Raw genomic sequence first — 44,791 nt, forward strand, 5'->3', positions numbered from 1 at the left:
TGCTGCAGCTGATCGACCTCCTCGCCATAGCGATCGTCGCCATGCTCGGCGAACAGCGCGTAGATCCTGTCGATAAGGGCGGAGGGCATGGGCATTTTCCTTTGCAGAAGCGGCGATCCGAAGCGCGACTGTCGCACGATTGTCGTTTAACTGGACTATACCAGATTTATGACCTGGTGGCGACATTCGCCCCGGATCGACGGAGGATACCTGTGAACGATGCGACCAGACGGCGGTTTCTGCAGATGGCGGCGGGGGCCGGTGCGGGCGCAGCCGGGATGCTGCCAGGTCTGATCGAGCGCGCCGCCGCGATCGCTGCCAACAGCCCGACCGGCACGATCCGCGATGTCGAGCATGTCGTGATCTTCATGCAGGAAAATCGGTCGTTCGATCATTATTTCGGCAGTTATAATGGCGTGCGCGGGCTGGGCGATCCGCGTCCGCTGCGCCTCCCCGGCGGGGGCAGCGTGTGGGCGCAACCGAGCGCGCAGCATCCCGATGGCTTCGTGCTGCCCTTCCACGGCGATTCGACCACAACGCAGTCGTTCCGCGTCGATGGCTCCGAACAGGGCCATCAGCACAATCTCACCATCTTCAACCGGGGTCGGTGCGATCGCTGGGGCGCGACGCGGCAATTGCACCAGCGGATGCTGCATTATGGCGCGGGCGACCTGCCCTTTTACTATGCGCTCGCCAACGCCTTCACGATTTGCGACGCCTATCACGCCTCGACGTTGACGCAGACCTATCCCAATCGACTGCATTTGTTCACCGGCTGCAATGGCGGTGGCACGGTCGGCGGCGATCCCGAAATGGACAATTATGGCGAGGACGAAACGCCCAGCGCCGACATGGCGACCGACCAGCCGCTGCGCCCCGATGCCTATCGCTGGACCACTTATGCCGAGCGGCTGGAACAAGCGGGCGTAAGCTGGAAGGTCTATCAGGAATATGACAATTTCGGCGACAACACGCTGTCGGTCTTTCCCGCCTTCCGCCCCTGCGCGCGCGATTCCGCTTTGTATCGGCGTGGTCGATCTTGGGTGAGCGAGCATAAGACCGGGCCCGAGCGTACGCGCTCGGACGGGGAGCAACTGGTCGAGGGCTTTCGCCGCGATCTGGCGGCGGGGACTTTGCCGCAAGTGTCGTGGATCGTCACCGCCGCCGACCTGTCCGAACATCCGACCGCCGTGCCCGCGCGCGGCGAGCATGTCTGCGCCGAACTGATCGCCGCGTTGGTCGACCATCCCGAAGTCTTCGCCAAGACGGTGTTCATCGTCAATTATGACGAGAGCGGCGGCTTTTACGACCATATGCCGTCCCCCGTCCCGCCGGTGGGGGACTTGCCGGGCCACAGCACGGTGTCGATCGCCGGTGAAGCAAAACACTATGCCAGCGGCGACAATCAGGGCGCGCAGCCGATCGGGCTTGGCATTCGCGTGCCCGCACTCCTCGTGTCGCCGTGGAGCCGCGGCGGCTTCGTCTGTTCCGAACTGTTCGACCACACGTCGGTGCTGCGCTTTCTGGAGGCGCGCTTCGGCGTGGCCGAGCCCAATATCGGTCCGTGGCGGCGCGCAGTGTGTGGCGATCTCATCTCCGCCTTCGATTTCGCACAACCCAATCGCGACTGGGCGAGCCTCGCCTTGCCCGGCACCGCCGATTTCGAACAGCGCATCGTGCGCTCGCAGGCCGGGCGCGCCACGGCGATTCCGGCGGTGCAAAGCGCATCCCGGCAAATGTCCGGGCAACGCCCTGCCCGCGCCCTGCCCTATCGGCTCGACATCCTCGGTCGGGTCGACGCGGATCGGCGCTTCCGCCTAGACCTGATCAACCGCGGCACGACCGGTGCGGTGCTGACCGTCCACGACAATCTCGATCGCGGCGGCCCGTGGCACTTTACGATCGGCGCGGGCGACCGCCACGCCAGCACGCAGTGGCATGACGACGGCACCGTCACCGACCGCTACGACCTGAGCGTGATCGGCCCCGACGGGTTGCTGCGCCGCTATGCCGGAACGCTGGCGGGCACGGCGGAGGTAGGCTTGCTTGCATTGCCCAGCCAGGATGCGGTCGAACTCTCGCTCGCCAACCCCGGTACTGTACCACTCCGCTATACGATCACGCTCGACCCGGCCTATCCAGCGTCGACCCTGCGAACCCGTGCCTTCAGCGTGCCTGCGGGTGCGACGCTGCGCGACCGCTGGGATCTGGCGGCGAGCGACCGCTGGTATGATCTGACGATACGCTCGCCCGACGATTCCTCCTTTCTGCGCCGTTTCGCGGGCAAGGTCGAAAACGGACGACCGGGCCGCACCGACCCCGCCATCGGGGAGATGCGGCTCGATGTCTAAGCGGCTTTTCCTCGCAGGCCTCGTCGCGGTTGCGGCAATGGGCAGCGCCGTCGCCGCGATCGGCGATCCCTGGATGCACCCCGTGGATGGCGTGCGGATCCTGTCCGCCCCGCCCACCGCCGGATCGGCGCGCGATATTGCCGACCGCGCGATCTTTCAGGCAACGCGCGCGCTGGAAGGCAGCCCGCGCTGGCAGATTGCACAGCGCGATGTCGAGAATGGCCCGTTGTCGCGCTATGCCTGTGCGCTCGGCGTGACCTTAAAGGCGAGCGACGTGCCGATCCTCGCCAGCCTGTTCGACCGGGCGGGCGCGGGCTTCCTCGTCGAGCCCGTCAAAACCCATTACGCGCGGGCCCGGCCCTATGCCGACAACGACGCGCCCATGTGTCAGGCGCGCACCGCCGCGCTCGCCCGCAGCGGCGATTATCCCTCGGGCCATGCCGCCAATGGCTGGCTGGAGGCGTTGTTGCTCGCCGAACTCGCGCCCGACCGGGCGAGCGAGCTGCTCGCACGCGGCCGCCAGGCGGGCGAAAGCCGCGTGATTTGCGGCGCGCATTCGGCCAGCGCGGTTGAGGGCGGCTGGCAAGCGGGGGCCGCCGCCTCAGCGGTACTGCACGGCTCCGCATCGTTCCGCCAGCAGCTCGAGCTGGCGCGCGTCGAACTCGCCCGCGCCCGCGCCACCGCCCCCAAGGTCGATCCCGCCGCCTGCGCGATCGAGGCGGAGGTGCTGGCGCGCGCGTATTATTGAAGCCCCGGTCGCGTCACGCGGCCGGGTTGGGCGAGGCGATGACCAGCGGTGCCGCGCCATGCGCGACCGGATCGCTGAAGGATTCGCCGCCGTTCTCCTGATGACCGGCAAGGCGTACCTGTTCGGTCGCGCTGGTGACGAGCAGATCGTACCAACCGTGGCTGCCCGACAGATCGATCGGCACCACGCTCTCGGCATGCGCAGCGACCTCCAGCGTGCGCGGCGGCTGGCCATAAGCGAGATCGCGCACCGTCAGCGTCAGTGCGGCGTGACCATGGTTGCGTACCCGCACTCCCTTCGCCTCGAGCATCGGCGCAAAGCCCGCGCTGCGCCCAGTGAAGCGCCGGTGAAACCCGGCCGGCCCGAGCAGAAACGCATCATAGGCCCCATCCGCGCCCACCGGCAGTTCGGCGGCAAGCGATTGCCCTGCGCCAACGGTATAGCGGCGCGGCCCGCCCGCAAGATCGGTCAGCGGATAGAGATGGAACACCGCCGCGCGCTCGCGCCCGGTGTTGGACAGCAGCAACCCCGGCACCTGCCCCGCCGCAGCCATCAGCGTCGCATCGAGCCGATAGGGCGTTGCGCGGCGGCGACGGATGCCTGCTTCCTGCACCGGCGCGGTCAGCGCGGCGGGTGGCAGCGGGCGCGTCTCCTTGAGCGTCGCCGCTCGTTCGGACAGCGCCCGCGTTGGCGGCAAGGCGCTGGCAAACGCCCGGTCGTCGGCGCGCGAGAAATCGAAACACGAGGTCAAATCGCCGCACACCGCGCGCCGCCAGGCGCTGATATTGGGTTCGGCCACGCCGAAGCGCGTTTCGAGGAAGCGAATGACGCTGGTGTGATCGAACACTTCGGACGCGACATAGCCGCCGCGGCTCCACGGCGACACGACATACATCGGCACGCGCGGCCCGAGCCCATAAGGGCGGCCGAGATACGCCGCATCGGCCTCGCCTTGCGAATGGCGGTGATATTCGTCCTCGGCGGCAACCGTCGTGCCGCCCAGCAAGCGCGCCGGATCGCGCGGATCGTGCGCGGGCGGTGCGGGCGGCGGGACATGGTCGAACAACCCGTCATTCTCATCGAAATTGAGCAGCAGCACTGTCTTGGCCCACACCTCGGGGTTCGCGGTCAGCGCATCGAGCACCTGCGCGGTATAATCCGCCCCCTGCAAGGGCGTTGAGACGCTGGGATGTTCCGATGCCGCCGTCGGCGCGATGATCCACGAGACCTGGGGAAGTTTGTCGGCCAGCACATCAGCCTTGAGCAGATCGAGCCCACGCGTGGTCAGCGTGCGCCGGATCAAATCGGCGTCCGGCCCCGACGTCGCGGTGCGCGCATCGCGATAGCGGCGGAAGCCGATCAGCGGGTTGTCGCTGAAATTGTCCTCCATCTGCTGATAGATCTGGAAGCTGATCCCCGCCGCCTGCAGCCGCTCGGGATAGGTCGTCCAGGCATAGCCGCCATGGCCGCGCGGATCTTCCAACCCGTCATAACCGTTGTCGATCGCCGGGCCATGCCCGCGCGCCTGCGGATCGTGCGTGCCGGTCCACACATAGAGCCGGTTGGGATTGGTGCTGAGATGCAGCGCGCAATGATAGGCGTCGCACAGCGTGAAGGACTCGGCCAGCGCATATTGGAATGGAATATCCTCGCGCGTGAAATAGGCCATGGCATGGTCGTGCTTGGCCTTGGGCCAGCCGCCCATCCGGCCATTGTCCCACGCCGCCTGGCTGTCCGGGAAACCGTGCGGCGTGCCGAGCGGCCGCATCAGCCGGAAATCGCGCTTGGTGTCGAGGTGGAAGGGCGCGATCCAGTCGGGCGGGCCGGCATGTTCGCTCGGCTGCACGAACACCGTCGCCCCGCGCCGTTCGCCCAGATCGGGCACCGGAATGGCAAAGCGATCGCCAAAACCGCGCACCCCCGGCATCGCGCCGAAATAATGGTCGAAGGCGCGGTTTTCCTGCGTGAGGATCACGACATGTTCGACATCCATCACCGTCCCCGCGCGGCGATTGGCGGGGATGGCGAGCGCGCGCGCGATCGACGGGAACATGCCTCCCGCCGCAGCGCCACCACCGGCCATCAGCGTCTTCAGAAAGGCACGGCGATCGGCGGGAGGCAGCGACATGGGCGTTCGTCCATTCACAAAGAGACGGCGCGCCGACAAGCTCGACGCGCCGCCCGGAGGGGGTCGTCAGAACTTCAGCGTGAAACCGGCAAAGACGGTACGGCCACTCTGAGTCTCGTTATGCAAGCGGTGATAGATGCTGTTATACTGCACCTCTGTCGTGTTGGCGATGTTGATTGCGTCCACCGTCAGCCGCAGTTTGCTGGTAAGGTTCACGAACGCCGCTGCGTCGACATACACCGTGCCGTCGAAACCGTCCTCGCTCGCCGGATTGGAACCGTCATAGGCGCTGCGCAGATAGGACGACCGATAGTTGGCCGATCCGCGAATGCCCCAGCGCTTGGTCTCGTAATAGAGCGTGCCATTGGCGTTGGTCTTGGACAGGCCCGGGATCGGGGTCTTCACACCCTTCACCGGCGCGTTCGAATCGATCACCGTCACGTTCGCCGACATACCGAACTTGTCGAACGGGGCCGGAAGGAAAGTGAAGTTGGTTTGCGCCGCCGCTTCGAAGCCAGTGATATAGGCCTTGCTCAGGTTCACCGGCCGCGAAAATTCCGCGACGATGGTGGTCGGCGTTACGCCGGGTAGCGTCGAGACCGGCAGGCCCGTCGCGCTGAACGGCACATTGAACAGCGTTTCGCTCGAGATCAGGTTGCTGATGTCCTTGTGGAACACGCCCACCGAAATCAGGCCGATCTTGCCGAAATACCATTCGGCCGACAGGTCGTAGGCATTGTCCTTATATGGTTTCAGGTTCGGGTTGCCGACGCTTGCGGTGATCTGGCCGCTATCGGCATTGGCGCTGCCCGCCGCCGCTAGCGAACCGAGCGAGGGACGGTTGATGTTCTTGGCAGCCGCCACGCGGATCAGGAAGCTCGGCGTGACTTCCAAAATGGCGTTGAGTGCCGGGAGCACGCCCGAATAGCTCGATTTGGTAACGTTGCTGCCAATCGGCGTGTCATCGCTGTTGGTGATCAGGCCGTTGCTGTTGACGTCGGTGAAATACGCCCGAACGCCGACATTGCCGCGCAGCCGCATGCCCGCAACATGGCCGTCCCAGTCGAGCTGGCCATAGGTCGCCTTGGTCGTTTCGGTGACGGTGTAGGTGTTTTCGATGTCGGTTGCACCGGCGGTGGTGTGCGAGGCGTTATATTTGGCAAATGCGGCCGCATAATTGCCGGTGATCCAGCTTGCCGCCTCGTTCTGCGTGAAGACGTCGGCATAGGATGTCACGGGGCTGCCGGTGAATTGGTGGAACTGCCCGTCATTGTAGATTTCGGAGCCCGACGTGCTGTAGCGGCGATAGCTCGCCCCCGCGCGCAGCGTGAATATGTCACTCAGCTTTAGATGCCCGTTGCCGGTCGCTTCGCGCAGGCTGGTCTTGTTCCAGAATTCGCGGAAGTAGAATTCCTTGAACTCATATTTCGACGCATCGGTGGTGTTCCAACGATAGACGTTGGTCGCCGAGGTGCCGTCCGCCGCATAGGTGGTGGTCATGCCGCCATAAGCGCGCAGGTACAGCTTGTCGTCATACGGGGTAGTGTATTTCGAATCCTCATAGCCGACATGGCCGTCGAAGCCGAGGCTGTCATTCACATCCCATTTTCCGGTCAGCGCGAGCTGGTTGAAGCGGTTTTTGTTGAGCGAGCGGCGGTGTTCGCTGGCATAGGTGACGTTGTCGACGCTGATCGCATCGACAAAGTTGCTGCTGTCCCAATGGATCGAATTGATCTTCGAGGTCGTATCGAAGATCACCGAGCCCGAGGTGTTGTTGGGCCGCGTCGCGAGGTGATATTCGTCGCGGTGCGTGGTGAATTCGCCATGCAGCGCATCGAGCGTCAACAACACGTTGTCCGCCGGACGCCACTGCGTGGCGAGCGTCAGGCCAAGCCGCTCCTGCTGCGCATCCCACACCGACAGGCGGTTGCCCGAGGCGAACACCAGATCGCCCGACTTGAACTTGGTCTGCTGGTCGGCCGAGAGCCCTGAGATATCGAGGCCCTTGCCGAGGTAGCTGGAGATCTGGCTCGCGCTCAACTGGGTCGGCGAATAGGTGTTGTAGCCCTGCTCCTCGGTCTTGCGCTTCGAATACGCTACCGAAACCAGCACGCCGAAGGTATCGCCCCAATTCTGGCCGATCATCGCGGCGATGCGCGGCTGCGCGTCCTTGGTGTAGCTGTTGGTGCCGAGCTTGGCCGAGATCGCGCCGGTAATGCCCTGCTTATATTCCAGCGGCTTGGCGGTGAACAGGCCGACCGTACCGGCCATGCCCCCTTCATTCTGCGCCGCCTGATAGGTCTTTTCGACCTCAATGCGCGAGAACAGTTCGGAGGCGAAAATATTGAAGTCGAACGCGCGGTCGCGCGACCGCTGGCCGCGGCTGTCCATCGCCGAATCGACGTTGCCGAGCACTTCCATGCCGTTGAGCTGGACGCGGGTATAGTCTGGCCCAAGGCCGCGCAGCGTGATGCGGCGGCCTTCGCCTGCCTCGCGGTTGATCGCCACGCCCGGCAGGCGCTGGATCGATTCGGCCAGGTTGAGTTCGGGGAACTTCGCCATGTCTTCCGCGACGATCACGTCTTTGACGATGGTGGCATCGCGCTTCAACGCGCGCGCTTTGGCAAGCGACTGGATATAGCCGTTGACGACAATATCGGCTGGGGCCGCGTCCGTGGCGGCGGCAGGGTCGGTCACGGTTTGCGCCATCGCGCTGGTTGCAAAGACGCCGCTCGTCGCGGTTGCGATCGCCAGAATCGCCGTACTCATTTTACGCATTTGTGGTGCCCTCCCTGCGCGGCTGGGAAAAGCCCCAAGTCGCGCTGCCCGACCCGGCGGGTAGAGCGCGGACATGACGAGTATGTGACATTTTGTGGTTTTGTGGCGGTTTTTATGTGGATAAATGTGAGTTTCCATTGTGTGACAGCCGCGATATGATCGCGCCATGCAGACACCGTTCTCACCGCTCGACGATGCTCCGGGGCTGCGCGTCATCCAGAGTTCGCGGATCGCAGCGATCCTAAAATTGCTCGAGGCGCGCTCCAGCCTGTCGATCGCCGAGCTGGCCGCGCGCTTTGACTGTTCGGAAGAAACGATCCGCCGCGATATCCGCCAGTTGGAGCAAACCGGTCGCGTGCTGAAGGTGCATGGCGGCGTGCGCACACCGGATGCCGATTTCGAAGCGCCCTATCGCTTGCGCTTTCGCGAACAAGCCGAAGCCAAACAGCAGATCGGGCAGGCTGCGGCAGAACTGGTCGAACCCGGCATGACCCTCCTGGTCGATTCGGGCACTACCTGCTTCTGGCTGGTTCGCGCCTTGGCGCGGGTGCCGGACCTCACCATCATCACCAACAGTATCGACGTTGCGAGCGAAGTGCTCGGCCGTCCGAAACAGCGCCTGTTCGTCGCGGGCGGCGTCATCAATCACGATTATCGCGCCGCATTCGGGCCGGAGGCGATCGCTTATTGTGGCGGCTTCGTTCCCGATCTGACGATTTTTTCCATGGGCGCGATTGATGCGGAGCGCGGCTTCCTCGACTTCGAACCCGACGAGGCCACCTTCAAGCGCGCCTTGCTCGAGCGTGCGCGCCGGATCGTCGTTCTGGCGGATTCGACCAAATTCGGGCGCAAGGGGACGACGCGAGTGGCCGACTTTGCCGATGTTGCCGATCTGGTGACCGAGGCCCAGCCGCCCCACGCCTTTGTTGCAGCGGCCGCTGCCACCGGGATGGCGGTGCATGTGGCCCGCGCGGCTCCGGCTGCGGATTCACCGCCGCTATAAGGCCATCGCCTTACCCGCCATGGCCGATCGCCGTCTTCAGCATGGATAGCTGTTTGCGATAGATGTTGGTCATTGCCGCGAAATCGGCCTGGATCTGCCCCATCTTCAGCAATTGATCTTCCAGCGTGACGTTGTTGCCGTCGGGCTTGGTCTCGCTCACATCGGTATCGAGGATCGACGATGCGCCCATCGGCGCGCGCGCGCCGAGCGCCGCCATGCTCGGGGTCAATTGCACGGTGGGCACGGCGATACCCGGCGCACCGCCCGCGCCGCCGCCCTGCGCCGCCAGCAGCGCCGAAAAATTGGGTGCCGCGACATCGCGGGCCTTGAAGCCCGGCGTTTCGGAATTGGCGATATTTTGCGAAATGACCCGCTGGCGATCGGCCAGATGCTTCATTTCGGCGCGGATGCCCGACAGGATCGCGGGAACGGCCATGGCTTAGCCTCCGAACAGGGATACGAGGGAACCGCTATTGCTCGTGTCCGAAGTCGACGAGCTCAAACGCGCGAGGGCAGATTGGTAACCCGCCAGTTGCGCCTGTTGATAGGCACTCACCGTGCCACCGCCCGCCTTCTTCGTGTTGTCGACGATCGACGCCTTGGTATCGTCCCAATAGAGCGAGCGATACGCGGTTTGCGTCATCGACAATGCCGACTTGATCTTGCCCAATGCCGCCTTGGCGTCTGCGGGGGTCGCCAAGGTCAGCGATGTACTGAGATCCAGTCCATAGGCACCGCCCGGCCGCACGGTCGGCGCATTCGCCGCCACGGGCACCGGCGTCTCGATCCGCTGCGGTGCGATCCCGAGCTTGGACAGGGCATCGCGATCCCCGGTGCCAGGAATGAGTTCGATCGAATGACCGGCGGCGGCATCGATGCGCAGGCTCTTCATGCCGCTGATCCGCGGGGTGCTGGTGCTGCCCTTGCTGCCGGTCAGCTTGCCGATCCGGTCCGACAGCGTCTGCATCGTGTCGTCGGCGGTGATGGTGATCTTCTTGGCCGTGCCGCCATCGATACTGATCGAAAAACTGTCGCCCACGCGCAGCGCGGTCTGGGTCACCAATTTGGCCGAGACTTCGGGGTTGATCGTCCCCGTGCCGAAGCCGATCGCCCCCAGGCTATTGTCCCCGGTCGCCGCCACCGCCAGCCGCACCGGCTGCGTCGTCTGCCCGCTTTGACCGAATTGGGTGGTGCTGGCGATCGCACCCGTCGCGCCATCGATCCGGCTGACAAAACCATCAACCGTGCCCGAGCGCGCTGCGCCGATCGTGCCTGACGTCCGCCCGCCGGCATAAATCGCACCATCGAGAAAGGCGACACTGTCGATCTGATCGTCCTGCGCGCTGCCGACATAGGTGACCGCCGCACCGCCGAGGGCACTGTCGATGCGAGCGACAAAACCATCGCGTCCGCCCGATGTCGCATTGACCTGAGTGCCGGAAAGCGCGGCGCTCGCGGAACCGCCGACCGCGACCGTGCCGTCGCTTCCCACCGCCAGCGCGCGCGCATCCGCCGTGCCCAGATCAAGCGTCGCCAGATCGTTGGACAAGGCACCAGCGTCGAGTTTGCGCACTTGTGCGGTGCCATTGTTGTTCATCAGCGCCAGCACATTGCCGTCGCTGCCGATCGCCAGCGCCGTGATCGATTCGCTTCCACCCGAATCGATCGCGCGACGATCGGCAACGTGGCCCGTCGAGTCGATCCGCGCGACAAAGGCGTCGCCGCCCCCCGTCGCGCTCTTGCCCCCGACGAAGACCGAACCATCATTCCCGATGGCAAGCGCTTTGGCGACATCATTGCCAGTGCCCGCCACGACCGTCGTAAACGCTTCATCGCCCAGCGTGCTGTAGCGCGCGACGAACATGTCGCCATCATGCTTCACCCCGTCGAGGCTGCCCGTGACGGTGCCCGCCACCACGACATCGCCATTGGCAGCAACGCTGACCGCCGCCCCGGTGGAGGCCCCGGCCGCGCCAAGCCCCCGTTCCCACACGACCTTGCCCGCGCCGTCGAGCTTGGTCAGGAACAGCGTGTCCGAACCGTTGGAGCGTTCCGACCCCAGATCGCCCCGCGTCGTGCCGACCACATAGGTATTGCCCTGCGCATCGGTCGCCATCGCTGCGGCATCGGTATTGGCCTGTACGGCGGTGTTCTTGGTGGTGGTCGCCACCGCCTTGCCATTGTAATCGGTCTTGAAGGTTGTCGTCGAACTGGTCGTCTTGCCGGCGATCTTTGCTTGTTCGGTGGCAACACGGTCGAGCGCGCTCAGCGTCGCCACCGACTTTTGCGCCATCGCACCGGCAGGATCGGCGAAGCGGAAGATCTGCGTCGCGGTCGGTGTGGTGGCGGTCGGCTGACCGGCAACCGCCGTCTGCCCGGCGGCGAGCGGGACCGGCCCGCTCTCACCGGTCGCGACGAGCAGCGCGGGCTTGGCGTTGATCTGGTCGATCGTCACCCGGTCGGCCCCGTTGGGCGCGTTGAGCGTCAGGCCCCATTTTTCGGTCCCGCGTTCGGGCGTGAAGTGCGCCACCCACTTTTGCTGCTGCATCCCCTTGTCGTCCAGCTGCAGACTGCCATCGGAATTGAGGCGCGGCAGCGCGGAAATCGCGGCGTTGAGCGCATCCGAGACCGAATCCAGCGTCGGCGGTTGCGGCCCCTGCGACAAATCCACCGTCAGCGTGTCGCTCGCCCCCGGCTTGGACAGCGTGATCTTGAGTTGCTCCTGCCCGGTCATTCCCGGCAACGCGTCCGACCGGCTTGCCGCCACCTCCGGCCCCTTCACCGTGTACGCATCGGGGGACGGAATTCCGACGCTCGTCGCGCTGCGCGCAGGCTGAGCGAGCGAGAGGTCCAGGATCCCGTTGGGGGCGTGCGCCAAAAAGCTCTGCAAATCCGTAAGGCCTTTGGCGAAGGTCGTCTGCAACGTCGCGCGCTGCGCGGCGTTGCTGGTGGTCGCGGCCGCAGTTTCGGCGAGCAGACGCAAGCGATCGAGCGCCTTATAGGTCGTAAAGCTGGTTTGCACGTCGCTCGGCAGCGCAGACGGGCCCGTCGCGGGCTTGTCGATGATCGTCGTCATCGCCTTGATCGCGGACACTTGCGCCGACACCGGTAGCGTCGTCGGCGTTTCCTTCCACGGCGGCGTCGTTGGCGCAGTCGTAAACTGCGCCTTGGCGACGCGCACGGCTTTGGATTCGATCGTGGGGGCGCTGCTGTTGGAGGCGCTGAAATCCGCGAACGAATTGCTGCCCGTCATAAGGCTCAGCCCGATCAAGCTCCCCGATAAATCCGCCGACATCTCCGTCATCCCTATAAGACTCTTCCTATAATAGCAGGGAGAGACGCTCGAAGGCCGTGCTTTCGGCGAATTTTCTGGGGAAAATTGGTGAACATGATGGCGCAGATGGGCGAACCGCCTGAAATGAAGCGATTCACCGGTCAGCAGCGAGCTGCGGCCTTGATGCTCGCGCTCGGGAAAGAACACGGTGCGCCGATCTGGGAACAGCTTTCGGTCGACGAAATCAAGGAACTGTCGGCGACGATCGCGGGCCTCGGCCGCATCCCCGCCGTCGTGGTCGAATATCTGCTCGTGCATTTCAGCGGCGAGGTCGCCAGCATGGCCTCGCTGCACGGCTCCTACGAATCGACCGAGCGGCTGCTCTCGGGCATCCTGCCCGGCGAGCGCGTCAAGGACATCATGGAGGATATTCGCGGGCCCTCCGGCCGGACGATGTGGGACAAGCTGTCGAATGTCAGCGAAACCGTGCTCGCCCAGGGGCTACGACACGAATATCCGCAGACGGTCGCGGTGATCCTGTCGAAGCTGCGTTCCGAACATGCCGCGCGCGTGCTGTCCGAATTGCCCAGTGAATTCGCCGTCGATGTCATCATGCGCATGTTGCGGATGGAGACGGTGCAGAAGGAAGTCATCCTCGAAATCGAGCAGACGCTGCGCACCGAATTCATGGCCAATCTGTCGCGCTCCAACAAGCGCGATCCGCATGAGGCAATGGCCGACATGTTCAACGCGCTCGACCGCTCGACCGAAGAAAAGATGCTGGCGGCACTCGACGAGCGCGTGCCCGAATCCGCCATCCGCATTCGCGCCTTGATGTTCACGTTCGAGGACCTGGGCAATCTGTTGCCCGCCGCGATCGGTGTGGTCGTGCGCAATGCCGACAAGCGCGAAATGGCACTGGCGCTGAAGGGTGCCCCGGAGGAAATGAAGAAGCTGTTCTTCAGCACCATGACCGAACGCGCCGCCAAGTTGCTGCGCGAGGACATGGCCGGCATGGGCCCGGTCCGCGCCCGCGATTGCGAGGAAGCCCAGTCGTCGCTCGTGCGGCTCGCAAAGACCCTGGCCGATGCCGGGGAAATCACGCTCGTCGATCCCAAGAGCGACGATATGATGATCGTGTGACGGAGGCAGGCAAATGAGTTTTCAAACCGTCCAGCGCTTCGCCTTCGACCGCGTCTTTACCGAGATGGGCCCGACGCCGTTCGACATGCCCGATTCGATGCTCGATCAGGCGGCGCTGCGTGCCGAACTGGACGCGCGCAACGCCGATCACGAAAGCGCCTTGTCGATCGCGCGCGCGGATGCCTTCGAGGCGGGGCTTGCCCAGGCGCGCACCGAACGCGACGCTGCGTTGCTGTGCGCCATCGACGCGATGCACGGCGCGCTCGACGCGCTCGACGCGCGCTTTGCCGATACCACGCGCCGCATCGTTGCCGACGCGACCGAAGTTGCGCTGGCGGCTGCGGAGGCGATTGCGGGCCGCGCGCTCGCCTGCGATCCTGCGGGGCTGATCGACGAGGGAATCGGGCGCGTGCTGCAACAAGTCGCGCGCGGCACCGAGCTGCAGGTCCGCGTCCACCCCGATCTGGTCGAGGCGGTCGAGCAGCGCATCGCCCAGCGTCAGGCCGCCGACCGGCGCAAACTCCACGTCGGCGTCGTACCGGATGCCACGCTGGCACCCGGCGACGCGTTGATCGATTGGGAGCAAGGCGGCTTGCTGCTCGAAAAGGCCGCGCGACGGGCGGCCGTGGAGAGCGAACTCGCCCCGCTGCTGCCCCCACTACCCAGCGCCTGATCTCGCCACACGGCAATTTTTTCCGCCCGGCAGAAATTGCCGCCCGTCTCCATCCTATAAGATAGTCATGGGGGCTCGCCCCGACGGTCAGGATCGGGACTCACTTTGGAAGCAGCGCGCACTCTCTTTTCGCAATTGGGCGTAAGACGGCTTGCCGTAATGGCCGGTGTGGCGCTGGCCGTGCTGGCCGCGCTCGCGTTCGTGGCGACGCGGGGCGGGTCGACTTCGTCGATGGGTTTTTTGTTCACCGACCTCGATCCCGCTGCTGCACAATCGATCACCGAAAAACTGAAGGCAAAGGGCGTCGAGTATCGCCTGTCCGCCGACGGCACCTCGATTCTCGCGCCACAGGACAAGCTGGCCGAATTGCGCATGGCGATGGCGGGCGACCATCTTGGCGGCAAGATCGGCTATGACGTGCTCGACAACGAACAGAGCTTCGGCGTGTCCGCCTCGCGCGCAAAACTGAACGAGACACGCGCGATCGAAGGCGAATTGGGCAAATCGATCGAAAGCCTGGACGGCGTATCCAAGGCGCGCGTCCACATCGTCATGCCCGAGCGCGCGATGTTCGCGACCGAAAGCCGCAAATCGACCGCCGCCGTCACGGTGAAGACTAAGGGACGGCTTTCCACCGAAGCGGTCGCCTCGATCCGCTATCTCGTCGCCTCTTCGGTGCCCGAGCTTGCGCCCGAAGCGGTGTCGGTGGTCGATCAGACCGGTGCCCTGCTTGCCCGCGCAGGCGATGCCGGGTCGGCCGGCGGGGCCGAAGCCGATGAGCGCCAGACCGCCACCGAAGCCAAATTGCGCGATGAAATCGAATCGCTGCTCGCCCCGATCGTCGGCATGGGCAAGGTCCGCGCCGAGGTTTCCGCGCTGATCGACCGCGACCAGACGCGCGAGGAGACCACCGCCTTCGACCCCGACAAGCAGGTCATCGGCCATCAGACCACGGTCGAATCCGGCGACCAGAATGCCGAGAACAACGCAACGACGCCGCAAGCTTCGGTTGCGGGGCAATTGCCCGATGCGCAGGCCAGCCCGGCTACGGGAAGCGGCACCTCGCGCAAGACGGCCAGCACGCAAAATTCCGAAGACACCACCTATGAAAATAGCAGCACGCACACGGTGACGGTGCGCGTCCCCGGCCAGATCAAGCGCTTGTCGATCGCGGTCATGGTCGATGGCGGCCCCAAGGGCCTGCCCGCCGCGCAGATCCAGCGGCTGACCCGCATCGTCGAGAATGCGGCGGGAATCGACACCAAGCGCGGTGACAGCGTCGTCGTCGAGAGCATGCCCTTCACCGCCGGCGACGCACTGGCCGAAAACAAGAGCGGGTTGCTGTCGCTGCTGCCGATGGACAAGGTCTTCTCGCTGATCGAACTGCTGGTGATCGCGGTGGTCGGCATCATCGTCCTGCGCATGCTGCTCCCCAAACCGGCACCTGAACCCGTCGCAATGACCGAGCAGACGCCGCAACTCGGCAGCGATCCCGAGCGCCTGGCGCTCGCCGCGCGCGCCGCCGATGGCGACCCCGACGCGATGCAGCAAATCGCCGCGCTCGGCGGCGAGCAGCATCTGCTCGACCAGGAAATCGCGCTCGCCCAAGTCGATGGCCGCATCAAACTTTCGGCACTCAAGCGCATCGGCACGACGATCGCCGAAAGCCCGCCCGAATCCGCCTCCGTAATCCGGCAATGGATGAACTCATAAGATGGAACAGCCCATGGATTCCGAACCCTCGCTGGTTGCGATCGACTCGCCGGCGCAGACCGAACAACCTTTCATCGCCGATTTCGCCGACGAGCCCATTCGCCCTGCGGCTGGCGGCAGCCCCGCCGAAGGGCTGGAAGCGGTCTATGATGTGCCGGTCAAGGTGCAGGCCGTCCTCGGCCGGTCGCGCATGCCGGTGGGCAAATTGCTGCAACTCGTCGTCGGCACGGTGGTCGAACTGGACCGTCGCGTCGGGGAGCCGGTCGACATCTTCGTCAACAACCGCCTGATCGCGCGTGGCGAGGTCGTGCTGATCGACGGTTCGCTCGGCGTGACGCTGACCGAAATCGTGCGGGGCGAACGATGAAGGGTATGACACCGGCGGTACGATTGCTGCTCGTCGGGGCCCCCGGCTCGGAATTTCGCCTCGCCGCCGATCTGGCACGCGCGGCGGGGGCGGACGTGACGATGGCGGACGATGCCCCCCAGGCGATCGCGCTGTTGCGGATGAACGGCGGCGACCTGGTGATGATCGACGTCGATGCCGACGTTCGCGGTTTCTTGCAGCACCTGCGCGACGAACGCTTCGCCGTCCCCGTCATCGCGTGCGGCATTAATGCCTCGGCGCAGCAAGCGGTGGCGGCCATTCGCGCAGGCGCGCGCGACTATCTGCCTTTGCCGCCCGAACGCGCGCTGATCGCCGCGGCCATCGCCTCGGTCGTCACACGGGGGTCGATCGAAATCCTCGGCGACGCACCCGATCTTGCGCGGGCGCGCAACCTTGCGCTGGCGGTGGCGCGAAGCGCGTCGCCCGTACTGCTGGTCGGCGAAACCGGCACGGGCAAGGGCTTGATGGCCCGCGCCATCCATGAGGCATCGGGGCGGCTCGGCCCGATCCTGGTAGTGGAATGTGCAGGCGTCGCGCCCGAAATCGTCGATTCGGAACTGTTCGGGCATGAGGAAGGTGCCTTTGCCGGAGCGCTCGGGCTGCGCATCGGCCGCTTCGAAAAGGCCGGCAGCGGCACGATCCTGCTGCGCGAGGTTGGTGCCCTGTCGCCGGGAACGCAGGCGCGCTTGCTGTCGGCGCTGCAGGAACATCACATCCGGCGCGTCGGTGGCAACCACGCGGTGGCGGTGCAGGCGCGCGTTCTCGCGACCTCCACGATCGACCTGCAGCAACGCGTCGCGGCGGGGGCATTCCGCGCCGACCTGCTCGCGCGGCTCGGCCTCGCCCGGATCGAAATGCCGCCGCTGCGGGCGCGGCGTGGCGATATCGCGCTGCTCGCACGGCATTTTGCCCACCGCCTCGCGGACGCCGACGGCCTGTCCCCACGCCCGCTCAGCGAAGCGGCGGAAGGGGTATTGCAGGCCTATGGCTGGCCCGGCAATGTCAGCGAACTCGAAGACGCTATCCATCGCGCGGTCTTGATCGCGCGCGGCCCCCGGATCGAGGCGCGCGACATCGTCCTGGTCGATGGCTCGCAACTCGCGCAGGAGCACGCCGCCACCGAAGGCCGCCTCGAAATCGAAGGGCTGGTCGGTCGCACCGTCGAAGAGGTCGAGCGCGAACTGATCCTGCAAACGCTGCAGCGCTGCCACGGCAACCGCACTTCGGCATCGGGAATCCTCGGCATTTCGGTGCGGACGATGCGCAACAAGCTGAAGACCTTTATTGAGGCCGGTATCGCCGTGTCGCCCGCGCCGTGAACGCTGTGCTGCCGCTGCCCATTACCCGCTTTCTCGAACGGATCGGTGCCGGGCGCGATCTCGCGCTGGCATTCGGCGTCATCGCCATCATCGGCATGCTCATTTTGCCGATCCCGGCTTGGCTGCTCGATATCGGTCTCGCTTTGTCGATCACCTTGTCGGTGATGATCCTGATGACCTCGCTGTTCATCGAAAAGCCGCTGCAACTCTCGGCTTTCCCGACGATCCTGCTGATCGCGACGATGCTGCGGCTAGGCCTCAACCTCGCCTCGACCCGGCTGATCCTCGGCCACGGGCATGAGGGACCACAAGCGGCAGGCGGGGTGATCGGCGCGTTCGGCGAATTCCTGATGGGCGGCGAGACGATCATCGGCCTGACCATCTTCGCGATCCTGATCGTCATCAATTTCGTCGTCATCACCAAGGGTGCGGGCCGCATCGCCGAAGTCGCCGCGCGCTTCAGCCTGGACGCCATGCCCGGCAAGCAGATGGCGATCGACGCCGATCTCTCGGCGGGCATGATTTCGGAAGAACAAGCCAAGGAACGCCGCGCCGAGGTGGAGGCCGAAAGCGGCTTTTACGGCTCGATGGACGGTGCCTCCAAATTCGTGAAGGGCGATGCCGTCGCCAGTTTGCTGATCACCGGAATCAACATCATCGTCGGGCTCGGCATTGGCGTGTTCTCGCACGGCGTGCCGGTCGCCGAGGCGTTCCGTACCTATACCGTGCTGACGGCAGGCGACGGTCTGGTCAGCCAGATTCCGGCGCTGATCGTCTCGGTCGCGGCGGGCATGCTGGTGTCCAAGGGCAGCGCGCGCGGCAAGACCGGCAATGCACTGGGCGAACAGCTCGGCCGCTTCCCCAAGGCGTTCGGCATGGTCGCCTTCCTGATGGGCGCGCTGGCGCTGATGCCGGGCCTGCCGTTCGTGCCGTTTGCCGGTTTTGCCGGTCTGTCGGGCTGGCTTGCCTGGAGCATGAGCCGCAAGGCAATCGCCACCGCAAATGCCGAGCGACTGGCCGAAGCGACCGAGGCCGCGACGGTCAAGATCGCCGAAGAGCCGATCGCGCAAACGCTGGCGATCGATGCGCTGCGCATCGAAATCGGCTATGCGCTGCTGCCGATCATCAACGATGCGACGCGCGAACCCCGCCTTGACGACCAGGTGCGCGCACTGCGCCGCCAGATGGCGACCGATTACGGCTTCGTGCTGCCCGCCGTGCGCATCATCGACAATATGGCGCTGGGGGCGAGCGAATATGTCATCTACATCAAGGAGAGCGAAGCCGCGCGTGGCGAGGTGCGGCTCGACAAATTGCTGCTGATCAACCCCGGCGGCGGCGCGCCCGGCCTGCCCGGCGAGCCGACGCGCGAGCCGGTGTTCAACCTGCCTGCTTTGTGGATCGACCGCGAATTGCGCGAGGAAGCGGGCTTCCGCGGCCTGACGGTCGTGGATTGCGGCACCATCATCACCACGCACCTGACCGAGCTGGTGAAAGACAATATCGCCGATCTGCTCTCTTATACCGAAACGCAGAAGCTGCTCGGCGACATCCACAAGGACGCGGCCAAGCTGGTCGCCGACATCGTGCCGTCCAAGGTCTCGGTGTCGAGCGTGCAGCGCATCCTGCAGAATTTGCTGTCGGAAGGGATTTCGATCCGCGACATCCCGACCATTCTGGAAGGCATTGCCGAGGCATCCCCTTCGACCAGCAACCTGACGATGCTGACGGAACATGTCCGCTCGCGTCTCGCCCGCCAGATTTCGGTGGCGCAAACGCGCGACAACGCCATTCCGGTGGTGACCTTGTCGCCCGAATGGGACACCGCCTTTGCCGACAGCATCGTCGGCACCGGCGACGACCGCCAGCTCGCTATGGCCCCCTCAACGCTGCAGGGTTTCGTATCGGCCGTGCGCGAAACCTATGATCGCCTGGCCGAGAGCGGCGAGATTCCGTGTCTGCTCACCAACCCGAGCGTGCGCCCCTTCGTCCGCTCGATCATCGAGCGCGTGCGACCCTCCACTGTGGTGCTGTCGCAGAACGAAATCCATGCCCGCGCCCGTATTCGTGCGCTTGGCACGGTCAGTTGAGCACGGTCCGGCGGCGACCCGCCTATAATGGTAAGACGGGCTCGCCGTGAAAGGGACTGCATGCAGATCGTTGGAAGCGGAATGGCCGGGTTGCCCGGCGCGATCGGTCGCCCCAACGTCGTAGCGCAGGGTTTTGCCGCAACGCTGGGCGATGTCATTTCGCTCGCCACGCCACCTGTCGCATCCGCCGTCCCAGCACTGCCGCTGGTCTCCATGACCGGCGATACCAACGCAATGGCGTTCGCTACGCTGGCCATGCTCGGTCGTGCTCCCGCAACGATACTGACCACTGGCGAGCCCACCGCAACTCAGGCGACTTCCGCGCTGTCGCTAACCGGCACGATCGGCAGCGCGCCAGCGCTAACCGCAGACGGTGCGCCAACCCCGGGCACCATCACCACCACCGCTCCGATCCTGCCGGTAGCAAAAGGGGAAGCGACCGTACCCCCCGCTCCTGCCGCGCTGGCTATCGGCGTGCCCACGCCCGACGCGGTACCGCCGGTGACGCCCGGTGTGTCTACAGCGCCCGCAACGCCACCCTTCGGTGCGTCGGCATCCGATATTCTTGTCGCCGGGCCCGGACCCGACGCTTTGCCCGCTGTCCGGGCAGGGACGACGGCCGCCCTTCCCTCTTCGCCGGGGAGCGCTGCCGACGGCGTCGTGGCCACCGCGCCGCTACCAGAACCGCCCCTGTCCATCCCGGACGCGCCAGACATCACCGCGGCGGTGCCGGCAAACGCATCCCGTGATACGATCGCAGCGAATCCCGCTCCCTCGAACGTTGCGGCTGCCCCCGCCGCGACGAGCGTCGCCACATCCGCCGCGCCGGAAGTCAATCCGCCCGTCGTCACCGCTCCCGCCGGTCTTTCGGCCCCCGCAGCGGCTTCGCGCGCGCTGCGCACCGCCACGCCTGCACCGGCACCTGCCGTATCCGGCGGGGAAGTCCGTCTTCCCGACGCAACACCATGGTCGTCACCTGGGCCAACAATGGCCGAAGCGAGCCCCGCAATCGACCTCGCGCGCACCGCTGCCCCCATGCCCTCAGCCGCCCCGAGCATGGTTGCGCAGGCGACACTCGCATTACAACAGGCACCGACACCAGCGCCGGGCGACGCGCGGACACCTTCCGCACCAGCGACCAACGCAACCGCTGCGCCCCCACGGGCAAGCAAAGCCAAGGGCAGCGTGGCGGACGATGCGGCGCTGGACCGGGAGATGGCAACGGCTCCCGCACCGGTGCCCCCAGCAGCGACAATCGTGCCTGCCATGCCAGCTTTACCCGACCCAATGCCGGTGCCAGCGGCCCCCGTCGCAGGTGTGGAGGCATCCGCCGTACCGGTGGCACCCGTTGATGTGGCCACGCAAGGCTCAATCCCGGCCGCCACCGCACCGGCGATGCTTGCATCGTCGACGGCTGCCAGTGCCGCACCGACCGTAACTGCCCCTCCTGCCGCCTCGGCCGCGTCCAGCGGGCAGACCGACGGAGCGCAGCGCCGGTTCACGCAGGACACGGACCTGAAATCGGCCATCGCTGCATCAGCGACATTGCCGAAGACGCAGGACACCGCACCGCCGTCAGCGCAACGTCCGATTGCCCCCGTTCCGGTCGAGGCGTCGCCAGCAGCGCCCGCAGCGCCACCATCCGGGCCCGTTGCCGAGACATCGCCACAGCCTGTCGCTGCGGTCGAGCCGCCCGCAGGACCTGCCGCGACACCAGCGGACGGCCCGCCGGTGCACGCGCGACGCGATCCCGCCGACGTCAACGCGGAGACGCTGCCTGCACGCGACGGCACCCTACTGTCCCCGGTACATCCACAAGCGATGGCGGCGGATAGTCTCAGCGGGATTGCGCCCCCGACAGCGCCGCAAGCCACTGTACAAGCCACCGCAGTCCCCGCTCCGGCAGCTACCGCCACCGCGCAGGACGGGAGTAATTCCGCGATCGTTCAGCCGCAGGCAATCGCTGCGACCGGGCTACCCGCAAGACGCCCCGTCGCACCAGCGGACCGCCCGACGGTGCACGCGCGACGTGATCCTGCCGACGCCGACGGGGAGACGCCTCCTGCGCGCGACGGCACCCTACTGTCCTCGGTACATCCGCAAGCGATGGCGGCGGATAGTCTCAGCGGGCTTGCGCCCCCGGCAGCGCCGCAAGCCACCGTGCAAAACGCCACCGGGCCCGCTCCAACAGGGGTCGCCGCCGCCGCCGCGCCGGACGGGAACATTTCCGCGATCGTCCAGCCAAACGATGCCGGGCTCGGCGCGCCACAAAGCCCGGCGACCGCCAGCGCCCCGACCCCGACGCAGCCGACACCTCCGGCGCTCGCCCCCGATGCGCCGCAAACCGTGCGCAACGGCGACGCTCCGCAAGGCATGGCCCCCAGCGCGGCTGCGGCGGCGATGGTCACCGCTGCGCCCGGAGCCGCCCGCAACCCAATCGCCGCCACCGGCCCCCGCACCCTGATATCCGCCCAACCGGGCCGGATCGGTCGCGAGACCGGCGTCGCGATCGCGCATCGCATCGGCGCGGGTGGGGACGAGATGACGCTGCACCTCAGCCCCGCCAGCCTCGGCCGGATCGAGGTCAAGATCGCGTTTGAGGACGGCAGCCTGCGCGCCACGCTGCGCGCCGATAATCCCGCCGCGCTCGACCTGCTCCGCCGGGACAGCACCGATCTGTCGCGCGCGCTCGATCAGGCGGGGGTCCGCTCGGACTCGGGCAGCCTTACCTTTCAGGGGCGCGGGGCCGATGGCCAACCGGCGGGGTCGCGCCAACAATCGCCCTTCGCCGCGTTCGCCCAGCGCGGACAACCGACCGATTCCCCGACCACTCCGATCCCCGATTCCTATCAGCCGCTGCGCACCAGCGGACGTGTCGACTTTCTAGCATAAGGCACCACAGCGATGACCACGACGACCGCCACTGGCACCACCACCCCGAGCGCCGCTACGACGGCGAGCACCGCCGCGCCGACGACGGGAATCAAAGCCGACTTCAACATGTTCCTGAAGCTGCTCACCACGCAGATGCAGAATCAGGACCCGCTGAGCCCGATGGACACCTCGCAATATACCCAGCAGCTCGTGCAATATTCGCAGGTCGAGCAATCGGTGCAGCAGAACACGACGCTGAACTCGATTCTCAGCAACCTGAGCAACCAGGGCCTGACCCAGGCATCCGGCATGATCGGACGCAGTGTGACCCTCAATTCGGATGTCGCCGGCCTGGCCGCCGGAACGCCCGCGGCGTGGAGCTATTCTGCGGCCCGTCCCGTTTCCACGCTGACGTCTTCGATCACCGATGCGTCGGGAAAGGTCGTCATGACCAGTACGATGACGCCCAACGCGCAAGGCACAATGGCGTGGGATGGCACCCTCGCCGATGGATCGACCGCCCCCGCAGGCAGCTACACCCTGGCGCTCACGGCAAGCGACGCGGCGGGCAATTCCGTGCCGGTTACCATTCATGCGCAAGGCACTGTACAGGAAGTTAGCTCAGCAAACGGCGCGTTGACCCTCAAGGTAAACGGCGCGGCCTACACCACGGATAAATTGATCGGCGTTGCGGCGACAACCAATTGAGTAAAATAAGCTGTAAATTATATTTGAAGAAGGTTGAATATATACTATATTAAAAGAGAGATCTGCCCGCGTCAGCCCCCCAATGACTCCGGCAGATCTCACCCGTTCGGTACAGTTATCTGAAAAATTTTGTTGAAAATGAAAAACGCGCTTATTGCTGAGCGCGTTTTTTGCTGTGTGAGATCTAGCGGGCTGCGGACAGCCCTGTCCAAGGAAGCGATGATTCGATCACGCCGCGCGGCAAGGCAGGATCGATCGCGAAATCTTCGACCGAGCAGCCCTTCAAATCGGCCGGCAAGGCGAGCATCGCCAGACAATCGGCGATCGCGGGATCGTCACAGGGGCCAATCGTATCGACCACGTCTTCGAACGTCGCGCCCGGAGCCATCAGGCCCCGGCTCAAGGCCGCGTTCCACAAAGCCCGGGCATTGATCACATCGACGGCAATGCTGATGCGGTATCGATGCCCCTGGCTGACACCGGCATTGCTATAGGTTGACATGGCTTGATGGTCGCTCAGATCCACGCGTACTTCTCCCCCCGAACGCGATCGCCACGAACCCGCAGCGAACGATCACGATCTAGCAAGGGCGAGCGATCGACCGAATTGAGGGCAACCCCTTAGGTTGGAAACCCGGTATTTCCCTCGAAGCGATTCTGTTCTATTATAGGACGGTTCGCGTTCCGGGTAACGGAAGCAGCGCTTAAGAATGTCGATGTGATCCGGGCGATGCCCGGACCGTAGCTTAGGCCCGACCCGCCAGTTCCTTGTTCAGCCACAAGGCCGCCAGCGTCGCGAGTGCGCCCGACAGCAAATAGCCACCGGCTGCTGCCAGCCCGAAGTGCGACGACAGGAACAGGCCGACCAGCGGCGCAAAGCCTGCTCCGACCAGCCATGCCAGATCCGACGTCAACGCTGCGCCAGTGTACCTGAAATCGCCCGAGAAATTGGCCGCCACTGCGCCCGACGACTGGCCGAACGACACGCCGAGCAGCACGAAGCCAAGCGCCATAAACAGCACTTCACCCGCTTCGCCCGCGCCCAGCAATTGCGGCGCGAACCCCGAAAAGACCGCAATCGCAACGGCTGAAGCCCCGAGCAGCGAGCGCCGCCCGAACCGGTCCGCCAGATAGCCCGAGGCAACGATCGCGAGCACACCGATCACGCCACCCAGCACTTCGATCACCAGGAAGCGCTCCGGGCCGCCGCTGGTGTAGAGGAACACCCAGGACAGCGGGAACACCGTGACCATGTGGAACAAGGCAAAGCTCGCCAGCGGCGCGAAGGCACCGATCACGATCGTGCGGCCCTGCCCGCGTACCGTCTCCAGCACCGGAGCCGGCTGCAGCGCGCGGCTTTCGAACATGTCCTGATAGGCGGCGGTGCTGACGATGCGCAGCCGTGCGAACAGCGCGACGACGTTGATCGCGAAGGCGACGAAGAACGGATAGCGCCAGCCCCAATCGAGGAAATCCGCCGCCGACAAGCTGCTCGTCAGATAGGCGAACAAAGCGGCGGCGACCATCAGACCCAGCGGCGCGCCGAGCTGCGGGATCATCGCATACCAGCCGCGCCGATTCTCGGGCACGTTGAGCGCCAGCAGCGAGGGCAAACCGTCCCAGGCACCGCCGAGCGCAACGCCCTGGCCGACGCGGAACAGGCCGAGCAGGATCGCGGCATAGACGCCGACCTGCGCGTAACCGGGCAGGAAGCCGATCGCCACGGTCGATCCGCCAAGCAGGAACAAGGCGATCGTCAATTTCGTACCCCGCCCGAAGGCACGGTCGATCGCGAGGAACAGGAACGAACCGATCGGGCGCGCGATGAAGGCGAGTGCGAACAGCGCGAAAGAGTAGAGCGTGCCCGTCAAACGGTCGACATACGGGAAGACCAGCGTCGGAAACACCAACACCGAGGCGATCGCATAAACGAAGAAGTCGAAAAACTCCGACGTCCGCCCGATGACGACGCCGATCGCGATTTCGCCCGAGGTGATTTCGCCGTGCTCGGCATTGATTCGGCCGGCATCGGCTTCGATCGCGCGCGAGGTTGGCGTGGTGGCTGCAGTCATCGGTGTTCGAACTCCCGGCATGATCGCCGAACGCCCCCTCTAAGCTTGCTGCACTGCAGCGGGGATTGGACAAAGTGTCCAATGGGAGGCCCGCTGTCCCGCGCGTATCTGCGCCGGCATGACCCGAACCCCCTTACTCCGCCCCTTGGCGCTGCTTGCGCCTGCCTTGCTCGGTGGGTGCAGCGCCGTCGTGCTGGACCCGGCGGGCGATCTTGCAGTGCAGCAAGGCAACCTCGTGATTTTCTCGACGGTGCTGATGCTGCTGATCATCGTGCCGGTGATGACGCTCATTGCCGTGTTCGCGTGGCGCTATCGCTCGACCAACACGGACGCGCCGTATTCGCCCGAATGGCACCATTCGACCGCACTCGAACTCGTCATCTGGGCGGCCCCGCTGCTGATCATCATCTGCCTTGGCGCGGTGACCTGGACCAGCACGCATCTGCTCGATCCCTATCGTCCGATCGGCCGCCTCGACGCGGGTCGCGCGGTCGCTGCCACGGCCAAGCCGGTGCGCGTGCAGGTGGTCGCGCTCGATTGGAAATGGCTGTTTATCTATCCCGATTACGGCATCGCGACGGTCAACGAACTGGCGGCACCGGTCGATCGCCCGCTTCAGTTCGATTTGACCTCATCCAATGTGATGAACGCCTTCTATATCCCGGCACTGGTCGGCCAGATTTACGCAATGCCCGGCATGACGACCAAGCTGAACGCGGTCATCAACCATCCCGGCAACTATGCGGGCTTCTCGTCCAATTTCAGCGGCGATGGCTTCTCGGGCATGCGCTTCCGCTTCCACGCGGTGTCAGAGGGGCAGTTTGACCAGTGGGTTGGGCGGATCCGGGCTGGCGGTGGTGCGCTTGACCGGCAGGGCTATCTCAAACTCGCGCGGCCGAGCGCCAATGTTCCCGTTGCCCGCTTCGCCAACGTCACCCCCGGCCTGTTCGATGCCGCCGCCAATCGCTGCGTCGCCCCCGGCGAGACCTGCATGAGCGCAATGATGCAAGCCGATGCCGGCGAGCATCACGCCAATGTCGCGGCTGGCCGCCCCACCCAGAAAATGGCGATGCCGATGGCGGCATCGGCTCCGATCCCCGCCACCACGCAACCTGGCGCACGCCTGACCGGTGCAGGGCTGCCAATGCCCGGCACACGCGCAACAGACGTCCCGGCGACCGCCGGCGACCGAAGGACTTTCTGACATGACGTCCCCCCTTCCCCTTTCGTCGCCGTCGATCAGCCCGATCTTCGGCCGCCTGACGCTCGATGCGTTGCCGCTGCATGAAATCCCCGTGCTCGTCGCCTTTGCCGGCACCGCCGTTGGTGGCCTCGCGCTGCTCGCGGTCATCACCTATTACAAAGCATGGGGCATGTTGTGGCGCGACTGGTTCACCAGCGTCGACCACAAGAAGATCGGCATCATGTACATCATCCTCGGATTGGTGATGTTCGTGCGTGGCTTCTCCGATGCGCTGATGATGCGCGCGCAGCAGGCGATGGCCTTTAACGGCAACCCCGGCTACCTGCCGCCCGACCATTACAACCAGATCTTCACCGCGCACGGCGTGATCATGATCTTCTTCGTGGCGATGCCGCTGGTGGCGGGCCTGATGAACTTCGTCGTGCCGCTGCAGATCGGCGCGCGCGACGTGTCCTTCCCCTATCTCAACAATTTCAGCTTCTGGATGACGACGGCGGGCGCGGTGATCACCATGATCTCGCTGTTCGTCGGCAACTATGCGCGCACTGGCTGGCTCGCCATGCCGCCGCTGTCGGGCATCGCCGCCAGCCCGGACGTGGGGGTCGATTACTATATCTGGGGCTTGCAGATTGCCGGTGTCGGCACGCTGCTGTCGGGCGTCAACCTGATCGCGACCATCGTCAAGATGCGCGCGCCGGGCATGACGCTGATGAAGATGCCGGTGTTCGTGTGGACGTCGCTGTGCACCAACACCCTGATCGTCGCCGCTTTCCCGGTGCTGACCGCCGTGCTCGCACTGCTGTCGCTCGACCGCTATGTCGGCATGCGGTTCTTCACGAACGGCCTCGGCGGCAACCCGATGATGTACGTCAACCTCATCTGGATCTGGGGCCACCCGGAAGTGTACATCCTCATCCTGCCCGCTTTCGGCGTGTTCTCGGAAGTGGTCGCCACCTTCGCCAGCAAGCGCCTGTTCGGCTATACCTCGATGGTCTATGCGACGATCGTCATCACGATCCTCGCCTATCTCGTCTGGCTGCACCACTTCTTCACCATGGGTTCGGGCGCGAGCGTCAACTCATTCTTCGCGATCACCACGATGATCATCTCGATCCCGACGGGCGCGAAGATCTTCAACTGGCTGTTCACCATGTATCACGGCCGCATCCGCTATGAGCTGCCGATGATGTGGACGGTCGCGTTCATGCTCACCTTCGTCATCGGCGGCATGACCGGCGTTCTGCTCGCCGTGCCCCCGGCCGATTTCGTGCTGCACAACTCGCTGTTCCTCGTCGCCCACTTCCACAACGTCATCATCGGTGGCGTGGTGTTCGGGATGTTCGCAGGCATCAATTACTGGTGGCCCAAGGCGTTCGGTTTCAAGCTCGACCGCGTCTGGGGCAAGCGCCAGTTCTGGCTGTGGGTACTGGGCTTCTGGTTCGCCTTCGCGCCAGTCTATGCGCTCGGCCTGATGGGCGTGACGCGTCGCCTCAGCCAGTTCGACGATGCCTCGCTGCAGCCTTACTTCCTGGTCGCGGGCTTCGGCGCGCTGCTGATCCTGGCTGGCACGGGCGCGATGTTCGTCCAGTTCTACGTCAGCTTCCGCAACCGCGAGGCGCTGCGCGACGTGACCGGCGATCCCTGGGATGGCCGCACGCTCGAATGGTCGACCTCGTCGCCGCCGCCGGACTACAACTTCGCCTTCACGCCCGTCGTCTATGACAATGACGCGTGGTGGGACATGAAGCGGCGCGGCTATGTCCGCCCGACCACCGGCTTCCGCAAGATCCACATGCCCAAGAACACCGGCGCCGGCGTTATCCTGGCGGGTCTCAGCGTCGCCCTCGGCTTCGGCATGATCTGGTACATGTGGTGGCTTGCGGCCCTCTCGCTGGTCGGCATCTTCGCCGTCGCGATCGGCCACTCGTTCAACTACAAGCGCGACTTCTACATCCCGGTCGAGGATGTGGTCCGCACCGAGGATGAACGCACCCGCCTTCTCGCCGGCGAAGGAGTTTCGGCATGAGCGCGCAGACCTTCGAAGCGACCGCGAATGGCGAAACCCCGCTGTTCTACGAAGTCGAAGAGCATCATCATCCCGAGGGTGCCAGCACGATGCTGGGCTTCTGGATGTACCTGATGAGCGACTGCCTCATCTTCGCCATCCTGTTCGCCTGCTATGCCGTGCTCGGCCATAGCTATGGCGGCGGCGAAGGGCCCAAGCAGTTGTTCGAACTGCCGCTGGTCGCGCTCAACACCGCGATGCTGCTGTTCTCGTCGCTGACCTATGGCTTTGCCATGCTGACGATGGAGCGCCCCGGCGCCAGCGTCCGCGCGGTGCAGGGCTGGCTGATCGTCACCGGCCTGTTCGGCCTCGCCTTCCTGTGCATCGAGCTCTACGAATTCTCGAACCTGATCCATGAAGGTGCGGGTCCGTGGCGCAGCGCGTTCCTGTCGTCCTTCTTCACGCTGGTCGGCACGCACGGTCTGCACGTCACGGTCGGCCTGATCTGGCTGGTGACGCTGGTCGCGCAGATCGGCATGCACGGCCTCGGCCAGGCCAATCGCCGTCGCCTGATGTGCCTCAGCATGTTCTGGCACTTTCTCGACGTCATCTGGATCGGCGTCTTCACCATCGTCTATCTCATGGGAGTGCTCGGATGAGCGCCGATACGCTGCATACCTCGGCCCATGGCCACGATCATGGCCATGACGATCACGCACACGGAGATCATGGGCACGGTGAAGCCCCGCACGGTTCGCTGCGCGGCTATATGATCGGCTTTATCCTGTCGGTGATCCTGACCGCGATTCCCTTCGCGCTCGTCATGACCGGCAAGCTCGACGGCACCACCACTGCGGTCATCGTGCTCGCCATGGCGGCGATCCAGGTCGTCGTGCACATGGTGTTCTTCCTGCACATGACCACGACGGCGGAGGGCGGCTGGTCGTTCCTCGCCTTGCTGTTCACCGTGATCGTCATCGTCATCACGCTCGCCGGATCGATCTGGGTGATGTACCATATGAACGCCAACATGATGCCGTCCCCGGCGGCCGTTACCGAGACCATGAGCCAGCAATGAGACGATCCCCTGCGACGATCGCGTTTCTGCTGATCGTCGCAGGTGTGCTCTGCGCCGGATTGGTGGCGCTGGGCGTGTGGCAAATCGAGCGGCGCACCTGGAAATTGGCGCTGATCGCCCGGGTCGAGCAGCGGATTCACGCCCCCGCCTCCCCGGCCCCCGGCCCCGACCGCTGGGCCCACATCACCGATGACAGCGACGGCTATCGCCATGTGCAGGTGCGCGGGCGCTACCGCGATGACCGGGCGACCTTCGTCCAGGCGGTGACCGAGCGCGGCCCCGGCTTCTGGGTGATGACGCCGCTCGTCACCGATCGCGGCTTTACCGTGCTGATCAATCGCGGCTTCGTGCCAACGCGCGTCGCGGTTCCCCCCGGCGGCACCCCGACCGTCACCGGCCTGTTGCGGTTGACGGAACCGAAGGGCGCATTCTTGCGCTATAATGATCCTGGGACGAACCGCTGGTATTCGCGCGACGTCTCGGCCATTTCCACGGCGCGCGGGCTCGGTCCTATCGCGCCCTATTTCATTGATGCCGATGCCGGGCCGGCCACCACAGCCCCGGTGGGAGGCCTGACGGTCGTGCATTTCACCAACAACCATCTGGTCTATGCGCTGACATGGTTTGCGCTCGCGGTGATGGTTGCGGGTTCAGCCGCGATGCTGCTCCGTCCCGTCCGCCGCGGATGAGTATTCCCGCCCCTGTCGATACCACCGAACGCGACAATATGCGTCAGCTTGTCAACCTGCGCTGGCTCGCGGTGTGCGGGCAATGCGCCACGATCCTGATCGTGCGCTTTGGCATGGGCGTTCCGCTCCCGCTGCTTCCGATGCTGTCGGTGGTCGCGGCGCTGGTCGTGCTGAACCTGGTCAGCATGGCACAATTGTCGCGCCGCGTGACCAATTCCAACAGCGCGCTGTTCGCCAGCCTGCTGCTCGATGTCGCTGCCTTGACCGCGCTGCTGTACCAGAGCGGGGGTGCGACCAACCCGTTCATCTCGCTCTATCTGCTGCAGGTGGTGATGGGCGCGGTGCTGCTGGAGGCCTGGTCGAGCTGGGTACTGGTGGCGATCACCAGCGCCGCCTTTGTCCTGCTGGCCGAAGTGCATGTCCCGCTGGCGCTGCCGCCGCGCTTCATAACCGACTGGGGCGATCTGTATATGATCGGCACGCTGATCTGCTTCGGGCTGGTGGCGGTGCTGCTGGTTGCCTTCGTCACGCGCATCAACAGCAATTTGCGCGCGCGCGACGCCCGCCTCGCGACGATGCGCCAGCAGGCGGCGGAGGAGGACCATATCGTGCGCATGGGCCTGCTCGCGACCGGTGCCGCGCATGAACTCGGAACTCCGCTCGCCTCGCTCTCGGTGATCGTCAACGACTGGCGTCACGCCCCGGCACTGATGGCGCAGGAAAGCTTCGCCGAGGAAATCGGCGAGATGCAGGTTGCGCTGGCGCGGTGCAAGGCGATCGTCACCGGCATCCTGCTGGCGGCGGGCGAAGCGCGCGGCGAGAACCCGACGATCACCAGCGTGAAGCGCTTTTTCGACGAAGTGGTCGCCGAATGGCGCGTGCAGCATTCGCCGGAAGCGATCGTCTATGACAATCGCTTCGGCGCGGACATGGCGATCGTCGCCGATACTGCGGTGAAACAGGTGATCTGGAACGTGCTCGACAATGCCGCCGAAGCGTCGGGCCAGCCCATCGCGCTCGACGTAAGCCGCGATGGAGCTTCGCTGGTGCTTTCGGTGCGCGATACCGGCCCCGGCTTCACCCCCGAAATGCTCGCCAATCTCGGCAAACCCTATCATTCCACGCGCGAACGGCTCGGCAGTGGACTCGGCCTGTTTCTCGTGGTCAACGCCATGCGCAAGCTCGGCGGCACGGTCGACGCCCGCAATCGGGCGGAGGGCGGTGCCACGGTGACGATCACGCTGCCGCTGTCGGCGCTGGAATGGGGCGAGCGATGACCGAGAAGCACCTGTTGATCGTCGAGGATGACGCGGCGCTCGCCAAGACGCTGGGCCGCTCGTTCGAACGACGTGGCTATACCGTTGAATTGGCCTCCGATCAGGCCGGTGTCGAAGCGGTGCTCGCCAAGCGCACCCCCGATTATGCGGTGGTGGATCTGAAACTCGGTGCCACGTCGGGTCTGGTCTGCGTTCAGGCGATCCACGCGCAGGATGCACGCACCCGGATCGTGGTGCTGACCGGCTATGCCAGCATCGCCACCGCAGTGGAGGCGATCAAGCTCGGGGCCAGCAATTACCTGCCCAAGCCGTCCGACACCGACGACATCGAAGCCGCCTTCGCCAAGGCCGAGGGCGGTGGCGGTGACGTTGCCACGCCGCTCGGCAACCGCCCGACCTCGATCAAGACGCTCGAATGGGAGCGGATCAACCAGACGCTGGCGGAGAACAACTTCAACATTTCCGAAACCGCACGGCAATTGGGGATGCACCGCCGCACGCTGGCGCGGAAACTGGAAAAACAGCCGATCAAATAGTGGGGACGGCGCAATCGCGCGTTACACGAAATCCTCTTCCTCATAGAGCGGGCGAATTTCGATCTCGCTTGGCCCCGGCATCGGATTGGGGCAGCGCTTTACCCACGCCACCGCCTCCGCCATGTCCTTGACGGTCCACAGCCAGAAACCGGCGACCAGTTCCTCCGGCTGCGCAAATGGCCCGTCAATGACCGTGCGGCTGGCCCCATCGAAGGCGATGCGCTTTCCCTGCGCCGACGGCTTCAGGCCATAGCCGCCGCCCGGCTGCAGGATTTCGGCCTCGACCAGAGCCTGGTTGAACCTGTCCATGTCCTCCATCGCCGCCCTGGTCGGCAGGAGGCCGGATTCGCTGTCTTCGGTCGCCTTGACCAACACCATCACGCGCATCGTCTCTCTCTCTCCTTGCCCGAGCCCCGCGCCCGGCTGCCCGGTGCAAGTGTCGCGCAACCGGGCGAACCGTTAAAGCCCCGGCGCGCGGACCGCTGTTCCATCGGCTGAAGCACGCGATGGCGCGGCCCTGATCGACAATTGCAAAAATTGCATGTGGGAGCCAATGCGAGGCGCTTGCGCTACCCCGACTTTACGCGTGTAGCCGACGGCGTAACAACAATCGTTGAAATGGGGATGGAATGACGACCAGCCGCATCGCCTGCGACTCGCTCCGCTCGCGCCTGATGAGCGCCGATCAGGCCGCCACCTTCATCACCTCCGGCAGCACTGTCGGGATGAGCGGCTTTACCGGCTCGGGCTATCCCAAGGCGGTCCCGCTGGCGCTCGCCGCGCGGATCGAGGCAGAACATGCCGCCGGCAACGCATTCCGCGTGCGAATCTGGACCGGTGCCTCGACCGGCCCCGAACTCGACGGCGCACTGGCCAAGGCCGATGGCATCGAATTCCGCCTCCCCTATAATTCCGATCCCATCGCCCGGGAGAAGATCAATCGCGGCGAAATGGAATATTTCGACATGCATTTGAGCCAGGTCGCGCCAATGGCGTGGCAGGGCTTTCTCGGGCCGCTCGACACTGCGGTGATCGAAGTGTCGGGCATCCGCGCCGATGGATCGCTGATCCCCTCCTCCTCGATCGGCAACAACAAGACCTGGCTCGACCGCGCGAGCAAGGTCATCCTCGAGGTCAATAGCTGGCAGAACCCCGCTTTGGAGGGGATGCACGACATCTATTACGGCACCGCGCTGCCGCCGCACCGCGTGCCGATCCCGCTCGTCCGCGCCGACGATCGCATTGGCGAGCCTTATTTCCGCTGCGACCCCGACAAGATCGTCGCGATCGTCGAGACCGAAGCGCCCGACCGCAATTTGCCCTTCGCCGCGCCCGATGCAGCAGCACATGCGATTGCCGGGCATCTGATCGAATTCTTCACCCATGAAGTGGCGCGCGGACGCTTGCCCGCGTCGCTGCTGCCGCTGCAATCGGGCGTCGGCAACATCGCCAATGCGGTGCTGACCGGCCTGGTCAACGGCCCGTTCGAGGACATGACCTCCTATACCGAGGTGATCCAGGACGGGATGCTCGACCTGCTTGATTCGGGCAAATTGCGCATGGCCTCGGCCACCGCTTTCTCGCTCAGCCCGGAGGCGGCGGCCCGGCTCAATGCCGATATGGGCCGCTATCGCGACAAGATGATCCTGCGTCCGCAGGAGATCAGCAACCACCCCGAATTGATCCGCCGGCTCGGCTGCCTCGCCATGAACGGGCTGATCGAGGCGGACATTTACGGCAACGTCAATTCCACCCACGTGATGGGCTCGCGCATCCAGAACGGCATTGGCGGATCGGGCGATTTCGCGCGCAACGCCTATGTCTCGATCTTCATGACGCCCTCAACCGCCAAGGGCGGCAAGATCTCGGCGATCGTACCGCAGGCAAGCCATGTCGACCATATCAGCCAGGACGTGCAGGTGATCGTCACCGAACAGGGCCTCGCCGATCTGCGGGGCCTCAGCCCCAAGCAACGCGCCGCGTTGATCATCGAGAAATGCGCGCATCCCGACTATCGCCCGATGCTGGCGGACTATTATGCGCGGGCGCGGGAGGGTTCCTACGGCCAGCAATCGCCGTCGCTGCCGGGCGAAGCGCTGTCCTGGCACCAGCGCTTCATGGACACGGGCACGATGCGGATGTGAGCCTGGGGTGACTCTCTTTTCCGTTCGTTTCGAGCGAAGTCGAGAAACAGCCGCAAGCGCTGTGCCTGGTTTCTCGACTTCGCTCGAAACGAACGGGAGGGGGGATTTCAGGAGAGATCGCCCGGCTCTGGCAAACCTCTCCTACGCGTCCTCAGCTCACCCCCGCAACGCGGTGATGATCGCCGAAAAATCGAGCCCGCCATGCCCGGCCTCGGCAAAGCGCTGGTATAATTCCGCCGCTTTCGCCCCCATCGGCGTGTCCGCACCCGTGTCGCTGGCGGCGGCAGCGGCGAGCTTCAAATCCTTCAGCATCAGCGCGGTCGCAAAGCCGCCCTGATAGTTGTGATCGGCGGGGGTATCCGGTCCGACCCCCGGCACCGGGCAATAACTCGTCATCGACCAGCTCTGCCCGGACGACACGCTCGAAATATCGAAGAAGGTCTGGGGCGCGAGCCCCAATTTCTCCGCCAGCAGGAACGCCTCGCACGTCGCCACCATCGTCGCGCCGAGCAGCATGTTGTTGGCGATTTTGGCGGCCTGGCCCGTGCCATTCGCCCCGGCATGGATCACCGCCTTGCCCATCGCCGCCAAGATCGGCTGCGCGCGCGCGAACGCATCGTCGCTACCGCCGACCATGAAGGTCAGCGTGCCGGCATTGGCCGCACCGATCCCGCCCGACACCGGCGCATCGACCGCGGTGATCCCCTTGGCGCGCGCCGCCTCGGCCACGCGTTTGGCGGTGGCGACGTCGATCGTCGAGCAATCGATCAGGATCGCGGTCGGCGACAGGCTGGCGGCAAACAGATCGCCATAGACCGCCTCGACATGCGTGCCTGCCGGCAGCATCGTCACCACCGCCTCTGCCCCATCCGCCGCTTCCGCGACGCTCGCCATCGGCAGGCACCCAGCCGCCTTGGCGCGATCGAGCGCATCTGCCGACAGATCGAACGCGCGGACATCATGCCCCGCTTTGGCGAGGTTCGCAGCCATCCCGCCGCCCATATTGCCAAGCCCGATAAAGGCGATCCGAGTCATCTCTCTCTCCTATTTTTTCTCACTCCCCTCCCGCACAGCGGGAGGGGCTGGGGGAGGGCAGTCACGCCGCTAGCCGAGTGCTTATCACCCGGACCCCCCTCCCCTAACCCCTCCCGTAAACGGGAGGGGAATTGGTGCTACTTCCCCGTCCACACCCCCTGCCGCTTCTCGACAAAGGCGGTCATCCCCTCGCTCTGGTCGTCAGTGCCGAACAGCGCGTGGAACAGCCGCCGCTCGAATTGCACGCCCATCGCCAGCGTGGTGTCGAACGCGGCATTGACCATTTCCTTGTTCGCCTTGACCGCAAGCGGCGCCATCGATGCTATCGTCGCGGCGGTCTTGACCGCTTCCTCGACCAGATCGGCGGCCGGCACCACGCGGCTGACAAGCCCGGCACGCTCGGCCTCAGCCGCATCCATCATGCGGCCAGTCAGGCACATTTCCATCGCCTTGGCCTTGCCGACCGTGCGCGTCAGCCGCTGCGATCCACCCATGCCGGGCGACACCGCCAGCTTGATTTCGGGCTGGCCGAACTTGGCAGTGTCGGCGGCGAGGATGAAGTCGCACATCATCGCCAATTCGCACCCGCCGCCCAGCGCATAGCCCGCTACCGCCGCGATGATCGGCTTGCGCGTGCGCGTGAAGCGATCCCAGCCGGCGAAGAAATCATGCGCATACATGTCGGCAAAGCCCTGCGCCTGCATCTCCTTGATGTCGGCGCCCGCCGCGAACGCCTTCTCGCTGCCGGTGATGACCGCGCAGCCTTGCGACGGATCGGCATCGAACGCCGCCATCGCCGCGAGCATATCGGCCAGAATCTGGCTGTTGAGCGCATTGAGCGCCTGCGGGCGGTTGAGCGTAACGAGCGTAACGCCGCCGCGCTGTTCGACGAGGATGGTTTCGTAGGTCATAGGCACCTTCTTTCAATCGTCACCCCGGCCCTGTGCCGGGGTCCACCGTGCCGCAAACCGCCGGCCCGGTGGAGGGGTGGACCCCGGCACAGGGCCGGGGTGACGGAAAACTCTAGGCGGGCGTCCACGCCTCCGCACCGGGCAGCGGGGCGAAGATCTGGTCGATGACGTGATCGGTCACGCCCTCGGGCGTCGCCGGGTCCCAGCGCGGCGCACTGTCCTTGTCGACGATCACCGCGCGCACACCTTCCAGAAAATCATGCCGCTGCACGACACGCGCGCCGATCGCATATTCCTGGCGCATTTCGTCCTCGAAGGTCGGCATCGTCGCGCCTTCGTGCAGCAGGCGCAGCGACACCTTCATCGTCTGAGGCGATTTGGTCTTGAGCGTGGCGAGCGTCTGCATGGCCCACTCCCCGCCATCGGCGGCGAGCGCGGCGAAGATGTCCTCCAGCACGTTCGACGCGAACAAACGGTCGATCGCCTCGCGCTGATCGAGCAACCGCGCGACCGGCGCTTCGACCGACCGATCCGCCAGAATCTCGGCAATCGCCTGCGGGTCCGCCGTGATCCGTGCCTTGGCTTCCTCCAGTGCAGCGCTCGGCAGATAGTGCGTCGCCAGCCCCAAAGCATGGCATTCCGCGCCATCGAGCCGGTGCCCGGTCAGCGCCAGATATTGCCCGATCCGCCCCGGCAGCCGCGAAAGATACCACCCGCCGCCAACATCGGGGAACAGCCCGATCCCGGTTTCGGGCATGGCGAATTTGGTGTTCTCGGTCGCGATACGGAAATCGCACGGGCAGGCCAGACCCACCCCGCCGCCCATCGTGATGCCGTCCATGAACGCGACCGTCGGCTTGGCATAGGCGAACAGCCGGTGGTTGAGCCGATATTCGGTGTGGAAAAACGCCCGCGCCTCGACCCCGTCCTTCGCCCCGCTTTCGGCGAGCATCCGAATGTCGCCGCCCGCGCAAAACCCACGGCCTTCGGCGTGGTCAATCAAGACCGCTTCAACAGCCGGATCGGTCCGCCACGCATCGAGCGCCGCCAGCATGGCGACGCACATATCGGTGGTCAGCGCATGCAGCGCCTTGGGCCGGTTCAGCCGAATCCGGCCGACAGGCCCTTCCCTCTCAATCACAACATCATCGGTCATGCGTCGTGCTCCCGCGCAGGCAGGAGCCCAGGGTTACGGGTGCCCCACCTGTTGCTCGGGGTTTGCTAGGGCTCATTGCCGCGTCAGCTCCCGCCCGATAATCATCCGCATCACCTGGTTGGTCCCCTCCAGGATCGAATGCACGCGCAAGTCACGCCAGAAGCGTTCGATCGGGTAATCCATCAGATAGCCGTAGCCGCCATGCAGTTGCAGCGCGCGGTCGGCGACGGCGGAACCCGTGTCGGTTGCCAGCCGCTTCGCCATTGCCGCGAATTTGGTCTTGTCGGGCGCATTCGCGGTCACCTTGGCCGCCGCCATGTACAGCAGCGCGCGCGCCGCCTCGAGGTCGGTCGCCATGTCGGCCAGCAGGAACTGGGTGTTCTGGAAATCGGCAATGGCGGTGCCGAACTGCTTGCGGTCGCGCGTATAGCCGATCGCTTCGTCCAGGCAGCGCTGCGCCCCCCCGAGCGAGCAGGCGCCGATGTTGAGCCGCCCGCCATCGAGCCCCATCATCGCGATGCGGAAGCCCTCGCCCTCGCCACCCACAAGGTTATCCACAGGGATACGCACATCCTCGAAGATCACCTGGGCGGTCGGCTGCGAATGCCAGCCGAGCTTGCGCTCGTTCGCGCCGAAGCTGACACCGGGCATGTCCTTCTCGATCACCAGGCAGGAAATGCCCTTGGGCCCCTCCGCCCCGGTGCGCACCATGGTGACATAGACCTCATTCTCGCCGCCGCCCGAGATGAACTGCTTGGTGCCGTTGACGACATAGTGATCGCCATCGCGCACCGCGCGCGTCTTCAGCGCCGCGGCATCCGAGCCCGAGCCCGGCTCGGTCAGACAATAACTGGCGATGCGGTCCATCGTGACCAGCGAGGGGAGATATTTCTCCTTCACCGCCTGCCCGCCGAAGCGATCGATCATCCAGCTCGCCATATTGTGGATCGAGATGAACGCGCTGGTCGAGGGGCAGCCATAGGCCATCGCCTCCATGATCAGCGCCGCCTCCAGCCGCCCGAGGTTGATGCCGCCCGATTCCTCGCTGACATAGATCGACGCGAAGCCAAGCTCGGCCGCCGCCTTGATCGTGTCGCGCGGGAAGATGTGCTTCTCGTCCCATTCCGCCGCAAACGGCGTGATGCGATCGGCGGTGAAGCGCCGGGCGAGCTCCTGAATCTCGCGCTGGTCGTCGGTGAGCTCAAACTGGTCGGTCATGCGGCAAGTCCTAGGGGTAAAGGTCGGCGCGGCGCAAAGGCCGTCTGGGAACAGACGCGCCGCCACGGATGGCGTTGCACCCGGCAGCGCGGCGTGGCGATGGGCGTGCGGTGCAGCACGCGTTCTGCAAACAGCCGATCGGCGAGTGGCTTGTCGTTGCGCGCATAATAAAGCGGGCCGGGCGCGCGCTGCTGCCAAGCGATCGCCTCGGGCAAGGTGCCGTTGGCGCTGTCGAAATCGCCACTCTGGCGATAGAGCGGGTCGGCATAGGCCGCATCCGCCGTCACGATCGTCCAGCCGTCATGGCGCAAAGCCGCGACCAGATCGCCGATATAGCGCGCCGCGACATCGGTTTCGTGCAGCAACAGCATCTGCGGCGGGCTACGCCCGGTCACGCGGCGCAGCAGCGCGTCGGAGAAATCGGCGGATTGCACCATCGTCTCGACATAAAGATCGCGCAAAGCGCCCTCGTCGATCGCCTGGCCTGCCTTGCGCGCGGCAATCGTCTGCCCCTCGATATTCCAGTCGGACCCATCCGCCGTCACCCACGCGACGCTTAAGCCGCGCGCGGCCAGGCCATCCAGCACCGCGCGCCGCTTCACCGCATCGCGCCCGCCCTGGTTGAGGCCGGGAAAGCGGAACCACGGGCGATAGCCGGGCTTGCCCTTCAACCAGCCCTCGGCGCGGTCGATATCCGCCAGAAACGCCTGCGCCGAAACCGCGCGCAAATCGCGATGCGCAAAGCTGTGGTCGCCCACCACATGCCCCGCCGCGGCATAGGCCGCCAGCCGCGCAGCGCCATCATTGGACGCGCCGATCCGCCCGGGATTGGCGAAGAACGCCGCCTGCTCCACCCCGCTCGCGCGCAGCGCCGCGATCAGCCGCGCGGTGCGCTCGGACGGGGTGTAGAACGCGCCGGGCCCGCGCGGGACATCATCGAAACTCAAGGCGATGCGTTTGCCAACAGGGGCCGCGACCGGTTGCGCCACCACTACGGGTGCCGTGGTGCGCGGCAGAAACGCCCAGGCCAGCGGCAACGCAACCAGCACGATGCCGCCCACCAACATGGCCTGGCGCAAGAGGTTCATCGGGCAGCGCTCATTGTGCGACCGTGCTACACCAATTGCAGACGCACGTCCGCATTCCACGAGGTACGCCAAGCGGCGCGCAGGAATTCCGGTGCAAGGTCATACCCCTGCTTTCACTCCCAGGAAAACACGGTCCGAAGGTTGCATTTTCCAGGATCTTCTCCTTCCTGGAAAAGCGCAACGCGGTCGATCGCCGCCATTTGCGCTGCCGTAAAGGGCGTTGGCGAAGAGAAATAGGCAGCGCCAGCCCTGCCATTCCAGATCGCGATCCGATAGCGCCCATCGTCGAAGCGCGGACGATAAACCATCGCCCCTGCGCTAGAACGGTGATCAAGCTTCGGTCCTATGGGAGGAGCAGCCCACCCCATTCCGAGCACTTCCAGCGTACCGAAGCTGCCCTCCCAGCGAAAGCTGCCGCCGTGAATGCCGCCTTGCAGAGGCGTGATTCGCTCACCCTTTTCAAGGTCGATGATCGGAGAATAGCCGCAGAAGCGGCCAGGCCCCACCAGTTCGCTCGCCGATGCGGCACCCGCGCCGCAACACAGGGCGATCAACAGGAAGGGCAAGGCAGCACGCCGCACCCACATCACCCCATCGTCGGAATGACGAAGGCGTTTGCGCCATCGCCAACGCCGCCATCGGGCCAGCGCTGCGTCACGGTCTTGACCTTGGTCCAGAACTTCACGCCTTCCATGCCGTGCTGGTTGGTATCGCCGAACGCCGACCGCTTCCACCCGCCAAAGGTGTGATAGGCGACCGGCACCGGGATCGGCACGTTGATGCCGACCATGCCGACATTCACCCGCGCCGCGAATTCGCGCGCGGCGTGGCCGTTGCGGGTGAAGATCGCGACGCCATTGCCGTACTGATGCTCGCTCGGCAGCCGTAGCGCATGTTCGAAATCATCGGCGCGGACGATTTGCAGCACGGGGCCGAAAATCTCTTCCTTATAGGCCGACATGTCGGGCGTGACGTGATCGAACAGCGTCGGGCCAATGAAGAAGCCCTTCTCATGCCCCTGCAGCTCGAACCCGCGTCCGTCGACGACCAGCTCCGCGCCCTCATCGACGCCGGTCTGGATCCAGTTCTCGATGCGCGTGCGGTGCGCGGCGTTCACCACCGGGCCGTAATGCGCCTCGGCATCGGTCGACACGCCGACACGCAAGGCGGCGATCGCCGGGATCAGCTTCTCGCGCAAGGCGATGGCGGTCTTCTCGCCCACCGGCACCACCACTGGCAGCGCCATGCAGCGCTCGCCCGCCGAACCGAATGCCGCGCCCGACAAATCGGCGACGACCTGGTCGAGATCGGCATCGGGCATGACGATGCCGTGATTCTTGGCCCCGCCCATCGCCTGCACGCGCTTGCCCGCCGCGACGCCGCGCTTGTAGACATAATGCGCGATTTCGGACGATCCGACGAAGCTGACCGCGCTGATCGCTGGATGATCGAGGATCGCGTCGACCATGTCCTTGTCGCCGTGGACGACTTGCAAAATGCCCTCGGGCAGCCCCGCCTCGCGGAACAATTCGGCCAGACGCACCGGCACCGACGGATCACGCTCCGAGGGCTTGAGGATGAAGGCATTGCCCGTGGCGATGGCGACTCCGCTCATCCACAAGGGGATCATCGCCGGGAAATTGAACGGCGTGATGCCAGCACCAATGCCAAGCGGCTGGCGCATGGAGTAGACATCGATCCCCGGCCCGGCTCCTTGCGTAAACTCACCCTTCAGCACATGCGGAATGCCGCAGCAAAATTCGATCACTTCCAGACCGCGCTGAATGTCGCCCTTGGAATCGGCGATCACCTTGCCGTGTTCGGACGACAGCAGGTGCGCGAGTTCGTCGATATGCGCTTCGACCAGCGCCTTGAAGGCGAACATCACGCGCGCGCGGCGCTGGGGGTTGGTTGCGGCCCAACCCGGCTGCGCTTTTTGCGCAGCGGCGACGGCGGCATCGAGATCGGCCTGTGTGCCGAACTTGACCTGGGCCTGCACCGCACCGGTGTTGGGATCGAACACCTCGCCCGTCCGCGCGGCAGTGCCGCTCGCTAGACCCATGATGTGGTGGTCGATGATCCGCATGGCGCTCTCCTAAAGCTTATACCCCCCTATCCCACCCAGCATTTTTGCATTCAACCCTCCATCTTTGCTGCTAGGCAGTGCATTTTTGCAGGAGTGGCCGTGGAAAACTGGGATGACCTGCGCATCTTCCTCGCCGTCGCGCGGGCGCAGCGCATGGCGGGCGCGGCGCGCGCGCTGGGGGTGGACGTTACCACCGTCGGCCGTCGCCTCGCCCGGCTGGAGCAGCGGCTCGGCACCGCGATCTTCGAGACGATCGGCGGCGAACGCCGCCTGACCGAGACCGGCCAGGCGCTGTTGGTCCATAGCGAGACGATCGAGGCCGCCGTGCTCGCCGCGACCGAGGTCGATCCCAGCAGCGCCGCGCTCGCGGGCCAGGTGCGCCTGAGCATTGCCGAGGGCCTCGCCACCCACGTCGTAGCCCCCGCTCTGCCCGCCTTTCGCCGCGACCAGCCCAATTTGCGGATCGACCTCATCACCGCCTCGGGCTTCCTCAACCCGTCCAGGCGCGAGGCCGATATGGCGGTGATGCTGGCGCGCCCGCGCAACCGGCAATTGCGCGCGACCAAACTGTCCGATTACCGGCTGCGGCTCTACACCACGCCCGGCTTCCTCGCCGATCACGCGCGGGTCGCCAGCGCCGCCGATCTGCACGGCCACGCGCTGATCAGCTATGTCCCCGAACACGTCCACGCGCCCGAACTCAATTATCTGTCGGAAATTCAGGACGGCCTCATCGCCCGTGCGCGCAGCACCAGTATCACCGTGCAACATGCCATGATCCGCGCGGGCGCTGGCATCGGCGTGCTGCCCGATTTCATCGCCAGGCGCGATGCAGCGCTAGTGCCCGTGCTCGGCGACAGCGTGCATCTGACGCGCACCTTCTGGCTGGTGACGCATCAGGACACGCATGCAACGCCGCGCATCCAGGCGGTCGGCGATTGGCTGCGCGGCCTCGCCGAAACGCTCGCTTAGTCGCCGGTAAAGGCGGCGACCGCATCCTGCGCGCGGGCGGCGTGGCGCGCGGCGGCGACGTCGCTGCAAATCTTGCGCGCCTGCGTTTCCACCTCGAGCAGGCATTCGGCGACGAAGCGCGCCTCCATATCCGCGACGATCGCGCCGAAATGCACGTGCCCCGCATCGCGCAGCCCGAAAATGCCCATCAAATAGCGGTCGAACGCCTGGCGGATCGATTCCATCTGGCCCTGTTCGTCCAGCCAGATCCGCGTCGTCGCCGAGCTGGAAAAGGTCGCGAAGGATTTGCCGACCAGCACCGAATCCGGGCGATGGTCGCGGATCGAGGACGGCGTCTGCGCCACGCCCAGCACGCGGTCGACATAGCCCTTGATGATCGCAGGCGGCATCCCGAACCAGATCGGATAGACGAACACGATCACATCGGCCTGCCGCAACAGCCCGAGTTCATGCGCGACATCGGCGGACATACCGGTCGCATGACCGGGCAGCCGATCGGCGCGCAGACACGGATCGAAATCGAGCGCGTAAAGATCGCGCACCACCGCCTCCTGCCCGTTTTCGCGGACGGTGGCGCAATAGCGCTGGACGACTTCGTGGTTGAAGCTGCCGGGCGAGGGATGCCCGAGCACGATGACATGGCGGATCGGTTGGTTCGCAGGCATGGTCGTTCCCCGGGTGGCGCGTGGTCACAGCATAACGCGCTGCCCGATGCCCAGGCAGACTCGGGAAGTACGTAGAGGACGCGCGGTTCAGGCCAGCACCGCCTCCACCGGTCGCCGCGCGGAGAAGGGCAGGCCCGCGCCATAGCCGAAGCGCATCACCAGATCGGGCCGCACGCCGGGCGCACCGATCAGCCGCGCCAGTTGGGGCCGCAACCGCGCCACCTCGACCGGCTGGTTGATCATCGCATGGCGCAGCCCAAGCGCCGTCGCCTGCAACGCAAAACGCTGACAGGCCTGCCCGACGCGCACCCAATGCTCGGGGTCGGCGCGCTCCCCGACAAACACCGCAACCCCCGCCGTCGATGCCATCTGCCGCGCATATTTGGCGTTTTCGGAAGACGCGGTGAACACTTGGTCGAGCAGCAGCGGGGCCAGCCATTCGGGCAGCACCGGCGCGCCCGATGTCACGCTGAACAACCCGTCGCCGGTCGCCAGCGCGCGCTGCGGGGTGAAGCGCATCCAGCTTTTGAGTTCGCGCAGAAACGCAGCATCGGCCAGTTGCGCGCTGTTGCCCGCCACCACCAGATCGCGCATTTGGTTCAGGCGCGGGCGATCGGTCAGCAGCACCAGCGACACCCCCGGCTCCGCCGCCGCCTGCGCCAGGTGCCGCAGCACCTCCGGCGTAACCGCGCGCCCATCGTACACGGCGCGCGTCGATTGGCGGTGCGGGATCGCGGCGAACAGCGGCGACGCGACCGCCGCGCCGCGCTGCTGCCGCACCGACACCGTGCCGCTTGCGGGATCGAAGCCGACGTCGCACGGCAACCCCGCCGCCGCCGAAGCCAGCGCCAGGTTCTCCGCCGCACAGCCGAGACTCACGAACAGATGATGATCGTCGGGGTCTACCACCGGCGTCCGGCGCGATCGATCGGGCAGGATGTCGATGCGGTTCTCGCCAATGCGGAACAGCCACGGCTGGGTGTTATGCCCATTGGCGGCAAGCGTCGCAAACCGCACCAGATCGCGTGCCGCAGGCTGCGCCGCCAGCGCAGCGCGGCTCTCCGCCACGGCGGCATCATAGCCCTCCAGCGACGCCAGCTCGCGATAGCCAAGCCCGGCCGCCCCCACCCCAGCGAGCACCACCGCCCCGCCCCCGATCAAGGTGGCCCGGCGACTGAAGCGGCGTTCGACGGTCATCGGCTTGGCTCCCCGCTGTGCGCTTGCGGGGGATGCGACGGCACGGCGACGGGGTCGAGGGGCGGGAAGTACGTAGGGGGCGAGTGTGAAAGTACCAACACGTTAAAGTTAACTATATTATTTAAATACATAGTAGTAATTTGAATTTTTTTCGATAAATGTTAAAATTAATCGCGAGATGTTAATATATGTGCGCAACAGGATGTATAATAAATGCCACATCGAACCCAGATAGATTCGCATTTATATCATCTGCCATCAATAGACT

At 65.3% G+C, this 44,791-nt stretch carries 37 protein-coding genes (1 of these 37 cut by a window edge); 20 read left to right on the top strand and 17 right to left on the bottom strand.

The features are described from left to right. Positions 1-89, bottom strand: partial view of an HD domain-containing protein gene (locus tag EJC47_RS12665; protein WP_126848151.1) — the 5' portion only. Its footprint begins 469 nt before the window's first position; 89 of the gene's 558 nt are visible here — the first part of the coding sequence; its start codon is at positions 87-89; the stop codon falls past the left edge of the window. A 123-nt stretch (positions 90-212) separates the two neighbouring features. Here EJC47_RS12665 and EJC47_RS12670 point away from each other — a divergent pair, with 123 nt between their 5' ends. Together EJC47_RS12670 and EJC47_RS12675 are read left to right on the top strand one after the other, a co-directional pair. After that, the gene (locus EJC47_RS12670) at positions 213-2,351 is read left to right on the top strand and encodes a phosphocholine-specific phospholipase C (protein ID WP_126848153.1); all 2,139 of its coding nucleotides are present in this window, start codon (positions 213-215) and stop codon (positions 2,349-2,351) included. Continuing rightward, positions 2,344-3,099: an acid phosphatase gene (locus tag EJC47_RS12675; protein WP_126848156.1), complete on the top strand. Its 756-nt coding sequence runs from the start codon at positions 2,344-2,346 to the stop codon at positions 3,097-3,099. Before EJC47_RS12670 ends, EJC47_RS12675 begins: the two co-directional genes overlap by 8 nt. A 13-nt stretch (positions 3,100-3,112) precedes the next feature. Here the strand turns inward: EJC47_RS12675 and EJC47_RS12680 are convergent, their stop codons facing one another. Next, positions 3,113-5,227, bottom strand: coding sequence for a phosphocholine-specific phospholipase C (locus EJC47_RS12680; protein ID WP_126848158.1), 2,115 nt, complete (start codon positions 5,225-5,227; stop codon positions 3,113-3,115). A gap of 66 nt (positions 5,228-5,293) precedes the next feature. After that, positions 5,294-8,005, bottom strand: coding sequence for a TonB-dependent receptor (locus EJC47_RS12685; RefSeq protein WP_033966231.1), 2,712 nt, complete (start codon positions 8,003-8,005; stop codon positions 5,294-5,296). A gap of 166 nt (positions 8,006-8,171) precedes the next feature. Here EJC47_RS12685 and EJC47_RS12690 point away from each other — a divergent pair, with 166 nt between their 5' ends. Next, entirely contained in the window at positions 8,172-9,008 is an 837-nt protein-coding gene (locus EJC47_RS12690) for a DeoR/GlpR family DNA-binding transcription regulator (protein ID WP_033966232.1), read from the top strand. A 10-nt stretch (positions 9,009-9,018) separates the two neighbouring features. Here the strand turns inward: EJC47_RS12690 and EJC47_RS12695 are convergent, their stop codons facing one another. Then, entirely contained in the window at positions 9,019-9,444 is a 426-nt protein-coding gene (locus EJC47_RS12695) for a flagellar basal body protein (protein WP_033966233.1), read from the bottom strand. Between the two features lie 3 nt (positions 9,445-9,447). Then, positions 9,448-12,303: a hypothetical protein gene (locus tag EJC47_RS12700; protein ID WP_312845344.1), complete on the bottom strand. Its 2,856-nt coding sequence runs from the start codon at positions 12,301-12,303 to the stop codon at positions 9,448-9,450. Between the two features lie 93 nt (positions 12,304-12,396). Here EJC47_RS12700 and EJC47_RS12705 point away from each other — a divergent pair, with 93 nt between their 5' ends. The 8 genes from EJC47_RS12705 to EJC47_RS12740 all read left to right on the top strand — a co-directional run bounded on the left by EJC47_RS12705 (position 12,397) and on the right by EJC47_RS12740 (position 23,190). Then, positions 12,397-13,425 (top strand): flagellar motor switch protein FliG, encoded by a 1,029-nt coding sequence (locus tag EJC47_RS12705; RefSeq protein ID WP_126848217.1) that lies wholly within the window; start codon positions 12,397-12,399, stop codon positions 13,423-13,425. 13 nt (positions 13,426-13,438) lie between these two features. Next, positions 13,439-14,098, top strand: a complete 660-nt coding sequence (locus EJC47_RS12710; RefSeq protein WP_126848163.1) for a FliH/SctL family protein — start codon at positions 13,439-13,441, stop codon at positions 14,096-14,098. Between the two features lie 159 nt (positions 14,099-14,257). After that, a complete protein-coding gene (gene fliF / locus EJC47_RS12715; protein ID WP_185867663.1) occupies positions 14,258-15,811 on the top strand; it encodes a flagellar basal-body MS-ring/collar protein FliF in 1,554 nt (517 codons plus the stop codon). A gap of 13 nt (positions 15,812-15,824) precedes the next feature. Further along, positions 15,825-16,178, top strand: a complete 354-nt coding sequence (fliN, locus tag EJC47_RS12720) for a flagellar motor switch protein FliN (RefSeq protein WP_033966249.1) — start codon at positions 15,825-15,827, stop codon at positions 16,176-16,178. Then, positions 16,175-17,518 carry a sigma-54-dependent transcriptional regulator gene (locus tag EJC47_RS12725; RefSeq protein ID WP_126848167.1) on the top strand — a complete coding sequence of 448 codons (1,344 nt, stop codon included), beginning with the start codon at positions 16,175-16,177 and terminating at the stop codon, positions 17,516-17,518. The genes fliN and EJC47_RS12725 overlap by 4 nt, the downstream gene beginning before the upstream one ends. A 5-nt stretch (positions 17,519-17,523) precedes the next feature. Beyond that, the gene (flhA, locus tag EJC47_RS12730; RefSeq protein ID WP_260591566.1) at positions 17,524-19,608 is read left to right on the top strand and encodes a flagellar biosynthesis protein FlhA; all 2,085 of its coding nucleotides are present in this window, start codon (positions 17,524-17,526) and stop codon (positions 19,606-19,608) included. A 60-nt stretch (positions 19,609-19,668) separates the two neighbouring features. Then, the gene (locus tag EJC47_RS12735) at positions 19,669-22,500 is read left to right on the top strand and encodes a flagellar hook-length control protein FliK (protein ID WP_126848169.1); all 2,832 of its coding nucleotides are present in this window, start codon (positions 19,669-19,671) and stop codon (positions 22,498-22,500) included. A gap of 12 nt (positions 22,501-22,512) precedes the next feature. Then, entirely contained in the window at positions 22,513-23,190 is a 678-nt protein-coding gene (locus EJC47_RS12740; protein ID WP_126848171.1) for a flagellar hook assembly protein FlgD, read from the top strand. A gap of 184 nt (positions 23,191-23,374) precedes the next feature. Here the strand turns inward: EJC47_RS12740 and EJC47_RS12745 are convergent, their stop codons facing one another. Together EJC47_RS12745 and EJC47_RS12750 are read right to left on the bottom strand one after the other, a co-directional pair. Then, complete coding sequence (locus tag EJC47_RS12745) at positions 23,375-23,716, bottom strand: hypothetical protein (protein WP_052192563.1); 342 nt, start codon at positions 23,714-23,716, stop codon at positions 23,375-23,377. A gap of 220 nt (positions 23,717-23,936) precedes the next feature. After that, the gene (locus EJC47_RS12750) at positions 23,937-25,262 is read right to left on the bottom strand and encodes an MFS transporter (protein WP_126848173.1); all 1,326 of its coding nucleotides are present in this window, start codon (positions 25,260-25,262) and stop codon (positions 23,937-23,939) included. 118 nt (positions 25,263-25,380) lie between these two features. On the opposite strand from EJC47_RS12750, the gene cyoA reads away from it, so the two are divergent. From cyoA to EJC47_RS12785, 7 genes are read left to right on the top strand one after another with little or no spacing between them, the layout of a single operon-like run. Further along, the gene (gene cyoA / locus EJC47_RS12755; protein WP_185867664.1) at positions 25,381-26,466 is read left to right on the top strand and encodes a ubiquinol oxidase subunit II; all 1,086 of its coding nucleotides are present in this window, start codon (positions 25,381-25,383) and stop codon (positions 26,464-26,466) included. A gap of 1 nt (position 26,467) precedes the next feature. Then, the gene (gene cyoB, locus EJC47_RS12760) at positions 26,468-28,492 is read left to right on the top strand and encodes a cytochrome o ubiquinol oxidase subunit I (RefSeq protein ID WP_126848175.1); all 2,025 of its coding nucleotides are present in this window, start codon (positions 26,468-26,470) and stop codon (positions 28,490-28,492) included. Further along, positions 28,489-29,130 carry a cytochrome o ubiquinol oxidase subunit III gene (gene cyoC, locus EJC47_RS12765; RefSeq protein ID WP_126848177.1) on the top strand — a complete coding sequence of 214 codons (642 nt, stop codon included), beginning with the start codon at positions 28,489-28,491 and terminating at the stop codon, positions 29,128-29,130. Before cyoB ends, cyoC begins: the two co-directional genes overlap by 4 nt. Then, positions 29,127-29,549 carry a cytochrome o ubiquinol oxidase subunit IV gene (gene cyoD / locus EJC47_RS12770; protein ID WP_126848179.1) on the top strand — a complete coding sequence of 141 codons (423 nt, stop codon included), beginning with the start codon at positions 29,127-29,129 and terminating at the stop codon, positions 29,547-29,549. Before cyoC ends, cyoD begins: the two co-directional genes overlap by 4 nt. Next, a complete protein-coding gene (locus EJC47_RS12775) occupies positions 29,546-30,238 on the top strand; it encodes an SURF1 family protein (protein WP_126848181.1) in 693 nt (230 codons plus the stop codon). Before cyoD ends, EJC47_RS12775 begins: the two co-directional genes overlap by 4 nt. A gap of 38 nt (positions 30,239-30,276) precedes the next feature. Next, on the top strand, positions 30,277-31,515 hold the full coding sequence (locus EJC47_RS12780; RefSeq protein ID WP_081988857.1) for an ATP-binding protein: 1,239 nt from the start codon (positions 30,277-30,279) through the stop codon (positions 31,513-31,515). Beyond that, entirely contained in the window at positions 31,512-32,051 is a 540-nt protein-coding gene (locus EJC47_RS12785; RefSeq protein WP_033967350.1) for a response regulator transcription factor, read from the top strand. Before EJC47_RS12780 ends, EJC47_RS12785 begins: the two co-directional genes overlap by 4 nt. A 21-nt stretch (positions 32,052-32,072) precedes the next feature. Here EJC47_RS12785 and EJC47_RS12790 read toward each other — a convergent pair whose 3' ends face one another. Further along, positions 32,073-32,438 carry a YciI family protein gene (locus EJC47_RS12790; protein WP_033967349.1) on the bottom strand — a complete coding sequence of 122 codons (366 nt, stop codon included), beginning with the start codon at positions 32,436-32,438 and terminating at the stop codon, positions 32,073-32,075. A 242-nt stretch (positions 32,439-32,680) separates the two neighbouring features. On the opposite strand from EJC47_RS12790, the gene EJC47_RS12795 reads away from it, so the two are divergent. After that, positions 32,681-34,195, top strand: coding sequence for an acetyl-CoA hydrolase/transferase family protein (locus EJC47_RS12795; protein WP_126848183.1), 1,515 nt, complete (start codon positions 32,681-32,683; stop codon positions 34,193-34,195). Positions 34,196-34,351: 156 nt separating this feature from the next. Here EJC47_RS12795 and mmsB read toward each other — a convergent pair whose 3' ends face one another. From mmsB to EJC47_RS12835, 7 genes are all read right to left on the bottom strand, one after another. Next, a complete protein-coding gene (gene mmsB / locus EJC47_RS12800) occupies positions 34,352-35,230 on the bottom strand; it encodes a 3-hydroxyisobutyrate dehydrogenase (RefSeq protein WP_126848185.1) in 879 nt (292 codons plus the stop codon). A gap of 137 nt (positions 35,231-35,367) precedes the next feature. Then, positions 35,368-36,141 (bottom strand): enoyl-CoA hydratase, encoded by a 774-nt coding sequence (locus tag EJC47_RS12805; protein ID WP_126848187.1) that lies wholly within the window; start codon positions 36,139-36,141, stop codon positions 35,368-35,370. Between the two features lie 112 nt (positions 36,142-36,253). Continuing rightward, positions 36,254-37,297 (bottom strand): enoyl-CoA hydratase/isomerase family protein, encoded by a 1,044-nt coding sequence (locus EJC47_RS12815; protein ID WP_126848189.1) that lies wholly within the window; start codon positions 37,295-37,297, stop codon positions 36,254-36,256. A gap of 72 nt (positions 37,298-37,369) precedes the next feature. Next, complete coding sequence (locus EJC47_RS12820) at positions 37,370-38,515, bottom strand: acyl-CoA dehydrogenase family protein (RefSeq protein ID WP_126848190.1); 1,146 nt, start codon at positions 38,513-38,515, stop codon at positions 37,370-37,372. Further along, the gene (locus EJC47_RS12825) at positions 38,512-39,603 is read right to left on the bottom strand and encodes a polysaccharide deacetylase family protein (RefSeq protein WP_126848192.1); all 1,092 of its coding nucleotides are present in this window, start codon (positions 39,601-39,603) and stop codon (positions 38,512-38,514) included. Before EJC47_RS12825 ends, EJC47_RS12820 begins: the two co-directional genes overlap by 4 nt. A gap of 113 nt (positions 39,604-39,716) precedes the next feature. After that, positions 39,717-40,184, bottom strand: a complete 468-nt coding sequence (locus EJC47_RS12830) for a hypothetical protein (protein ID WP_260591565.1) — start codon at positions 40,182-40,184, stop codon at positions 39,717-39,719. Positions 40,185-40,189: 5 nt separating this feature from the next. Then, positions 40,190-41,689: a CoA-acylating methylmalonate-semialdehyde dehydrogenase gene (locus EJC47_RS12835; RefSeq protein WP_126848194.1), complete on the bottom strand. Its 1,500-nt coding sequence runs from the start codon at positions 41,687-41,689 to the stop codon at positions 40,190-40,192. A 99-nt stretch (positions 41,690-41,788) separates the two neighbouring features. On the opposite strand from EJC47_RS12835, the gene EJC47_RS12840 reads away from it, so the two are divergent. Continuing rightward, on the top strand, positions 41,789-42,661 hold the full coding sequence (locus EJC47_RS12840; RefSeq protein ID WP_126848196.1) for a LysR family transcriptional regulator: 873 nt from the start codon (positions 41,789-41,791) through the stop codon (positions 42,659-42,661). Here the strand turns inward: EJC47_RS12840 and EJC47_RS12845 are convergent. Next, on the bottom strand, positions 42,658-43,326 hold the full coding sequence (locus tag EJC47_RS12845; RefSeq protein WP_126848198.1) for an NAD(P)H-dependent oxidoreductase: 669 nt from the start codon (positions 43,324-43,326) through the stop codon (positions 42,658-42,660). The genes EJC47_RS12840 and EJC47_RS12845 overlap by 4 nt on opposite strands. 87 nt (positions 43,327-43,413) lie before the next feature. After that, positions 43,414-44,523 (bottom strand): Acg family FMN-binding oxidoreductase, encoded by a 1,110-nt coding sequence (locus EJC47_RS12850; RefSeq protein ID WP_126848200.1) that lies wholly within the window; start codon positions 44,521-44,523, stop codon positions 43,414-43,416. Positions 44,524-44,791: the final 268 nt, after the last annotated feature.

It is taken from the genome of Sphingomonas sp. TF3, from assembly GCF_003985085.1.
GTDB lineage: Bacteria > Pseudomonadota > Alphaproteobacteria > Sphingomonadales > Sphingomonadaceae > Sphingomonas.

Coding starts and splice junctions, on each gene's coding strand:
- EJC47_RS12675 (WP_126848156.1), top strand. CDS start 2,344: ATGTCTAAGCGGCTTTTCCTCGCAGGCCTCGTCGCGGTTGCGGCAATG.
- EJC47_RS12680 (WP_126848158.1), bottom strand. CDS start 5,227: ATGTCGCTGCCTCCCGCCGATCGCCGTGCCTTTCTGAAGACGCTGATG.
- EJC47_RS12685 (WP_033966231.1), bottom strand. CDS start 8,005: ATGCGTAAAATGAGTACGGCGATTCTGGCGATCGCAACCGCGACGAGC.
- EJC47_RS12690 (WP_033966232.1), top strand. CDS start 8,172: ATGCAGACACCGTTCTCACCGCTCGACGATGCTCCGGGGCTGCGCGTC.
- EJC47_RS12695 (WP_033966233.1), bottom strand. CDS start 9,444: ATGGCCGTTCCCGCGATCCTGTCGGGCATCCGCGCCGAAATGAAGCAT.
- EJC47_RS12700 (WP_312845344.1), bottom strand. CDS start 12,303: ATGTCGGCGGATTTATCGGGGAGCTTGATCGGGCTGAGCCTTATGACG.
- EJC47_RS12705 (WP_126848217.1), top strand. CDS start 12,397: ATGATGGCGCAGATGGGCGAACCGCCTGAAATGAAGCGATTCACCGGT.
- EJC47_RS12710 (WP_126848163.1), top strand. CDS start 13,439: ATGAGTTTTCAAACCGTCCAGCGCTTCGCCTTCGACCGCGTCTTTACC.
- fliF (WP_185867663.1), top strand. CDS start 14,258: ATGGCCGGTGTGGCGCTGGCCGTGCTGGCCGCGCTCGCGTTCGTGGCG.
- fliN (WP_033966249.1), top strand. CDS start 15,825: ATGGATTCCGAACCCTCGCTGGTTGCGATCGACTCGCCGGCGCAGACC.
- EJC47_RS12725 (WP_126848167.1), top strand. CDS start 16,175: ATGAAGGGTATGACACCGGCGGTACGATTGCTGCTCGTCGGGGCCCCC.
- EJC47_RS12735 (WP_126848169.1), top strand. CDS start 19,669: ATGCAGATCGTTGGAAGCGGAATGGCCGGGTTGCCCGGCGCGATCGGT.
- EJC47_RS12740 (WP_126848171.1), top strand. CDS start 22,513: ATGACCACGACGACCGCCACTGGCACCACCACCCCGAGCGCCGCTACG.
- EJC47_RS12750 (WP_126848173.1), bottom strand. CDS start 25,262: ATGACTGCAGCCACCACGCCAACCTCGCGCGCGATCGAAGCCGATGCC.
- cyoA (WP_185867664.1), top strand. CDS start 25,381: ATGACCCGAACCCCCTTACTCCGCCCCTTGGCGCTGCTTGCGCCTGCC.
- cyoB (WP_126848175.1), top strand. CDS start 26,468: ATGACGTCCCCCCTTCCCCTTTCGTCGCCGTCGATCAGCCCGATCTTC.
- cyoC (WP_126848177.1), top strand. CDS start 28,489: ATGAGCGCGCAGACCTTCGAAGCGACCGCGAATGGCGAAACCCCGCTG.
- cyoD (WP_126848179.1), top strand. CDS start 29,127: ATGAGCGCCGATACGCTGCATACCTCGGCCCATGGCCACGATCATGGC.
- EJC47_RS12775 (WP_126848181.1), top strand. CDS start 29,546: ATGAGACGATCCCCTGCGACGATCGCGTTTCTGCTGATCGTCGCAGGT.
- EJC47_RS12780 (WP_081988857.1), top strand. CDS start 30,277: ATGCGTCAGCTTGTCAACCTGCGCTGGCTCGCGGTGTGCGGGCAATGC.
- EJC47_RS12785 (WP_033967350.1), top strand. CDS start 31,512: ATGACCGAGAAGCACCTGTTGATCGTCGAGGATGACGCGGCGCTCGCC.
- EJC47_RS12790 (WP_033967349.1), bottom strand. CDS start 32,438: ATGCGCGTGATGGTGTTGGTCAAGGCGACCGAAGACAGCGAATCCGGC.
- EJC47_RS12795 (WP_126848183.1), top strand. CDS start 32,681: ATGACGACCAGCCGCATCGCCTGCGACTCGCTCCGCTCGCGCCTGATG.
- mmsB (WP_126848185.1), bottom strand. CDS start 35,230: ATGACTCGGATCGCCTTTATCGGGCTTGGCAATATGGGCGGCGGGATG.
- EJC47_RS12805 (WP_126848187.1), bottom strand. CDS start 36,141: ATGACCTACGAAACCATCCTCGTCGAACAGCGCGGCGGCGTTACGCTC.
- EJC47_RS12815 (WP_126848189.1), bottom strand. CDS start 37,297: ATGACCGATGATGTTGTGATTGAGAGGGAAGGGCCTGTCGGCCGGATT.
- EJC47_RS12820 (WP_126848190.1), bottom strand. CDS start 38,515: ATGACCGACCAGTTTGAGCTCACCGACGACCAGCGCGAGATTCAGGAG.
- EJC47_RS12825 (WP_126848192.1), bottom strand. CDS start 39,603: ATGAACCTCTTGCGCCAGGCCATGTTGGTGGGCGGCATCGTGCTGGTT.
- EJC47_RS12835 (WP_126848194.1), bottom strand. CDS start 41,689: ATGCGGATCATCGACCACCACATCATGGGTCTAGCGAGCGGCACTGCC.
- EJC47_RS12845 (WP_126848198.1), bottom strand. CDS start 43,326: ATGCCTGCGAACCAACCGATCCGCCATGTCATCGTGCTCGGGCATCCC.
- EJC47_RS12850 (WP_126848200.1), bottom strand. CDS start 44,523: ATGACCGTCGAACGCCGCTTCAGTCGCCGGGCCACCTTGATCGGGGGC.